The organism is Pseudomonas sp. Irchel s3f10, assembly GCF_900187515.1.
GTDB classification, from domain to species: Bacteria; Pseudomonadota; Gammaproteobacteria; order Pseudomonadales; family Pseudomonadaceae; genus Aquipseudomonas; species Aquipseudomonas tensinigenes.
Map to the genome: position 1 here is coordinate 1 of NZ_FYDZ01000016.1, position 57,671 is coordinate 57,671.

Sequence of the window (57,671 nt, forward strand, 5' to 3'; positions counted from 1 at the left end):
ATCCAAAACCAGGCAAGCCGCATCCCGTTTGAAATCTGTCGAAAAATATCGTCTGGTCAAATCACACCTCGTCGTTGGGCGTAGATTAACGCCCTTTAGGGGTGTCCAGAATCATTAAGCCAGATCACCCCAGCCCTCTCCCCCCAAGGGGGGCGAGGGGGAAAGGGAGCGGATCGGGGCTCGCTCAAATACCGCGCAGGGAAAGGGAGAGCCGATCGGGGACTTTTCAAATTCTGAGGTCGACTCGATATTTCAGGTCGGCATCACTCGCAAGGACAACACGATCAGTCCCCTCTCCCTCTGGGAGAGGGCTAGGGTGAGGGGCTTTGGGGCCGGGATCACTGCGCCAAATGCAACAACAGAAAATCAATGAAAGCCCGCGACTTGTGCGGCAGATGCGGGGTGTTGGGAAATACCACATTGATTGACTGCGAAGGCAGCGAATACTCCGGCAACAAGCGCACCAGACGTCCGGAGGCAATGTCATCTGCCACCACCCACGCCGGCAGAACCGACACGCCCAGCGACGACAACGTCATCGAGCGAATGGCCGTCGACGAGTTCGATTCGAAGTGGCTGGTACCGCCAACCTCGACGCCCTGCCCTGACCCATGACGCAAAGTCCACTGGGTCGGCGCCTGCAAATTGCTGTTGGCGATCCACGGCACGCTGTTCAGATCCTGCGGTTCCCGCACCGGATACCGGGCGAGAAATGCCTCGGTGGCCACCAGCACGATTTCATAATCGGCCAACTTGCGACTCTTGAATGCAGAATCCGCCAAGTTGCCCAGACGAATCACCAGATCAAGCTTTTCCGCCACCAGATCATTCAACGAAGAGTTGAAGTTGTAGCACAGGCGAATTTCCGGATAACGCTCGGAGAACAGTGGGATCAACGGCAGAATATACTTTTCACCGTATTCACTGGTTGAACTAATCCGTAACTTTCCGGATACCCGATTATTACCTTTCAGAACATTATCAAACGCATTGTCGATGTCCGCGACAATACCCTTGAACTCCTCATAAAACTCCTGACCTATTTCGGTCAGCGATATATTGCGGGTATTGCGGATCAACAGCGTCGCCGACAAAACCTCTTCCAACGCCTTGACATGCAGGCTGGCCATGGCTTTGCTGATACTCAGATAATTCGCGGCTTTGGTGTAAGAACCAAAATCCACCACCGCAAGGAACGTCTGAACCCGATTAAGATGAGAATGCATGGCGCTTTGGCTCACTGTTAAATCCTGTCAAACATTGTTTTAAGCATAGTCGTATCGACACTTCAAGTCCATCGCCCCTATGCTGCGCGGCAAAGGGGATACAACATGAACTATCGCTACAAGATTGCGCTGATCTTTTTGATCGGCTTTTTTATTGACTGTATAAACATATTCATGTCGGCTGTGGCATTGCCGAGTATATCGGCAACTTTACAGGTCAGTACTTCATCAGTGGCGTGGGTTGCCAATGCTTATATTCTTGGCCTGACCCTGATTATTCCGGTCAGCACCTGGCTGGCCGGGCGTTTTGGCAGCCGCGAGATTCTCACCGCTTCGATGCTGGTGTTCACCGGTTCTGTGTGGATGTGCGGCATGGCCGACAGTTTCCATGAACTGGTGATCTGGCGGTTCGTTCAGGGTGTCGGTGGCGGGCTGCTGATTCCGGTCGGTCAGGCGCTGACCTTCAATCTGTTTCAGGGCGAGCAGCGGGCCAAGATATCCACACTGGTGATGGCCGTCGCGCTGATTGCCCCGGCCATTTCGCCAACGGTCGGCGGCATCATTGTCGACAGCAGCTCCTGGCGTTGGGTGTTCTACAGCAACATTCCGTTCTCGCTGATCGCCGCCGGACTGTCGTGGTTGTGGATCAAGGAAAGCAAACCAGCGGACCTGCCACGTCCGGACATCAAAGGCCTGCTGCTGGTCAGCGCTGCACTCGCCAGCCTGCTGATGGGCATGTCGCTGTATGGCGGCGACTACCCGGCGCTGGCCGCGTTGGGCTGTGTCGCTGCGGGTTTGCTGTTCATCGTGCTGTACCTGCGGCACTACCGCCGCTGCAGCAACGCGATCATCGAATTGAGCCTGCTCAAAAGCAAAAAACTCAGCACCTCAATCTTGATCTATTACGCGATTCCCGGCGTGTTCACCGGGGTCAACCTGATGAGCATTTTCTTCCTGCAGAACACCCTGCACTTCAGTGCCCGGCTGACCGGGATGTTCATGATCCTCTACGCCATCGGCGCGTTCGTTGCGATGACGATTTGCGGCCGGGTCTACAACCGGGTCGGCGCGAAACGCCTGTTCACCCTCGGCATGCTGCTGCACAGCGCCGGCATCGCCACGCTGATGCTGGTCAACGCGCCGACGGACCTGTGGGTGATCGTCATCGCTTACAGCTTGATGGGCATCGGCGGCGGCATCGGCGCCAACACCGCACAAACCACCTCGCTGATGGACTTTGCCGGCGGCGATACGCACAAGGCCAGCGTGATCTGGAACATCAATCGGCAGATGTCGTTCAGCCTCGGTGCCGCGCTGTTTCTGATGATTTTCAATGTGCTGCTCAAGCAGTTCGACACCACACAGGCCTATCACGCGACGTTCGCGATTGCGGCACTGGTCGGGCTGTTCCCGCTGTTTCAGATGAGTCAATTGAACCCTCCAAAGGAATGCCATGAACAACAACCTGGTTGAACGAGCGCAACACAGTATTCACCACGTGCACGAACTGATTCACCGCGTCTTCACCGATGCCGACGGTGCCGGCGCAGAGGCCATCGCGCCGCTGATGGCGGTGTTCGCCGAACACTTCAGCATGGTCACCACGTCGGCTGCCGTGGTCGGTCGGGCACAAGTCGAGCAACTGTTCAGCGGCGCCGTCGGTGCCCGCAAAGGTCTGGAGATTCTGATCAGCGACCTGCACACGGTCTGGCACGAAGGCTCGACCGTGGCCCTGCGCTACAAGGAAACCCATCGCCTGAATCAGAGCGAAACCTCGCGTATTTCGCTGGCGATCCTTCGCGTCCAGCACCACGACGTCCAGTGGCTGTACCTGCACGAAACGCCGATCAGTCAGGAACAGCCTGCATGAAATTCACCGTCACTCAATGCCGGATGCTCTCGGCGTCGATCAAGGAAGTTACCGTCAGCGGTCCGGCCACCCTGGCGGACATGACCCATGCCGGTGCGCACTTCAAATGGCTGATTCCGGGGCTGGACGACTGTCGGCATTACTCGACGGTGCATGTGAACGAGGTTGCGGATGGTCAGTTCACCTTCGCCATCCGCCTCTCGCCGGACTCCGCCAGCAGCCAGTACATCCGCACCTTGGCGGTCAATGACAGCGTGGAACTTGAAGGTCCGCTGAACACCTTCAGCTACCCGCTCAATGCTGACAGCGGGCGTGACATCGCGATTGCCGGCGGCATCGGCATCACGCCGCTGACCGGCATCCTGCGCCACTTGGACGCATTGAACCGCCCTGCGCACCTGCACTACTTCGCCAAAAGCGCCGACGAAGCGGTCTATGCCCGACACCTGCAAGAACAACTGCAAGAACGCCTGCAACTGCACCTCTCCGGCAGTCGCCCGGCAATCAGCAAGGTGCTTGCCGACCTGAGCGCCGATGACCGTCTGTATGTCTGCGGCCCGGCGGCGATGCTCAGCGCCGTGCTCAGCCACGCCGAAAGCGTTGGCCTGGCGCGGGAGCAGATCCATCTGGAAGTGTTCAACGTTGCCCGCGATGACGCCGCGCAAGGCTTTGTCATCGAGGCGGCCGACTCCGGCGTCAGCGTCAATGTCGGCCCGCAACAGTCGCTGCTCGAAGCCTTGGAGGCGGCCGGACTCGATCCGCTGTACGACTGCCGTCGCGGTGAATGCGGCGTTTGTGCGCTGGACGTACTGGAAGGTGAAGTCGACCACCGTGATTTCATCATGAGCGAACAAGAAGCTGCCTGTAGCGCACGGATCTATCCCTGCGTTTCACGGGCGAAAAGCCCACGCCTGAAGCTGGCGATCTAGAGAGGACACCCCGTTGGACAACTATTTCAATGGCAGAGAAGTGCATAAATCTCTGTTCCTTGATCAGGCGCTTTTCGAACAGGAACAGCAGCGCGTATTTGCCGCGAGCTGGTGTTACCTGGGTCATGACAGCCTGATCCCCGAGACCGGCGACTACTTCACCACCACCCTCGCCCAACAGCCGCTGGCGATGGTGCGGCAGAAGAACGGCGCGATCGTCGTGCTGCACAATCGCTGCCCGCACAAAGGCGTGAAAGTGCTGGCTGAAGCACGCGGCAATGTCGGCCGCTTCATGCGTTGTCCGTACCACGCCTGGACGTTCAAGACTGACGGCGAGCTGCTGAGCATTCCAGTGAAAAAGGAATACGACGACTGCGACCTCAGCAGTTGTTCTGCGCACAAAGGCATGCGCCCGGTGAACGCGGTGCACAACTATCGCGGCTTCGTCTTTGTCCGTTTGACGGAACAAGGTATCGGCTTCGAGGAGTTTTTCGGCGAGTCGCTGTCGACGCTGGACAACATGGTCATGCGCTCGCCGCAAGGCCAGTTGAAAGTGATCGGCCAACCATTGCTGCACCGCCATCGCTGCAACTGGAAAATGGTCGTCGATAACCAGACCGACACCTGCCACCCGATGATCGCTCATGAGTCCTCGGCCGGCGAAGCCATTCGTTTGTGGCAGGAAACCGGTGATCAGGGCAAGCCACCGATGGCGGTCGAACTGTTCTCGCCGTTCATGGCCTCCTACGAGTTTTTCGCCGGCATGGGCATTCGCGTCTGGGCCAACGGCCACGGGCACACCGGGGTCAGTAATTCGATCCACAAGGCGTACACCGACATCCCCGGCTACTGGGAACAGATGGTCGAAAGCTACGGTGAAGAGCAGGCCCGAGCAATCCTCGACGACACCCGCCACAACACCGTGTATTTCCCCAACCTGATGGTCAAGGGACCGATCCAGACCTTGCGCGTGATCAAACCGGTCAGCGCCCGCGAAACCATCGTCGAGTCGTGGATCTTCGAACTGCAAGGTGCGCCCGTGCAGTTGCTGGAAAGAACCGTGCAGTACAACAACCTGATCAACTCGCCATGCTCGATGGTCGCCCATGACGACGTGGAAATGTACGAACGGGCCATGGAAGGCCTGGGCAGCGACGCCAACGAATGGGTCAACGTCGCCCGCCTGTTCAGCCCGAACGAATCCTACGCGCAGACCCAAGTGGTGTCCGGCACCAGCGAAATGGCCATGCGTAATTTCTATAACAGTTGGCAGCACTTGATGCGGGACGACCATGCAACACGATCAATCTAATCACCACGCCATCGAGCAACTGATCGAGACCGAACTGCACTTGCTCGACCAGCAGGATTTCGACGCCTGGCAACAACTGCTCAGCGATGACTACCACTACTGGATTCCCATGACCCGTGAGCAGGTCAGCCCGCTGCACGAATCGTCGCTGGTGTATGAAGACCGCTTTCTGACCACGCTGCGGATCAACCGGCTGGCCAACGCGCGCAACTTTTCCCAGCAGCCCAAGAGTCGCAGCCTGCACATCGCCCAGCGCCCGCGCATCACCCTCGACGCAGCCTCATTCAGCGCTTTCGCCAGCTCCAACATGCTCTATTGCGAAGCCCGCGGCGACAACGAATGGCACTACCCGGTGACCGTCGAACATCAACTGATCAACATCGATGGCACGTGGAAAATCCACGGCAAGAAGATCCTGTTGCTCAACCCCGCACGCGCCCTTGAAAGCCTGCAGCTCATTATCTGATCGACCGAGAAATCCCCTGTGAAGTCTATTCCCCATGATTCCAGCCAGGCGTCCGCGTGCCTGTCTTTTCCCTACGTCGATCTGCTGTATGACTATGGCCAGTTCCTGCGCAGTGCCGATGAGGCCATCGGTTACCTGCCGGCGGAAACTGCCGAGAAACACATCGGCATCGTTGGCGCCGGCCTCAGCGGTCTGGTCGCCGCTTACGAATTGCTGCGCGCCGGTGCGCGTCGCGTGACGTTGTTTGAAGCTGAACCTGAGCATGTTGGCGGGCGTCTGCTGACCCAATGTTTTGACGAAGAGCAGCCACAATTCATCGCGGAAATGGGCGCCATGCGTTTTCCGCCGAGTGAAGTCGGGCTGTTTCACTACCTCAATCGTTTCGGCATCCAGACCACCGAAGCGTTTCCCGACCCGGGCGTGGTCGACACCGAAATTCACTACCGTGGCGTGGCCCATCACTGGGCAGCCATGCAGCCGCCGCCAGCGCTGTTCAGCACCGTGCACCAGGGCTGGATCGCGTTTCTCAGCGAAGGCGTGACCCTCGATGACGGCACGTGCCTGGCACCGCCACTGCTGATCACCGAATTGCTCAAGCAACACAATTACTGCGAAGTGCAGCCCGAGTGGCAACGCTACCTGGACTGCTTCGGCGACAGCTCGTTTTACTCGGCGATGGTGCGTATCTTCACCGGCAAAAAGCCGCCGGGCGGCAAGCCGTGGCGCAAGCCCGAAGACTTCCATCTGTTCGGCTCGCTGGGCATTGGCTCGGGCGGTTTCCAGTCGGTGTACCGCGCGTCGTTCACCGAAATCCTGCGCCTGGTGGTCAATGCACTGGAGGTCAATCAGCGTCTGGTGCCCAACGGCATTTCCTCGCTGGCCGAGCGGATTGCCGACAGCGAATTCAACGGTATTCAGGTGCGCGACATGATTTGCCGCACGCGCATCGAATCGATCAACAAAGGCGCGAAGGGTGAAATTCTGCTGGCCGGCAGCAACGGCGAAACCTATGCCTGCGACCGCGTCATCACCACCACCACGACCCGCGCCCTGCAAGTGAACCTCAAGCTCACGCAGAACCAGGCCTTCGTCAATCGCGACGTCGCGCGGGCGATCAACGAAACGCACATGGTCGGCTCATCCAAGCTGTTCATCCTGACCAAGGACAAGTTCTGGCTCAAACATGGCCTGGCGCAAAACATCCAGACCGACACCCTGGTCAAGGGTGTGTATTGCCTCGACTACGCACCGCACAATGCGGATTCCTGGGGCGTGGTGCTGATCAGTTACACCTGGGAAGACGACTCGCACAAGATGGTTTCGATGACCGACAAGGTGCAACGCTGCCTGCGTCTGGTCGATGAATTGGCGATGAGCGCGCCGGAATTTGCCAGCCATCTGCTGCCGCTGGACGGTGACTACCAGCGTTACGTTCTGGAATACGACTGGCTGACCGACAAGCACGCACTCGGTGCTTTCAAGCTGAACTTCCCCGGCGACGATATTTACTCCGAGCGCCTGTTCTATCAGTTCCGCACCGCACTCGATCCGCAACAGGACACCGGTTTGTACCTGGCCGGTTGCGGCGCCTCGTTCACCGGTGGCTGGGCCGAGGGCGCGATTCAAACCGCGCTGAATGGCGCGTGCGCGGTGATCAGCAGTCTGGGCGGCGACCTGATTGCCGGCAACCCGCTCGACGACTTGCACTCGCAGTACCGCTACTGCTGACCCAGTCCCTTTTTACGCCGAGAATCATCCATGTACAGCCAGCTTTCTATTGAACAGCTCGTCAATGGCTTTCGCAGTGGCCAACACTGCCCGGACACCTGGCAGCGCGCCCTGCGCGAGCGCCACGGGCAGATGCAGCACCTGAACAGTTTCATCACCTTCGACCCGTCAGCGTTCAAGGCAAATGCCGCCGAACGCGAGAACGCGCTGTATGGCCTGCCAGTGTCGTTCAAGGACAACATCAACGTCAGCGGCATGCCGACCACCGCCGGAACACCCGGGCTGGCCGACTATGTGCCGCAGGCCGATGCCGGCATCGTCGAGCGCTTTCGGCAATTGGGCGCGCAGATTGTCGGCAAGAACAACATGCACGAATTGTCGTTCGGCGTGACCTCGGCCAACCATTCTCATGGTGCCGTGATCAACCCCGTCAACGAACGCTACAGTGCCGGCGGCAGCAGCGGTGGTTGTGCCGCGGCTGTCGCTGCCGGACTGGTGGCGTGCGCGGTCGGCACTGACACCGGTGGCTCGGTGCGGATACCGGCGGCGTTCTGCGGCACCGTCGGGTTTCGACCCACCACCGGCGTGTATCCGGTGGACGGCATCGTCCCGGTGTCGCAAACCAAAGACACTCCGGGCCTGCTGACCCGCACCGTGGAAGATTGTCAGTTCGTTCACGCGCAACTGACCGGCAGCCTGCATCAGCCTGAAACCCGGCCGTTGCGCATTGGCATTCCCGAGCGTTTCCTCTGGACCGAGCTCGCCGACAACGTGCAGCGAGATTGCCGCGCGGCCATTGATACCTTGGCCGATCGCGGTGTGATCATCGTGCCGGTCGACGATGCGGTGATTGGCGAGATCAACGAGAGCATTCAGTTTCCGCTGCCGATCTACGAGTTCTTCATCGACTTTCCACGCTTCCTGATGAAAGCAGGACGCGGCGAACAGTTCCTCGACATCCTCGCGCAGATTCGCGACCCGGCGATCAAGAAAATCCTCACCGCGCAACTGGAAAGCCCGGCGATTTCCTACACGGATTACGTGCAGGCATTGATGAGCAAACTGCGTCTGGAGAAGGAATACCGCGCCCTCTTCAGCCGCCATCAACTGGATCTGCTGGCTTACCCGACCGTCACTTGCAGCGCGCCACTGCTCAGCGCTTGCGCGGATGAGAGCAACTTCGAAACCTTCGTGCGCAACACCGACCCGGCGAGCAACCTGGCGGCGCCGAGCATCAGCGTTCCGGTCGCGGCGGCGGGTGAGTTGCCAGTGGGTTTGTCGTTCGATGCGTTGCCGGGGCAGGACGGCTTTTTGCTGGCGAATGTTCAACGGTTAGCTCGTTTGCTCAACATCGCCTGAACCACGATCCCTGTGGGAGCGAGCCTGCTCGCGAAGGCGTCGTGTCAGTCGACATCAACTTCGTCTGCCAGACCGCTATCGCGAGCGGGCTCGCTTCCCCAAGGGCTCTGCGTCGATGCACCTATAACAATTCAGATTGCAGGCCTTGCCATGCGCGTCACCTCAATATCCTCCGTTCCCGCTGCCGAACGCTCGCCGTCGATCCTCGGCGGCGCCATGATCATCGGCGGCACCATCGTCGGTGCCGGCATGTTCTCGCTGCCAGTGATCATGTCCGGACTGTGGTTCTACGGCTCCGTCGCCGTGCTGCTGTTTGCCTGGTTCTGCACCTTGCACTCAGGCTTGATGATCCTCGAGGCCAATCTCAACTACCGCGAAGGCGCGAGTTTCGCCACGATCACCCGCGATCTGCTCGGCCGTAGCTGGAGCCGTTTGAACGGCTTGAGCATTGTGTTTGTCCTCTACACCCTGACGTACGCCTACATTTCCGCCAGCGGCTCAGTGATTCATCACACCGCGCAATCCTTCGGGCTGGAGTGGTCATCGCGCGCCGGCGGTTTGGGGTTCACGCTGCTGGTGGCGTTCATTGTCTGGTTGAGCACCACGGCGGTGAGTCGCATGACCACGCTGGTGTTCGGGGCAAAAATCCTCGCATTCTTTTTGACCTTCGGCGGTTTGCTGGGCCATGTGCAAAGCACCACGCTGCTTGATCTGAACGGCGGCGACAGCCACTACTGGCCTTATCTGTTGGTGACGCTGCCCTTTTGCCTGACTTCGTTCGGTTTTCACGGCAATGTGCCGAGCCTGATGAAGCATTACGGCAAGGACCCGCAGCGAATTCGCGCCTGCCTGGTTGGCGGCACCTTGATCGCACTGGCGCTGTATCTGGTGTGGATGCTCTGCAGCATGGGCAACATTCCCCGCGACACGTTCAAGGACATCGCCCAGCGCGGTGGCAACATCGATGTGCTGATCAGCGCACTGGGCGCACGGCTCAACAGCGCCAACGTCGATCTGCTGCTGACGTTTTTTTCCAACTTCGCCGTGGCCTGTTCATTTCTCGGGGTGACCCTGGGTCTGTTCGATTATCTGGCCGACGTGCTGAAGTGCGACGACAGCCCCGTCGGTCGCCTGCAGACGGCGGCCGTGACGTTCGGCCCGCCGATGCTCGGTGGTTTTCTGTGGCCGGAAGGCTTTCTGCATGCCATCGGTTTCGCCGGGTTGGCGGCAACGTTGTGGGCGGTGATCACCCCGGCGCTGCTGGCACGCGCTTCGCGCAAACGCTTCGGCAGCCCGCGCTATCGCGTGTGGGGCGGCACGCCGATGATCGCGCTGGTGCTGTTTTTCGGAGTGATCTGCGCGGTATCCCATTTGTTGTTCGTGTTTGATTGTCTGCCGGTGTGGCGCTGAAGTGTCTCGTTCGGTTTTCCGAACGCGACTTCACGGTCGATTCGGTTAACCGGATCAGCCAAGGTGAAAAATACCGCCACAAAACTTTAATAACGTTATAAATCATCAGGTTAGCTATCAGCGACTGGTCTGGCACGACTCATGCTCTACACTCTCTCGACGAATGCCTGTTGTGCCAACACTTCAGGAGCCGTCAGGCATTCGAAGCACAAAAGGGCCGACGAACTGGCTCCATAAAAAAAACAATTCGAGGAAAATTTGATGCGCATCGTTCCCCATATCCTGGGCGCAGCCATTGCGGCCGCTCTGATCAGCACGCCAGTTTTCGCCGCCGAACTCACCGGCACCCTGAAGAAAATCAACGATTCGGGCACCATCACACTCGCTCACCGCGACAGCTCCATTCCGTTTTCCTACATTGCCGATGCTTCCGGCAAACCAGTGGGCTACTCCCACGACATTCAAGTGGCCATCGTTGAAGCCCTGAAAAAAGACCTGAACAAGCCAGACCTGCAGGTCAAATACAACCTGGTCACCTCGCAAACCCGTATCCCGCTGATCCAGAACGGCACCGCGGATATCGAGTGCGGCTCCACCACCAACAACACCGAACGCGCCCAACAAGTCGACTTCACCGTCAACATCTTCGAAATCGGCACCCGTCTGCTGGTCAAGAAAGACAAGGATGGCAAGCCGTCCTACGCTGACTTTGCCGACCTCAAAGGCAAAAACGTCGTGACCACCGCCGGCACCACGTCCGAGCGCATCATCAAAGCGATGAACGCCGACAAGCAGATGGGCATGAACATCATCTCCGCCAAAGACCACGGCGAATCCTTCAACATGCTGGAAAGCGGCCGCGCCGTAGCCTTCATGATGGACGACGCTCTGCTGGCCGGCGAAGAAGCCAAGGCCAAGAAACCGGCTGACTGGATCATCACCGGTACTCCGCAGTCCTTCGAAGCCTATGCGTGCATGGTTCGCAAAGACGACCCGGCCTTCAAGAAGGCTGTCGATGACGCCATCGTTGCTCTGTACAAGTCCGGCGAGATCAACAAGATCTACAGCAAGTGGTTCGAGAGCCCGATTCCACCAAAAGGCCTGAACCTGAACTTCCCGATGAGCGACAAGGTAAAAGATCTGATCGCCAACCCGAGCGACAAGCCGGCGCCTGACGTAAAAATCTGATTACTGACTAACCTTATTGCCTGAGGGAGCCACCCTCCCTCAGGCGTCTGTTACTACCTGCTGGCTATACAGTGGAACACTCGACCTGGCGTTTTCGAGCCGATCGCGTGTGCCTGGCGTTCAACGTCAGGCGGGAAAGGATCTTCCCCACGCGGGTGCTTGTACATCGATCGATTTCGAGGGGAGACCCTAATGAATTACAACTGGGACTGGGGCGTGTTCTTCAAGTCCACCGGCGTCGGCAGCGAGACTTATCTCGACTGGTACCTCTCCGGTTTGGGCTGGACCATTGCCATTGCCATCGTGGCATGGATCATCGCCTTGCTGCTGGGCTCCATTCTGGGGGTCATGCGCACGGTGCCAAACCGCATCGTATCGGGCATCGCCACCTGCTACGTCGAGCTGTTCCGTAACGTGCCGCTGCTGGTTCAGCTGTTCATCTGGTACTTCCTGGTACCCGACCTGCTGCCGCAAAACCTGCAGGACTGGTACAAACAGGACCTCAACCCGACCACCTCGGCTTACCTGAGCGTTGTCGTGTGCCTGGGCCTGTTCACCGCAGCCCGCGTTTGCGAACAAGTACGTACCGGCATCCAGGCGCTGCCACGCGGCCAGGAAGCCGCCGCCCGCGCCATGGGCTTCAAACTGCCGCAGATCTACTGGAACGTGCTGCTGCCCCAGGCCTATCGCATCATCATTCCGCCGCTTACCTCGGAATTCCTCAACGTCTTCAAGAACTCCTCCGTGGCGTCCCTGATCGGCCTGATGGAACTGCTGGCGCAAACCAAGCAGACCGCCGAATTCTCGGCCAACCTGTTTGAAGCCTTCACCCTGGCCACGCTGATCTACTTCACCCTGAACATGAGCCTGATGCTGCTGATGCGCATGGTCGAGAAGAAAGTCGCGGTGCCCGGCCTGATCTCCGTGGGGGGTAAATAATGGACTTCGATTTCAGCGGCATCATCCCCGCCATTCCGGGCCTGTGGAACGGCATGGTCATGACCTTGCAGTTGATGGTCATGGGCGTGGTCGGCGGCATCGTGCTGGGGACGATCCTCGCGCTGATGCGCCTGTCGTCGAGCAAACTGCTGTCGCGCGTGGCCGGCGCTTATGTGAACTACTTCCGTTCGATCCCGCTGCTGTTGGTGATCACCTGGTTCTACCTGGCGGTGCCGTTCGTACTGCGCTGGATCACCGGTGAGGACACGCCGATTGGTGCGTTCACCTCCTGCGTCGTGGCCTTCATGATGTTCGAAGCCGCGTACTTCTGCGAAATCGTCCGGGCCGGTGTGCAGTCGATCCCCAAAGGCCAGATGGCCGCCGCGCAAGCGATGGGCATGACCTATGGCCAGACCATGCGTCTGATCATCCTGCCCCAGGCGTTCCGCAAGATGACGCCGTTGCTGCTGCAACAGTCGATCATTCTGTTCCAGGACACCTCGCTGGTTTACACCGTGGGCCTGGTGGACTTCCTCAACTCCGCCCGCTCCAGCGGCGACATCATTGGCCGGTCCAACGAGTTCCTGATCTTCGCCGGTGTCGTCTACTTCATCATCAGCTTTTCCGCCTCGCTGCTGGTCAAGCGTCTGCAAAAAAGGTTCGCCGTATGATCTCTATCAAGAACATCAACAAGTGGTATGGGGACTTCCAGGTGCTGACTGATTGCAGCACCGAGGTCAAAAAAGGCGAAGTGATCGTGGTCTGCGGCCCGTCGGGTTCCGGCAAATCGACCCTGATCAAATGCGTCAACGCGCTGGAGCCGTTCCAGAAAGGCGACATCGTCGTCGACGGCACCTCGATTGCCGACTCGAAGACCAACCTGCCGAAACTGCGTTCGCGCGTCGGCATGGTGTTCCAGCATTTCGAACTGTTCCCGCACCTGACCATCACCGAAAACCTGACCATCGCGCAGATCAAGGTGTTGGGCCGCAGCAAGGAAGAGGCGACCAAGAAAGGTCTGCAACTGCTCGAGCGCGTTGGCCTGTCGGCGCACGCCCACAAGCACCCGGGGCAACTCTCCGGTGGTCAGCAACAGCGTGTGGCGATTGCCCGGGCGCTGGCGATGGACCCGATCGTCATGCTGTTCGACGAACCGACCTCGGCGCTCGACCCGGAAATGGTCAACGAAGTGCTCGACGTGATGGTGCAACTGGCCCACGAAGGCATGACCATGATGTGCGTGACCCACGAAATGGGCTTCGCCCGCAAAGTGGCCGACCGCGTAATCTTCATGGACGCCGGCAAGATCATCGAAGACTGCCCGAAAGAGGAATTCTTCGGCGACATCAGTGCTCGCTCGGAACGCGCGCAGCACTTCCTCGAGAAAATCCTGCAGCACTAAAAGCAACACCGCCTCCCCCTGTAGGAGCTGCCGCAGGCTGCGATCTTTTGACTTTGTTTTTAAAGATCAAAAGATCGCAGCCTGCGGCAGCTCCTACAGGGGATAGGTGAAGTTTGTTGTGGTGGTTGACCCAAGGCAACTGTGATGAAATGCGACCCCAATCTCTATCGCGCCGCGCCGCCATCACTTGCCGTGAAGCCTCGTCTGATTCGTCATTTGTTCCTGCCGCCGCTGGTCATCATCCTGATGATCGGCTTGGGTTTTATCGGCTTCTGGACCAGTGAGCATTTCGGCATTCGCAGCCTCGGCGAGAACGGCCAGCGTCAGCTGGAACTGCATGCCCGCGCGGTCGAAAGCGAGATCAGCAAATACACCTACCTGCCTAGCCTGCTGGAACTCGAAACGAGTGTGTCGCAGTTGCTGGCCGACCCGACCCCGCAATACCGGGAAACGGTCAACGCTTACCTCGAAGGCCTGAACCGGCGCAGTCGCAGTCGGGCCATCTACGTTATGGACACCACCGGCCGCGTCATGGCCACCAGCAACTGGCGCGATGTCGACAGTTACCTCGGTGAAGACCTGTCCTTCCGCGCCTATTTCCAGAAAGCCGTACGCGGCGAACCCGGGCGTTTCTACGGCATCGGCAGCACCAACGGCGAACCCGGTTACTACCTCGCTCATGGCCTCGAAGAGCATGGCAAGATCATTGGCGTCGCCGTGGTCAAAGTGCGCCTGGAAGCCATGGAAGAACGTTGGCAACGGGCGCGTCTGGAAGCCTTCGTCAGCGATGAAAACGGCATCATCATTCTCTCCAGCGATCCGGCCCGGCGCCTGAAAGCAGTGATTCCCTTGAGTGAAGCCACCAAGGAAAAACTCGCCCGCAGCCTGCAGTACTACTGGTTCCCGCTCAACGAACTGCAACCGTTGGCTCGCGAAACCCTGTCCGAAGGCGTGGAGAAACTCACCTTCCCGGCCAACAGCGAAGTGCAGTCCGGCGAGGATGACATCAGCTATCTGGCGCAGACCCGACCGCTGAGCGACACGCCGTGGAATTTCACCCTGCTCACGCCATTACAGGACTTGCGCCGCGAAGCGATCAACCAAGGTATTCTCGTTGCCGTCGCGTTCGCCTTGGTGGCCTTCCTGCTGATCGCCTGGAACGAGCGGCGCAAGGTCATCGCCACTCGGCTTGCCGCCCGCGAAGCCTTGCAGGAAGCCAACAATCAACTGGAGCGTCGGATTACCGAACGCACCACCGACCTGCGCGCCAGCAACGAGCGACTGAAAAGCCAGATCCGCGAACGCCGTCAGGCCGAAGAGACCCTGCGGCGTGCGCAGGATGAGCTGGTCCAGGCCGGAAAACTCGCTGCTATTGGCCAAATGTCGACCAGCATTGCCCATGAATTGAACCAGCCGCTGGCCGCGATGCGCACGCTGTCGGGCAACACCATACGCTTCCTCGAACGCGGTCAGCTCGACGTCGCCAGCACCAACCTGAAGACTATCAATGACCTGATCGACCGCATGGGCCGGATCACCGCCAGCCTGCGCTCGTTCGCCCGCCGTGGGGACGATCAGGGCCAGGCCAGTCTTGGCAAAGCGGTCGATGCCGCGTTGCAAGTGCTCGGCGCGCGGGTGGAAACCTCGGGGCTGGACGTGCATCGTCAGTTCGTCGACGTACAAGTGCAGATCGACCAGACCCGCCTCGAACAGATTCTGGTCAACCTGATCGGCAACGCCCTCGACGCCATGCAGGCGCAACCACAGCCCGAACTGTGGCTGGAGGGCGAAGAGTTCAACGCCAAGTATCGCCTGCGCGTGCGCGACAACGGCCACGGCATCGACGCCGAAGCGCGCAAGCATCTGTTCGAGCCGTTCTTCACCACCAAGCCCGGCGAACAAGGCCTGGGCCTGGGCCTGACCCTTTCCGCCAGCCTCGCGGCCGCCACCGGCGGGCATCTGGGTGTCGAACACCCGGCCAGCGGTGGCACCACCTTCGTCCTCAGTTTACCGTTGGTAAGCCCTACTCCTGCCGAGCCAATATGAACCACGACCTTAGTGTGCTGATCGTCGAAGACGACCCCCATGTGCTGCTCGGCTGCCAACAGGCGCTGACCCTGGAAGACATTCCCTGCGTCGGCGTCGGCAGTGCCGAAGAAGCGCTGGAGCGTGTCGGCGACAATTTTGCCGGCATCGTCATCAGCGACATTCGCTTGCCGGGCATCGATGGCCTGGAACTGCTGACCCGCCTCAAGCAACGCGATCGCAGCCTGCCGGTGGTGTTGATCACCGGCCACGGCGACATTTCCATGGCCGTGGGCGCGATGCAGAAAGGCGCTTATGACTTCATGGAAAAACCGTTCTCGCCGGAGCGCCTGGTCGACGTCGCGCGGCGGGCGCTGGAGCAACGCAGTCTTGCTCGCGAAGTGTCATCGCTGCGTCGGCAACTGGCCGAACGTGATTCGCTCGAGGGACGCATCATCGGTCGCTCACCGGCGATGCAGAACCTGCGCGAATTGATCGCCAACGTCGCCGATACCTCGGCCAACGTGTTGATCGAAGGCGAAACCGGCACCGGTAAGGAACTGGTCGCCCGCTGCCTGCACGATTTCAGTCGGCGCCACAGCAAACAGTTCGTCGCGCTGAACTGCGGCGGTCTGCCGGAAAACCTCTTCGAAAGCGAGATCTTCGGCCACGAGGCCAACGCTTTCACCGGCGCCGGTAAACGCCGGATCGGCAAGATCGAACACGCTGATGGCGGCACACTGTTCCTCGATGAAGTGGAGAGCATGCCGCTGCCGTTGCAGATCAAACTGTTGCGCGTATTGCAGGAACGCACCCTCGAACGCCTCGGCTCGAACCAGAGCGTGGCGGTGGATTGTCGAGTGATCGCGGCGACCAAGTCCGACCTCGACGAAGCGAGCAAGGCCGGCGAATTTCGCAGCGACTTGTACTATCGCCTCAACGTGGTGACGCTGGAATTGCCGCCACTGCGTGAGCGCCGTGAAGACATTTTGCAACTGTTCGAGCACTTCACCCAGCAGTCGGCCCTGCGTTTCGACCGCGCGCTGCCGGAACTGGACAACCAGACCCTGTCGAACCTGATGAGCCACGACTGGCCGGGCAACGTGCGTGAACTGCGCAACGTTGCCGAACGTTTTGCCCTCGGTCTGCCGGCGTTCAAAAAGTCCGGCGCCGGCAGCGCTGGCCAAGGCCTGGCGTTTGCCGAAGCGGTGGAAGCGTTCGAACGCAACCTGCTCAGCGATGCCCTGCAACGCAGCGGTGGCAACCTGACCCAGGCGAGTCTTGAGCTGGGCATGGCCAAGACCACGCTGTTCGACAAAGTGAAAAAGTACGGATTGAGCCACTGATGGATCTGTTTTTCAAAGCCCTGTTGGGCGCCGCGGTAGTACTGATCATCGCGGCGCTGTCGAAAACCAGAAACTATTACATCGCCGGGCTGGTGCCGCTGTTTCCGACGTTTGCGCTGATTGCGCATTACATCGTCGGCAAGGGACGTTCGATTGAGGATTTGAAGACCACGATCGTGTTCGGCATGTGGTCGATCATTCCGTACTTTGTGTATCTGGCGACGTTGTATGTGATGGTCGATCGGATGCGGCTGGAGGCATCGCTGGCGGTGGCGGCGGTGGCGTGGTTGATGGCTGCCACTGTTTTGGTGACTGTTTGGGTGCGCATCCACAGCTAAGTGCAAAAGCCACCCTCACCCCAGCCCTCTCCCAGAGGGAGAGGGGGCCGACCGCAGTGTCTCGCGTCTGACATCGACCTGAAAAACCGAGTCGATTATGGATTCGGTACAACACGCTCAGGTCGGCGTATCACTCCAGCATCCCCCAATCAGTCCCCTCTCCCTCTGGGAGAGGGCTAGGGTGAGGGGCTTTTGCTCTTCAGTTGACGGTACCGCCCTTGGACTCCGCCATAATCTGCCGAATCGCCCCGACAAACGTTTCCACCGGTTGCCCACCCGTCACCGCATACTGCCCGTTGAACACTACCGTCGGCACCGAACTCACCCCACGCTGCAGCCACTGCTGCTCTTCTTCGCGCACCTCATCGGCAAACTCGTCGGAACCCAGAACGGCCTCGGCACGCTGACGATCCAGCCCGACGTTTTCCGCAATCTGCACCAGTTGCCGGTGATCCGACGGATTGCCGCCATCACTGAAATACGCCTTGAACAGCGCCTCTTTCAACGGTAGCTGCACACCTTCAAGCCCCGCCCAGTACAACAAGCGATGCGCATCGAAGGTGTTGTAAATGCGGCTGTTGCCGTCGGTACGGAAAGCAAAACCAAGTTCCGCACCACGGGCGCGGATCGCTTCGCGGTTCTTCTGCGATTGCTCCGGGGTCGAACCGTACTTTTCTTGAATATGCTCGGCAATATTCTGCCCGTCCGCACCCATCTTCGGATTCAGCTCAAACGGCTGGAAACGGATCTCGGCCTGCACTTCGTTGCGCAGGATCTCCAACGCTTCGAGCAAGCCATACAAACCGACGACGCACCAAGGGCAGGAGACGTCGCTGACAAAGTCGATTTTCAGAGCGGAATTCATCAAATACCTCGCAGGGGAAATCGTGCGGGAAAGTTTGCACGATACACCTGCTCCAGTTTTTTTGGTGACCATAGCGGCCCCTTCGCGAGCAGGCTCGCTCCCACCCTTGGAATGCGTTCTCCTGTGGGAGCGAGCCTGCTCGCGAAGAGGCCCGCTCAGACAATACAAAGACCTCGGTTACAGCAGATTCCCGCCCACCGCCGGCTCAATCTGCGCCCAGTGCGAAGTGTCTTCACGATGCGCCTGCAAATACGGCAACACCGCCGCCAGTAACGGCTCTTTGAACGCCTCCTGAAAACGATGCGCCAGGCCAGGAATCAACTTCAACTGGCTGCCACGAATATGCGCCGCCAGATGCACACCGTGCATCACCGGCAACAATGGATCTGCCGTGCCATGCACCACCAGCGTCGGCACGCGCAATTGGTTGAGCAAGGCCACCCGACTTGGCTCGGCGAGGATCGCCATGATCTGGCGCTTCACACCTTCCGGGTTGAACGCTCGGTCATACGACAGCGCCGCCTGATGCAGCAAGGCCTGGCGATCATCGGTAACCGCCGGGCTGCCCAGTGCCGCCAGCAGATCAGCCTGTTGCTCCAGCGCCACCTGACGATTCGGTGCACCGCGTCGCGATAAAAGTTGCACCAGCGCCGCACTCGGTGCCGGCAAACCTTCGGCGCCAGAGGTGGTCATGATCAACGTCAGGCTCTCGACCCGCTGCGGCGCCATGGCCGCCATGTGTTGGGCGATCATCCCGCCCATGCTCGCGCCCAGGACGTGGAATTGCTCGATGTGCAACGCGTCCATCAAACCCAGTGCGTCATCGGCCATATCCGTCAGGCTGTACGGTGCCGCCACCGGCAGACCGAGCTTGTAGCGCAGCACTTCGAACGTCAGATTGGCTTCCACCGGCGCCTGACGCCAGGTTGACAGGCCGACATCGCGGTTGTCATAGCGAATCACCCGAAAACCTTGCTGGCATAGCGCGACCACCACTTCGTCCGGCCAGTGGATCAACTGCCCACCCAGGCCCATGACCAGTAACAACGCAGGATCCGACGCACGACCGATGCTCTGGTAAGCCAGGCTCACCTGCGCCAGGTCGGCATGCTCGGTCGGCACATTCACATCACAACGCGTCGCCGCCCATGCCGAAGATCCGAAAAAAATCGCGGCCAACAAAGCCGCGACCGATAAAAAACCCTTAGCCATGAAAAACACCGAAACGCAGAAACCCAGTAGAGCGCGAGTCTGATGAAGTTTGTACAAGTGCGCTGCCACAGTTCGATGACAGTTTGATGAAGAGTGCCGAGCGGTCGTGCGGCGATAACTATGTACCGCCATGGGTTCGCGGGTTTTCAGTTCAATGGTGGCACCAAGAAGCGGATCCGCCGCTTCACAACTCGAGCCATCGTTGCCATGCCCGACCGTTTTTTGTCCGAACTCTTAGATCCCGGCCCGACGGCCTCATCGCCCTGGGCTCATCTGCCCGGCAATCCTGACACCGCGCTGGCGCTGAGTGCCGCGAACCGATGGCGTGACAGTAGCCAGGCACTGCGTGAACTGGTCGCCGGGGTGCCGACCACTCGAGAGGCCCTCACTCGGTTGCTCGAGCAGAAGCTGGATCTGGGCGAGCCTGATATCGGTTTCCTCTTTGCGGCGACCCCGCAACGTCCCGAACATTTCATGGCGATTGTGCAGGCCTGTACCTTCGTTTTTCAGCAGCCGTTACCGGCGGACACGCTTGACCAGCAATGCCGTGTGACAGGCCTGCCCGCCAGCCATCGACTGTTTGCCCTCACGCCACTGCAATTGCTTGAACGGCTCAAGGGTCTGGACCTGGTCAAGGCGCTGGACGAGGACTGGAATCAATATTGGCAGGCGCGGGCACCCGGTACTCCGGTATCGCGGCGCGAACGCGCCAACCAACTGTATCGCCAGCATTTCGAGGCGACCGTCCTGAGCGCCGTTGCCCAGCGTCGTGTGACGGCTGAACAGCGTATTTCGCTGTTCGCGTTGATGGATGCAACCAGCCATGAGGCGACGGTCACCTGTGAACAGGTTTCGCTGGTGCTGAGCGACGGCAGCAAAGTGAAATTCCCTGCGGCCTGGGTCATCAGCTTTGGTGACCAGCCGCCATTGCACTGGCTGTACCTGCCGCTGCGCCCCGAAGCATTCAAAGGTTTTACCCAACGCAGCGACCTTGAGGCGTGGATGTCCGCTCAGTCGCTGATTCCCAGCGGTTTGCCGCAAACCGGTCTGAGCTTTGAATACGCCCGTAGAGACTTGCCACTGTCCACCGGCATGAGCGACCTGCTGACGCACTTTCGCCAGGCTCGAGTCGATGCCCTGCGTAACGGTAGCGCGGGCAAGTCCGGATTCGCCGAACACGCCAGCAACGCCCTTGATTTCGCCGACCGCGCAGATCGCCAGCGCCAAACCGCTGCCGTGTTCGGTTCCCCCGCCATTACTGACGCCGTCATTGTCGAGGACGCTGAACAGTCGCTGTTCGGCAGTCTTTATGCCGACATTCCCTTGGCCCTGCGTCAGGCCGCTCTCAATCGCCAGCGTGATGCCCTGGAAGCACGACTGGGTGCATCGGGCGACAGCGCCGCCCTGCAATCGATCGAGGCGTTGCAACTGACGCTGGAAACCGCCGAGCAAGCGGCAGACAACGCCGCAACAGCCCTGTTGGGGCGCACACGGCCCCTTGACCTGCTGACGTTTAATCGTCAGTTCAGCGCTTTGCATCAGGCGCACAAGACCGCCCTGCAAGCCGAAGCCGACTTGCAACGAGAACTTGAACAGATCAGCAGCGAAGACCACCAACTGCTCAAGGTTCTGCTCGACCCTGCCACCGCCCTGCACAGCGACTGCGTCGCGGCCAGCCTGGAACTTTCAATGGGCGAACCGGCTGACGGCAGCATGAATGAGACCCTCAACGGTCCGTTTGTCATGACCCGCGCCGCTACGTTGCTCGACCGGACGTCGCCCCACAGCCTGTTGCTTTACTGGCCCGGCACTGGTGGAGGACTGCAGCACTTTGCCAATCGTCAGGCGCTGGAAAGCCAGATGTTCGCGATTACCGAGCCGGCCACCTCGCTGACCCTGCGCTTGAAAAAAATCAGTGGTGACCCACTGCATTACGCGCTGGATCAACTGACCAGTGAGTTCGAAGTGCAGGCCGGCGAAATCCGTGCGCGCTATCCCGAGTCGACAGCGTCCTCCGAGCGCGGCAGCCAACTACAGGCCTTGGGTACACGCTTCAGGGGCCTGCTGCAGGTGCCATTACACGCCGCACGAAATCTGGCTTTTGCCCACCTGCTGGAGCAGCACCGCAGCGGCACGCTGGCTACCCGTCTGCCGGCCTGGCAAATCCAGATGTCCACTGACGAGCGCAGCCACCTGAAGGCACAGATACAGGCCTATATCGCTGCCATGCATCGCAGCCACTCGTTGCTGACGCTGGCCGTGCCGCCGCGTGATGACTTCACCCGTCAGCATCTGTACCAACGCCTGCGTAAGGACTTCTCGGTTGAGGGGACGTTCTCGGTGCTGATCGATCTGCCGGATTCAGCCAGGCTGCAAAAGCAAATGATCGATGGCTCCACCATGACCGCCGCGTATACGCTGGTTACGGTACCCAGCGCAACTCGCAGCAAGATACCCCTTGAAGAGCTGGCGCAGAACCTCGACAACACACCCTCCATGAGCCTGGAATCGAAGTCCTTGCGCCTGCTGTTCATGAAGGTCGAGGTCACCGCTGCCAATGACCGCACACGAGAAGCCTTGAAAAGCGGCATTACCCATGAATACCTGCGCAGGGTCCTGCCGGATCTGGACTTGCCCAAAGCCTACGAGCAAACGATCCGTGACGCCTTCATGGGCGGGCACGGTGAAGCCACATTCGTGCGCGAACATCGCCGCGAATGCCTGCTCGAACCATGGCAACTGATGCTCAAGATGCAGGGCGAATGCGCACGCCTGCAACAGCGGATCAACGACCATGAGTGGCAAATATTCAACATCGCCATTACCGCCGACACCACACAGGCCTGGAACAACGGCGCCAGGCGCATTGTGTTGTTGCCGGCCTTCCTCAGAGCCGGTGGCGAGGACACGCCCAATCAAGGTCCCGTGACGTTATCCGGTGTGACCTTTATCCACGAGCAGATCAGCGGGACGACCTTGCTGTATTTGCCGGACGGTCCCGACGACCAGGTTCTGCGTCGTTACGACAGCCTGGAAGACGCCCGCATCGCACTGTTCAGACTGTGCGAGCAAGACTCATGGATCAGCTATCTGTCCGGCCGGGCCCTGCAGGGTGATGTGCGCGCCCATGCATTGCGCCTCGGTCAGGCGATCGAGAAGAAAAATAACGCCATGATTGGCGTCGGCATACCGTGGCCTTCAACCACGTCATTGACCCAGCACCTGCTCAACGTCCACATGGGACGGCTGATCGAGGCGCATCGGGGCACGTCGCGCTCCAACGATGCGCAATACATGGAGCGCTATGCGCTCAAGGGCCCCAGGGCCTTCAACTACTTGAAAATGGCGCTGGGATTACTGCCCCTCATCGGCACCGCGTTTGCCCTTTACGATGCCTGGAGCAGCGCCAATCAGGCCGTGGCGGCCTTTTTGCGCGGCGATGTGGGGGATGGCCTGGCGGAGGTTGAGTCCGTACTGTTGTCACTGATCGACGCGGCCATGGACCTGCTGCCGGGCGAAGCGGCGGTCTCGGCGGTGTCCCGAACGGCCCGCTCGCTGACCCGCGCCCGCCAACTGCGCACGCTGGCACGAAGTGCCGGCGCACTGCATGTGCCCAACCGACGTCAGGCGCAGAATCTGGCGGCGCGCTTCTCCGGCTACGAATACGAAAAGCCGATTTCGCTGTCAGGGCAGGAACCGGCCGCCGATGGGCCCTATCGCGGCATCTACCGGCATGCCGACGGCGACTTCATCCTGAGTCAGGGGCGGATCTTCGAAGTTCACCGCAGCCACAAAGCCGACGAATGGCGTTTACGCGGCACAAGTACCAAGACCTATAAACAACCCATTGCTCTGGATGAAAACGGGCAGTGGGATACCTGGTTCGGCGTCTACGGCACCGCTGTCGGCGGGTTGCCTGGTGGCGGAAATGTCGCCGGGTATCTGGTCGATACCGCTGATTCATTCTGGCCGCAGGCGATCCGGCAGCGATTGCCTCGCTGGTTGGTGGCCAGTGACACGGCTCGTCAGCTGCGCTTGACCCGCGAAGCCGACAACCTGGCCGATCAGCTCCAGGCCAGGGGCGTGGCGAGCGATGCCGCTATCAACCGCTATGGCAGTGCCTCGCCGCAGGACAGGCGGGCCAGGTTGCCGGCGTCCGAAGCCGCCTGTGCCGGCGATATCCAGCTGGCTACCCGACAATACGAAAAACTGGCGGAGTTGATGCCCCTGACCAAGGGCAACAAAAAACGAACCCTGCTCGAAATACAAAGCAAGTGCGCCTCGTTGCTGACCGATCGCTACTGGCGCCGCGCCTACCACCTCTCCCAAAGCAGCGTCGATGTGATCAACCGGATTGACGAGCTGATGCAGGCGCTCGACAACCTGCCGGGCAATACGCTCGTCCAGCAGTTGGAAATGCTCGAAGGCATTCGCTCATTGCGTGTGGATTACCTGCGTCAGCTCAATCAAATGGAACAGCTCAAGGCCGATGCCAATTACTGGTATGAACGCATCCGCGTCAAAGCGCACAAAGAAACCAGAACAGCACTGATCGAAGACATCAACACCAAGCACAGTTATGCCAACCTGCTGTATCTGAAAACCGGGCAACGCCTGGAAATCATCAAGCGACATGGCCGAACCGACGATGTTTCCTGGTTTTACCTGATGGAGCAGGCTCACGAGCTTCGTGCCAATGTCGATCGGGCCCTGTACACGCAATACAACCTGCGCAACAGCAATGCGAGCCGGGTTCAGCGCAGTCAGATTCTGCAGAACTGCGTTGATCTGTACACCCGCTTCCTTCGCGAGATGAAGATCTGGACCTCCACGTATCCGCAACACTTTCACCTGGAGGAAGTGCCGGCGTTGCTGAGCGGGATCGAATGGCTCGCGGAACGGGCCCGCAAAGGCATCATCGAAGAGCCCGCGCCCGTGCCGGCAGGGCAGGCGGTACCAAGCGTGTTCACCACCGCAGACAACCAACTGCTGCACGGTGCCGAGCGCTGGGAACCGACAACGCACAAACATCAATACGTTTCGACCACGCGCGGCGGCTACGAGGAAGTCTGGGAGCAAGGCAGCGATGGCAGCTACCGACTGTTGAACCCGCGAAACACAGCGCCACCGGCCCCCGCATCAATCAGCCTGGCCGCGTTAATGGTCGATGCGCAACGGCGCCTGGATGCCCAGACGGATTACCAGATCAGGGTCGAGTCCTACGCCGAGCAGGACATGCTGCCGGTCGACCTTCAGCACATGATGGACAGCGAAGCGACCGAGCTCAATCGGCGCGCCGCCCGCATCGAGACGCTGGCAGCGCAAAACCCGATCATTGCGCAGTTGCGCAACAAGGCCAGCGAACTGACCCTTACCGGCCGGGCTCTGCGTACCCGCCAGTCGCTGACCAGCCAAAGACCCACCGACGGCATGCTCGAAGACCTGATCACGCAGAAGGCTGTGGAGATCCGCAAAACCAGTCCGTTGAAAAACCTCGGCAAACGCCACGGCCGCACTGATTACCTGCAAGAGTATGAGATCTGGGATGTAACGCTGTCGCCGGCAGAACTGCTTTGGTATGCCCACTTCCATTATCGCAGCGCGACCAGAACGTTCAGGGGTTTCGAGAAAGCCCATTTGAAACTGCCTGGCCACCGCTTCCTGACCCACGCGGACGACGCCACCCTGCCCTATGCCGATATTGGCACGCAGTCGGCGGTGCTTGTGCACTTCGAGGCGATCCTGGCTAACGAAGCGATCTAACCCCTGGCTCATCAACCACTAAAAAAGCCAGCCTCACTCATGAGGCTGGCTTTTTTGCAGGCGTTACGCCAACTGACTGCGCAACTGACGCGCCGCCGCCACCATGTTGACCAATGCCGCCTCCGTCTCCGGCCATGCCCGAGTCTTCAAGCCGCAATCGGGGTTGACCCACAGTCGCTCGGCTGGAACCCGTTTGACCGCTTTGCTCATCAGCTTGACCATCTCGGCAGTGTCCGGCACCCGTGGCGAGTGGATGTCATAGACGCCGGGGCCGATGTCGTTCGGGTAGTCGAACGCCTCGAACGCATCGAGCAGCTCCATGTCCGAACGCGAGGTTTCAATGGTGATGACATCGGCGTCCATGTCGGCAATCGCCTTGATCACGTCGTTGAATTCGCTGTAGCACATGTGGGTGTGGATCTGGGTGTCGTCCTTGACACCGGATGCCGTCAGGCGGAACGCCTCGACCGCCCAGTCCAGGTATTCCTGCCATTGCGCGCGGCGCAGCGGCAAGCCTTCGCGGAACGCGGCTTCGTCGATCTGCACGATCTTGATTCCGGCGCGCTCCAGATCCACCACTTCGTCACGCAGGGCCAGCGCCAGTTGTTGCGCCTGGACTTTGCGCGAGACGTCTTCGCGGGGAAACGACCACATCAGCATGGTCACAGGGCCGGTGAGCATGCCTTTCATGACTTTGTCGGTCAGGCTCTGTGCGTAGGTGATCCAGTCCACCGTCATCGCCTGCGGACGGCTCAGGTCACCGTAAATCACTGCCGGTTTGACACAGCGCGAACCGTAGCTTTGCACCCAGCCGAAACGGGTGAACAGGTAACCATCGAGCTGTTCGGCGAAATACTCGACCATGTCATTGCGCTCGGCTTCACCATGCACCAGCACGTCCAGCCCCAGACGTTCCTGCACCTCTACGGCGTGGCGGATTTCACTGCGCATGGCGTCGTGGTAATCGTTGGCCGACAGCTTGCCCTGCCTGAACGCCTGACGCGCCAGACGGATGGAACCGGTCTGCGGGAACGAGCCAATGGTTGTGGTCGGAAACGTCGGCAATTGCAGACGCGACTGTTGTTGGGCGATGCGTGTGGCAAACGGTGAATGACGCTGACTGTCACTGGCATTGACTGCGTTGATGCGGGTCTGCACCTGGGCTTTATGAATGCGTGGCGAGTGCGCACGGTTGCGCGCAATGCTGCGACTGGCCTCCAGCGCGGTGCGTACGTTGGCCGCTTGCGGATCATTCAGCGCATCACGCAGAACGGCGATCTCGCCGCACTTCTGCACGGCAAAGGCCAGCCAGCTTTTCAGTTCCGGATCGAGTTTGTCTTCACGCTCGACATCCACCGGGCTGTGCAGCAACGAACAGGAACTGCTGACCCACAGGTTGTCGCCGAACCGCTCTTGCGCCGGTTGCAATTGCGCCAGCGCCTGCTCCAGTTCGCAGCGCCAGACATTGCGCCCATTGACCAGACCGACCGAGAGAATCTTGTAAGCAGGCAGACGATCAAGCACCTGCCCCAATTGCTCCGGCGCCCGCACCGCGTCGATATGCAGCCCCTGCACCGGCAGACCTACAGCCAGGCCGAGGTTGTCTTCAAGGCCACTGAAATACGTCGCTACCAACTTTTTCAACGGCGAGTACTGCAGGATGTGATAGGCGCGTTCAAAGGCATTTTTCCATGCCTGAGGCAGATCCAGGGTGAGGATCGGTTCGTCGATCTGCACCCATTCCACGCCTTGCCCGGCAAGACGAACAAGGATTTCGTTGTAGACCGGCAGCAAGCGCTCAAGCAGCTCGAGTTTGTCGAAATCTTCGCCTTTCGCCTTGCCCAGCCACAGGTAAGTCAGCGGGCCGATGATCACCGGTTTGACGTTGTGGCCCAGCGCCCTGGCTTCTTCGACTTCGTCGAACAACTGCTCCCAACTCAGCTTGAACTGTTGGTCAGCACTGAACTCCGGGACCAGGTAGTGGTAGTTGGTGTCGAACCATTTGGTCAGCTCTTGCGCATATTGCGTCTGGCCGTGCTCGCCACCGCAGCAGCTGGTCGTCGCGCCTCGGGCCATGGCGAACAGGGTGTCGAGGCTCGGCTGACCATGCTCGTCGCGCACGCTGGCGAAACGCTCAGGGATCACGCCGAAGGTCAGCGAGTGGGTCAGCACCTGGTCATACCAGGCGAAGTCGCCGACCGGCAGCAAATCGATACCCGCATCCTTTTGCAATTGCCAGTGAGTGGCGCGCAGATCACGGCCGACCTTGTTCAAGGCAGTCTGGTCGAGATCGCCTTTCCAGAAGGCTTCGAGGGCTTTTTTCAGTTCGCGGTCGGCGCCGATGCGCGGGAAACCAAGGGTGTGGGCCACGGCCATGTCGAATGTGCTCCATTGAGTAAATGATGGCGCCATTGTCGACAGTCAAGCCAACATGAGACAAACTCAACCTTTTCGTGTTGATCACAAGTTTTACTCATGGAGCCAATCGGTGCTTGAAATACGTCACCTGAAAACCCTGCACGCACTGCGCGAAGCCGACAGTCTGGTGGATGCTGCCGACCGTTTGCACCTGACCCAATCGGCGCTGTCCCACCAGTTCAAGGAACTGGAAGAGCGCATGGGCATGCAATTGTTCGTGCGCAAAACCAAACCGGTACGTTTCACCAGCGCCGGTCTGCGTCTGTTGCAACTGGCCGATGCGACACTGCCACTGCTGCGCGCCGCCGAACGTGATATCGCTCGACTGGCCGGTGGCACCGCCGGTCGTTTGCACATGGCCATCGAATGCCACAGCTGTTTCCAGTGGCTGATGCCAACCATCGACCAGTTCCGCGATGCCTGGCCGGAGGTTGAACTCGACCTCGCTTCGGGTTTCTCTTTTGCACCGCTACCGGCCCTGGCCCGTGGCGACCTGGATCTGGTGGTGACCTCCGACCCACTGGAAATCGCCGGCATTACCTATGTACCGCTGTTCACCTACGAAGCGATGCTGGCAGTGGCCAACCAGCATGCACTGGCAAGCAAACCGTACATCGTCCCCGAAGACTTGCTGACTGAAACATTGATCACCTACCCGGTGGAACGTGACCGTCTCGACATCTTCACGCGCTTCCTGGAACCAGCTGACATCGAACCGGCGCAGGTGCGCACCTCAGAACTGACGGTGATGATGATGCAACTGGTCGCCAGCGGCCGTGGCGTCTGCGGCATGCCGCACTGGGCACTGCACGAATACAGCTCGCGCGGTTATGTGAAGGGCAAACGCTTGGGGGAAAAAGGTTTGTTTGCAACGTTGTACGCGGCGATTCGCACCGACATGCTCGATGCACCGTACATGCGCGATTTTCTCCTGACAGCCAAAGACACATCGTTCTCGACACTGGACGGTGTCAGCGCGGTTCGCTGAGTCACTTGTGGGAGCGAACCTGCTCGCGAAAGCGATGTATCAGACACACAAATAGTGACTGTCAGATTGCCTTCGCGAGCAGGCTCGCTCCCACAGGGATCAGCGCAATATCAGAGCTGTCGCCACATGTGGATCTTGTCGAAATAGTCTTCGCCCACCCGCACTGCCAGCGGTTCGAGGCCGAACTGGATGAAGCCGCAGCGCTGGTAGAGGTTGAACGCGGCGTCATTGCCAGCCGTGACGGTCAATTGGATGAGTTTCAACGCCGGATGGGTTTGCGCTTCGGCAATGGCCGCCTGCACCAGTTCGAGCCCCAAACCGTGCTGACGAAAATCGGCTGATACGTACATGCCAAACAGGGTGGCCTTATGGCGGGCCTTCTCGCGAGGCTCAAACGCCAGCCCGACAATCCCGGCCAACGTGCCGGCTTCAAACGCGCCAAGCACCACATCGAGTTTGCTGGTCAGGCGCCCTTCCCACCAGCTCAACGGCATCACCGCGCGCTCACGCACGCTGGAAGTGAACGCCTGCGGATGTCGGTCGTACGCTTCGAGCATCAGTTCGCGGTAAGCCAGGGCATGACTGGCGTCCAACCGTTCGATCCACATGTTCACGCCGACCTGCGCTGCTCAAACATCAGGCGCACGGCCAGACCAGCCAAAACGAAGCCCATGAAATAACGCTGCAGCGCCAGCCATGTCGGGTTGCGCACAAACCACGAAGCGATGCCCGCCGCGAACAGTGCGATCAGCAAATTGACAGAGAAACTCACGCTGATCTGGGTCAGGCCGAGAATGATGCTTTGGGTGAACACCGAACCGTGTTCGGGCGTGATGAATTGCGGGAATACCGAAAGGTAGAACACCGCAATTTTCGGGTTCAATGCGCTGGTCAGAAAGCCCATGGTGATCAGCTTGCGCGACGAGTCCGCCGGCAATTGCTGCGCCTCGAACGGCGAGCGCGCCCCCGGTTTGACCGCTTGCCAGGCCAGCCACAGCAGGTACAGCGCACCGGCCCATTTCAACACTTCATAGGCCATCGGCACCGCCAGAAACACGGCGGTCAACCCCGCCGCTGCCGCAAACAGGTGCACAAAGAACCCCGCCACCACGCCCAGCAACGACGTCACACCAGCCCTGCGCCCCTGACAGATCGAACGCGAGATCAGGTAGATCATGTTCGGCCCCGGTGTCAGCACCATCAACAAGGCTGCAGCGGCGAAGATCAGCAAGTCTTGAAGCGGGATCATGGCAAAGTCCTTTGCGAGGATGATCAGGCGATGGCCGTCAATGACTGGCGATAAAACGGCAGGATCAGGTCGCGTGTCAATGGCGCCAGATCGACCGCAGGATCAGTGGTGGGATCGACCCAGATCACTTCTTCGATTTCAGCAGCCGGGATCACGTCAGTGTCGATCGTCAGTTGAAAGATCTGCGCCTGAACGACAAACCCCGGTTCGTTGGCGGCAGGCGCCGAGAACTGCCCGAGAAATGCAGCCTGCGCCGGGTCGATCTGCAAACCCAGCTCTTCTTCCAGCTCACGCGCCAGTGCGTGCACCGGCAACTCGTGCGCTTCGATCTTGCCGCCCGGTTGCATGAACGCCGTGGTGCCGCGCTTGCGCACCAACAGAGTCTGGCCTGCGGGATTGAGCACCAGCGCGGCGGCGATACGAATGAGGTTTGCAGAGTCAACAGATGCACAAGTCATGGGTCAGCCACCGGCCTGGAAAAACCGCAAGGATCCCATGCCCAGCCCCATGACGTCACCTCACCGATCATTCGCCCAGCGCCTTGAGCGTGGCTTCAACCTCCTCCGGCACCTTGACGAAAATCGTGTACTTGCCGCCCTCCATGGCTTCGAACGCAATCAGTTTTTCCACCAGCAGCGCGCTGAGCACCTTGCCGGCGTTGAGCAGTAGCATGCCGTTATCGGCATTGAGGTTGCGCGCCAGAATCATCCCCGCCGCCAGATCCCGAGTGGAGAGCACCTTGACCGACGGATCGGCCAGCGTCACGTCGCTGAGAAATGCCGCACACACCTGAATGAAATCTTCGACCAGATCAGGATCGTACAAACGCCCGGCGTATTGGCGCAGGTACAGCAGCGCTTCATCGCTGTTCATCTGCCGCTCGAGGATCAGACCGCGCTGCAACTCGACGAAATCCACCGCCAGTTTCAGCAAGCGTGAACCGAACGGAATGCCCTCGCCCTTGAGCCTGTCGGGAAACCCGCTGCCATCCCAGCGCTCCTGATGATGCAGGATCAGACGCGCCGCATCTTTCATCGGGTCAAGCGTCATGAGCAACGATTCGCTCTGCTTCGGGTAACTGCGATAGCGCTCGCGTTCGGTATGGCGCAGCAGATCCGAGGGCGTGATCATCATCGCGTCGGTCCAGCTCAGCTTGCCGATGTTGTACAGCGCCGCAGCCATGGTCAGATCACGGCTGGTGGCCTCGTCCAGGCCGTGCTGTTTGCAGTAGCTGCGCACCAGTTCGATGATCTGCCGGTTGGTCTGCTTGGCAGGTGGCAAGCGCAGATTGGCCAGCAGCGAAAACACTTCGGTGCCGGTGACATAGCTGTGCTTGAGCTCTTCGTACGCCAGATCGAGCATGTCGGCGGTTTGCTGCAGTTCGGCGGTGCGCGCCACGACATGCTTTTCCAGGGTGCTGTTGAGCAGTTTGAGCTGCTCGTTCTGCACCTGGTTCAAGCGTTCCAGACGCTGGCGCTCCTGCTCGGAATGCTGGTGCTCGAGGGACTGGCGCAGAATCAGCAGCAGCTCTTCGTCGTTCCACGGCTTGCTGATGTAACGGTGAATCTGCCCGTCATTGATGGCTTTGATGATCGCCGCCGGGTCGGCATATCCCGTGAGCATGATCCGCGCAGTCGCCGGAAAACGCTCACGGACATGCGCCAACAACGACGCACCGTCCATGCCCGGCATGCGCGCATCACTCACCACCAGGTTCACCGGCTGCTGCGCGAGGATCTCCAGCGCCTGGGCGCCGCTGGTCGCCAACAGCAGATCGTAGGGTTGGCCGCGTAACAGGCGACGCAGGCTGTTGAGGATCGATTCCTCGTCATCAACCAGCAGCACTGTGGGTCGATGCGCCGGCGTCGGCGCGGATAGCTCTTCCATGGCATGGCCTCAAGCAAACAGGGAAATAACGACGCACCGACCCAACGCTTCGTCGGTCCGCGCCTGAGTCCAAGGCTAGATGATTTTGGCCGGCCTTCACGCCGATCTTTGTCCGGGGCCGAAAGCGCAGTACCGGGGAGCCGACTATGCTGAACACAGCGCAAGACTCCATCGGCTGACACGAACAGGCAAATGGCGAGGGAAAAGGATGCCCCGGATCACCACAGCATGCCTCCCCACGGGTGGCGCGGCATGACAATGCCAACCGTGCACATCAATCGCCGCGTGCTGATCGTTGACGACAGCCCGGCGATCCATGGCGATTTCGCCAAGATTCTCAGCCCGGTCATCCCCGGCGACGATGGTTTGGGCGAAACCGAAAATCTGTTGTTCGGCACCCCGTCTGCAAAACAATCCCAACATTTCGAGCTGGACTCGGCGTTTCAGGGCCGCGAAGCGCTGGACAAACTCGAAGCCGCGCTGGCTGAAAACCGCCCCTACGCCATGGCTTTCATCGACATGCGCATGCCGCCGGGCTGGGATGGTCTGGAAACCATCGAACGGCTGTGGCAGGTCGACCCCAAGCTGCAAGTTGCGCTGTGCACGGCCTATTCCGATTATTCGTGGGAGGATATTGACCAGCGTCTGGCGCTGAACGACCGGTTGCTGATCCTGAAAAAGCCCTTCGACGCCATCGAGATCCGCCAGATGGCCAGCGCCCTCACAGTCAAATGGCAGATGACCGAAGACGCCGAACTGAAGATGAGCCTGCTGGAGCAAGCGGTGCAAGAACGCACGCGTGAGCTGTCGGACGCCAACGTGATCGTGCAGAACAGCCCGACCATTCTTTACCGTTTGCGCGGCGAACCCTCGTTTGCGCTGATGTACATCTCCCACAACATTACCCGTTACGGCCACGTCGCCGCCGACCTGGTGGGGTCGCCCGACTGGGCACAGGCACTGATTCATCCGGACGATCAGGCGAACGTCGATGCGGCCATGGCCCGGGTGCTGGATCGGCATGCGTCGGGCGCGTCCATCGAGTTCCGCATGCGCACCGGCCAGGGCACCTGGCGCTGGGTGGAAAACCGCTACATCCCGGTGCGCGATCAGGACGGCCGGCTTCTGGAAGTCGAAGGCATCATCCTCGACATCACCGAACGCCGCCTGGCCGAGGAAAAACTGGCCTTGCTGGCGCGCTCCGATGGCCTGACGGGCCTGGCCAATCGCGCCACGCTGATCGAGCGCCTGCATCAGGCGTTCGCCGCCGCGCGACGGGGTGCCATGCCGTTCGCGGTGTTCTATCTGGACCTCGACCATTTCAAGCGGATCAATGACACCTTGGGCCATCCGGTGGGCGACCTGCTGCTGCAGGAAGTCGCCCGGCGCATCAAGTCCGGCGTACGGGAAAGCGACGTGGTGGCGCGCCTGGGCGGCGACGAGTTCGCGATCCTGCAACTGGACGTCAGCGACCCGACCCAATCGGCCACGATGGCTGCCAATATCCGCGACGCGCTGCTGGCGCCTTACCAACTGGCCGGCAATGCGCTGCATATTTCGGTGAGCATCGGCATCAGCAGTTACAGCGACCTCAGCCTCGATGCCGACACGCTGCTCGGGCAGGCCGATATGGCGCTGTACCGCGCCAAGGAAATGGGCCGCAACCAGTACCACTTCCACTCCGAGGAAATCTCCCGGGAAGTGGCCGAACGCATGACCCTCGTCAGCGAATTGATGACCGCCCTCGAGGGCAATGAACTGATGCTGCGGTATGCGCCGGATGTCGATCTGCACAGTGGCAGGATTCTCGGCATGGAGGCACAAGTCCTCTGGCAGCATCCCCGTCGCGGCCTGCTGTCGGCCGCCGACTTCGTGCCAATCGCGGAGAAAACCGGCGCGATCATTCCACTCGGGCACTGGGTGCTGGATCACGCCTGCCACCAGATGCATCTGTGGCGTAATGAAGGCGTCGCGCCGCCGGTGATGGCGATCAAGCTCTCGCTGGCCCAACTCAAGAGCGGCCCCGAGCTGATCTACAACGTGCTACGCACTACCGCCCGCTGGGAACTCGCGCCCTGGGACCTGCGCTTCGATGTCACCGAGGCCACGCTGGCCCAGACCAAGTGGACACACAACGACGCGTTGCCGCGCCTGCGGGAACTGGGCGTGAGTATTGCCATCGATGATTTCGGCACCGAATATTCCTCGTTCGACTACCTGAAAACCTACCGGGTCAATCACCTCAAACTGGCGCAGAGTTTCGTCGACAGCGCTGCCCACGATGTCGCCGGTGCCAATGCCCTGCGCGCGATCGTCAACTTCGCCCGGGACCTGGACATCGGCATCATCGCTGAAGGCCAGCCGTCGTCGGATCAGCCGTGCACACCACCCGCCGCGCCCCCGCAGCCGAACGCCCGGGGCATGTATTTCAGTGCAGCGGTCAGCGCCGAACAGGCCGGGCATTTGCTCAAGGACAGTGCCCGTCTGACGCCAAAGGAGGACGAGGCATGAAAACGCCTTTTCCCCAGACCAACCGGCGCATCCTGATCATCGACGACACGCCGGCGATCCACGAGGACTTTCGCAAGATCCTCGCCCCGCAGGTGGCGGACGCCGTCGATTTGCAGCAACTGGAACAGACGCTGTTCGGCAGTCAGCAGACGCCGCGCCTGAGCTTCCAGCTCGACTCCGCCTATCAGGGCCAGGAAGCCTTGGCACTGGTCAACCGCGCACTGGCCAGTGGCAATCCCTACGCCCTCGCCTTTATCGACATGCGCATGCCGCCCGGCTGGGATGGCCTGGAAACCATCGAGCAACTGTGGCGGGTCGACCCGAACCTGCAAATCGCCTTGTGCACGGCGTACAGCGACTACAGCTGGGAGGCGATGGCTGAACGGCTGGAGTTTGGCGACCAGTTGCTGATCCTGAAAAAGCCGTTCGACAGTCTGGAAATCCGTCAGATGGCCAACGCCCTGACCTGGAAATGGCAACTGGCGCAGGACGCGGCGCTGAAGATGCTCAGTCTTGAACGGACCATCGAAGCGCGGGTGCACGAACTGCTCAAGGTCTCGCACCTGCTGCAATACGACAGCCTCACGGAACTGCCCAACAGCACCCTGCTCGGTGATCGCCTGAGCCAGGCCATGGCGGTGTGCCGCCGGCATGACAAACAACTGGTGGTGATGTTTCTCGGCCTGGATCGCTTCAAGCGCATCAACAACGCGCTGGGCCATCCGGCGGGTGACGAGATGCTCAAACGGGTCGCCCGGCAACTGTTGTCCTGCGTACGTGATTCGGACTCGGTGTTTCGCTACGGCTCCGACGAGTTCGTGGTGATCCTCGGCGACATCAACCACCCACAGCAAACACACGGCATCGCGGAAAAACTCCTCGCCGCCATTCGCCTGCCGCAGACGATTGCCGGCCACGACGTCAGCGTTACCGCCAGCGTCGGCATCAGCGTCTACCCGGATGACGGCCTCGAAGCCACCGAGCTGATCAAGAAGGCCGAGACCGCGATGCGCAACGTCAAGGAACAGGGCCCCGACAGCATCGGCTTCTTCATCGAAGCCATGAACCAGCACGCCCGCGAACAGCACAGCATCGAGTCGGGCATTCGCCGAGCGCTGCAAGAGCATGAATTCGTCCTGCACTATCAGCCGAAAATCGACCTGCGCACGGCCGCCGTAGTGGGTGCCGAAGCACTGGTGCGCTGGCAAAAACCGGGGCATGGCTGGGTCTATCCGGCGGACTTCATCCCGGTGGCCGAGGACAGCGGTCTGATCGTGCCGCTGAGCAAATGGGTGCTGGCTGAGGCCTGTCGGCAGACCCGCGCCTGGCAACTGGCCGGACTGCCGCCGATCCGTATGTCGGTCAACACCTCGCCGATCGATTTTCGCCAGCGTGACTTCGTCGCCGGCATCGAGCGCGTACTGCAACAGACAGGTCTGGCGCCCGAGTGGCTGGAGCTGGAAATCACCGAAGGCGTGCTGATGCAAAACGTCGAGGCGACGATGACTGCGCTCAATCGCCTGAAGACGCTGGGCACGCATCTGGCCATCGATGACTTTGGCACCGGCTATTCCAGCCTGAGCTACCTGCGGCGGTTTCCCATCGATGTGCTGAAGATCGATCAATCGTTCATTCGCAACCTGTGCAACGACCGCAGCGATGCGGCGCTGGTCAGCGCGATCATCAACCTGGGCAAGAGCCTGGGCCTGAACGTCATCGCCGAGGGCATCGAAACCGCCGAACAACTGGCGTTTCTCAAGGCCCATCACTGCGAAGAAGGCCAGGGTTACTTTTTCAGCAAAGCCCTGCCGGCAGACACGTTTGCGCGTTTGCTCGCCGGCACGCAACCCGCGCCGTGGACGATGGGATCAACACTGTGAAACCGGCCTTGAGTCAGGGAGACAATTGCCAATGAAGCTTTTCCACCACGCCATGGCGTTACTGCTGTGCGGACTCTGTGTCGGCGCCAGTGCCGAGCCACTGGACGAGCCGCTCAAACCGTTGCCCGCAATACCACAGCAGGATGCCCGGCACGTGGAGCTCGGGCGACGGTTGTTCCACGAGCCACGCTTGTCGATCAACAACACGCTGTCCTGCGCCAGCTGCCACCAACTCGACAAGAACGGTGCCGACAGCCGCGCCTTGTCACTGGGCTTCGACGGCAAACCGGTGGCCGTCAACACCCCCACCGTGTTCAACGCGGCCCTCAACTTTCGCCAGTTCTGGGATGGCCGCGTCGAAACACTGGAGGAACAAAGCAACGTCGTCATCACCAGCCCCCATGAAATGGGCAGCGACTGGAAGACGGTCATTGAGCGGCTCGGTCAAAACCCCGACTATCGCCGCGACTTCGCCGCCATCTTCCCGGACGGTGTGACAAGGGCCAATGTCCAGCAGGCGCTGGCCAGTTTCGAACGCACCTTGCTGACGCCCAACTCACGCTTCGATCAATACCTGCTCGGCAACACCGACATCCTCACCCTGGAGGAAAAGTACGGTTACCAGCGCTTCAAGGAGTACGGCTGCATTGCCTGCCATCAGGGGGTGAACATCGGCGGCAACATGTTCCAGAAATTCGGTGTGTTCGGCGATTACATTGCCGATCGCGGCAACCCGACCGTGGCCGATCAGGGCCGCTTCAACGTGACCGGTGACGAAGCGGACCGGGCCGTGTTCAAGGTGCCGAGCCTGCGCAATGTCGCGATCACCGCGCCGTACTTTCACGACGGTTCGGCCCCCACCCTCGAACGCGCCGTGGATGTGATGTTCCAGTACCAGTTGGGGCGCATGCCGAGCGCTGAGGACAAACGGTTGATCATGCTGTTTCTCACAACCCTGACTGGCCAAAGGGAAGACAAGCCATGATCAACATCTCGCGGCGACGCAGCCTGTTGTTGCTGACCCTGGTCGCCCTGGCGCTGGCCTCGATTCTGCTGTTTCTGTACTTGAAATCCAGCTCTGACCAGAGCATGACGTACACCGAATCACGGGATCTGATCCGGCAGATCAAACAGCAGAACTCGTTGTGGGAAAACGAGATTCTCAAGGCGCGAGTGGCGCTCACCCACAACTACGATCCGCTGGTGTCGCCGATGAACGAGATGAATCGGCTCTGGACGCGCTTCGACGCGATCGAGTCCAGGCACGGGCGTAAAGACTCGGCGCAATGGAACGAAGCTCACGAAAGTTTCCGGCAGGCGATGCAGGAAAAGACCCGTCTGGTCGAACAGTTCAAATCGCATAACGCGCTGTTGCGCAACTCTCTGGCCTTTTTGCCCACCGCAGAAGACGACATCCAGCAGCAACTGGCCAGCCTGTCGGACTTCGATAAATTGCAGCTGCAGAACATCACTACCGACACCTACGACCTGCTGCTCAGTGCCCTCGAATTCGCCCAGGTCACCTCTGACAACCTGGCCGCCGACATCGAGGTCGGCCTGAACAAGCTGAAGGTCAACGCGCAACGCCTGCCGCACGCGTTTCAGACCCCGATCAGAATCATGAGCAGCCATATCTCCCTGATCGCTCGCGAACAACCTTTGGTCAATCAGTTGCTCGAAAACATCGAAAACATCCCCGTGGCCGGAAGCCTCGACAACATCACCACTATGCTCGATCACGATCAGCAGCGCGCCGATCAGGTCGACCGGCAGTACCACTTCTACCTGCTGTTGTTTTCCGTGCTGCTGATGTTGTCACTGGTGTGGCTGGCCATCCGTTTGATCGGCAGTTTCGCCGAGATCAACCGGGTCAATAACGCCCTGCAAACGGCCAACGACGCGCTGGAACAAAGAGTCGAAGAACGCACCCGGGAACTGCGGGACGCCCAGAGCGAACTGCTCGACGCGGCACGTCAGGCCGGCATGGCGGAAATCGCCACCAATGTGCTGCACAATGTTGGCAACGTGCTCAACAGCGTGAACATCTCCAGCGACCTGATCACGCGCAAGCTGCGCAACAGCAAGAGCCAGGGCTTGGGCAAGGCCATGCAACTGATCAACGAACACCCGGATGACCTCGGTCCGTTCCTCAGCGAAGACGCCAAAGGCAAATTGCTCCCCGGCTACCTCAACCAATTGGTGGCCGCGATTGCCCAGGAACAGCAGGAAATGCTCGACGAATTGCACCAGATGAACAAAAGCGTCGACCACATCAAGGACATCGTCGCCACCCAGCAATCCTATGCCGGCGCCAACAGCATGACCGAGCCATTGTTCATCAACGAGTTACTGGAAGACGCGTTGCGCATGAACGCCGGGGCACTGACCCGGCACCACGTCACAGTGGTCAGGGAATACGCCGACGTGCCGCAGGTGATGGGCGACAAACACCGCTTGTTGCTGATCCTGATCAACCTGATCAGCAACGCCAAATACGCCATGTCCGACCTCAGCAACCGCCCCCGCACCATGACCCTGGCGGTCAAAATTGTCGATGACAGTTTCCTCGAAATCAGCGTCAAGGACGATGGCGAAGGCATCGCCCCGGAGAACATGACGCGGATCTTTGCCCACGGTTTCACCACCCGCAAGGAAGGCCACGGCTTCGGTCTGCACAGCTGCGCCCTGGCCGCCATCGAAATGAACGGCCACCTCACTGCGCACAGTGACGGCCCGGGCCAGGGTGCGTTGTTCACCTTGCAGATCCCCCTGATCAGCGTCACGGAGAACGCATGAGCGAACTGTCGAACCGCCGCATTCTGCTGATCGACGACATGCCGTCGATCCATGAAGACTTTCGCAAGATTCTCGCGCCGCCGGCGGCGCAGTCGGTGGAACTGGACCAGATGGAAGCGGCACTGTTTGGCGCTCAGGTTCGCGCCGAACGTCCGCCGTTCGAGCTGGACTCGGCCTACGGCGGCGAGGAAGGTCTGGGTAAACTGATACAGGCCCAGGCAGAACAACGCCCCTACGCGCTGGCCTTTGTCGACATGCGCATGCCCGACGGCTGGGACGGCGCGAAAACCATCGAGCATCTGTGGCAGCAGGACCCGCAGTTGCAAGTGGTGGTCTGCACCGCCTACTCGGATTATTCCTGGGATGAACTGCTGGAGCGCCTGCAGGCGCATGATCGGTTGCTGATTCTGAAAAAGCCGTTCGACAACATCGAAGTGCAGCAGATGGCCAACACCCTGCTGACCAAATGGCAGATGACCGAACGCGCGTCATTGCAAATGCATCACCTGGAACATCTGGTCGATCAACGCACGGCCCAGTTCAAGCAGGCCAGTGAAGAACTGCAGCGGGAAATCGATGAGCGCAAGCAACTGGAAAGTCAGTTGGTGCAGTCGGAAAAACTTGCGTCACTGGGGCAAATGGCGGCGGGCGTGGCCCATGAAATCAATAACCCGATCGGTTTCATCTCCTCCAACCTCGGCACGCTGGACGGCTACTTCAAACAATTGCTCAGCGTACTCGATGCCTGGCAGACGCTTGGGCCAACGCCAGACAGCGAGTCAGTGGCGCGGCTTGAGCAATTGCGCAAAGACGCCGATCTGGATTTTCTCCTCGAAGACATCCCGGTGCTGATCCGCGAATCCAAGGAAGGCATTGGCCGCGTCGGGCAGATCGTCAAGGACCTGAAAGACTTCTCCCGGGTCGATAGCCATCAGCAATGGCAGTGGGCCAATCTGCAGCAAGGCATCGAGTCGACCCTGAACATCGTCGCCAGCGAACTCAAGTACAAGGCCGACCTGATCAAGGAGTATCAGCCCCTGCCGGACATCGAGTGCCTGCCATCACAAATCAATCAGGTGATCATGAACCTGGTGGTCAATGCGGCGCAGGCCATGGGCCCGGAACGCGGCACCATCACCCTGCGCACCGGGCAGCAACAAGACACGGCCTGGGTGGAAGTCGCCGACACCGGCGCGGGGATTGCGCCGGAGATCCTGCAGAAAATCTTCGATCCGTTTTTCACCACCAAACCGGTCGGCCAGGGCACCGGGCTTGGCCTGTCTCTGTCCTACGGCATCGTCAAAAAGCACGGTGGCGATATTTCGGTACGCAGCGAACCGGGCGTGGGCACGACCTTTCGCGTCGAGTTGCCGATGCGTCAGAGCCGGCCCGCTGCGTGAAGGCGCCTCAGGTCGCTTCCTGGAAATCCATTTCCGGCGGCTGCCGACGGAAGCCACCGGTGAGCACCGCGAGGTAAACCACACCCACCGCCAGCCAGCTCAAGCCCAGATAAATCGCCAGATGATCGAGGCTGACCATCAGCCACAAATCCGCGACCAGACCAATAAATGGAAAGAGCAGAAACAGCACCAGTTCACGCAGGCCTTTTTTCTCGCCGCCGATCCAGTAATGGAAGATCACCGACAGGTTGACCAGACTGAACGCCAGAAACGCGCCGAAGTTGATGAACGAGGTCGAGGTGGTCACATCGAGTTTCAGCGCCAGCAACGCCACCACGGCGCAGAGCAGGATGCTGTTGACCGGTGTGCCGAAGCGCGCGTGCAAGGTGCCGAAGAACGACTTCGGCAGAACGCCGTCACGGCCCATGGCGAACAACAGTCGCGAACCACTGGCCTGTGCCGACAGCCCCGAAGCGAACTGGCCGACAATCAGACCGATGAGGAAGATCGACACAAACAGATCACCGCCAATGTTGCGGGCGATTTCATAAGCCGCCGAATCGACGCTGTCGAACTGGAACGACGGGTGTGCGATCTGCACGAAGTACGACACACCAACGAAGATCAGCCCGCCGATCAGTGTGATCAACATGATCGCTCGCGGAATGGTGCGGCGTGGGTCGCGGGTTTCTTCGGTCAGGGTACTGACCGCATCGAAGCCGAGAAACGAATAGCAGGCAATCGCCGCGCCGCTCATGATCAGCGGCATTTGCATATCGCCATTGAAGAACGGTTTGATCGACCACAATGGCGTGCTCGCATCGCCACCGATGTAGTGCACGCAGAGCGCGACGAAAGCGATCAGCACGAGGAACTGCACCAGCATCAGCAAGGCGTTGATGCCGTTGGCCAGTTTCAGACCGATGATGTTGATTGCGCTGGTGATGCCGATGAATGCCAACACCCAGATCCATTGCGGGATCGACGGGAATGCCGAAGCCAGATACGCCGCACCGATCAGCCAGATCGCCATCGGCAGAAACAGGTAATCGAGCAGCACCGCCCAACCGGCGATGAAACCGAGCTTGGGGCTGATCGCCTTGCGCACGTAGCTGTAGGCGGAACCGGCGACCGGGAATGCGGCGGCCATGCGACCGTAGCTCATCGCGGTGAAGAACATCGCCACCAGCGCCGCCAGGTACGCGGCGGGGACCATGCCGGCGGTGGATTGGGCGAGGATGCCGAAGGTGCCGAGGACAATGATCGGCGTCATGTAGGCGATGCCGAACAGCACCACCGACCCTAATGAAAGGGTGCGTTGCAAACGAGCCATGGGCGACTTACTCCGAATGTTATTGGATTTATGGCAGAGCCGGGTTCGGCGAATGTTTTCGGGTTGGTTTTGTTGTTCTGGTGTTGTTTGAGTTTTAGGTTCGACTTGAAATCTTTTCCCCCTCACCCCAGCCCTCTCCCCCAAGGGGGAGAGGGGAAAGGGAGCCGATCTCCATGGGTTTCAAATCCTGAGTTCGATCTTGAATTCGCAGTTTCAAACCCTGAGTTCGATTCGCAGTTTCAAATCCTGAGTGCGGCTCGGTATTTCAGGTCGGCGTACCTCGGACAATCAGCTCGGTCAGTCCCCTCTCCCTCCGGGAGAGGGCTAGGGTGAGGGCAGCGGTCAACGGCGTGGAATCAACAATTCACGAACACCATCGCCGCGTTCCACCACCTCCCCCGGCAACTTCAAACGCTGATCATCCAGATAGCGATAATCCTTGCGCGCAATCTCTAACCGGTCGAAATCCAGCTCAACGCAGAACGTCCCTTCTTCACGCCCGGCCTCGAACAACAGCGAGCCCAGCGGATCCACCAGCGCACTGCCACCCGCGAACATCAAACCGTCATCCCCCGCTTCAACGCGATTGACCATCAACGCAAACGCCTGATTCTCCTGCGCGCGGGCCATGATCGCGGTGCGGTGGGTCGGCGCGTACGGGTCCATGTTGCCGTTGGTCACGATCAACAGTTCGGCACCCAGTTGCGCCAACGCACGGGCCGACTCCGGAAACTCGATGTCGTAGCAAATCAACAAACCGACACGCACGCCGTGCCACTCGCACGTGGCGTAACGGTCGCCCGCCTCGAACACGCCGCGATCCGACGCCCACAAATGCGTCTTGCGGTATTTCAGCGCAATACCTTCAGGGGTGATCAGCAACGTGGTGTTGTAGAAGCGACCGTTGTCGTTCTCGGCCATACCGATCACCACGGCGATGTTGTGTTCACGCGCGGCGGCCAGCACGGTGCTGACGGTCGGACCATCCAGCGGTTCGGCGGTGTGCGCCACGGTCTCGGCCGTCGGGAAGCCCATCAAATGGGTTTCCGGGAACACGATCAGCTGCGTGTCCGGCGCACACGCGGCAATCGCTGCCAGTGCGCGTTCGAGGTTATATGCCGTGGCATTGTCACGGCCCGCCAGTTGGGCGAGTTCGACTTTCATGAGGGTTCCCTTGTTATGAGCGCCGGGCGCTGAAAGATTGCCCGGTGGCTGTCTGTGGGCCAGTATGCGCAGCAAGCGAGCGGCCAGGGAATTACGCGGCCGGGGTAACCCGATAGGGGTAGATCGATGACACTTTCGTTTGACGACATCACCTGGCACCGCGCCGTCGGGCAATTGATCGATGCGCTGGACAAGCCGAATTTCTGGGCACAACTAGTGCGACTGCTCGACCAATACGTGCCATTCGATAGCTGGGTGGCGCTGCTGTTCAGCGCCGATCAACACCCGCAGGTCTTCGCCGAATGCCCCGGCGCAGACGGCAGCCCTGACCCGTTGTTTCAGGATTATCTGCGCGGTCTGTACCTGCTCGACCCGTTCTACATCGCCTGCCGTGAGCAAACGCGCACCGGTTTGTATCGCCTCTCGGAAGTGGCACCGGAGCATTTCGAACTGACCGAGTATTACCAGCGATACTTTCGTCTGAATGTCGTGGCCGACGAAATCCAGTTCAATTGTCAGCTCGAAGGTGATCGCACGCTGTGTCTGTCGCTGGGCAGTGAAAAACGTTTCACTGGCGAACATATCGCCTTGCTGTCATTGATCCAGCCCTGGGTGCTGGGCCTGCTGCGCCAGCGGTTACCGTATGAAATCAACGAAACCGTGGCCCTCGCCGCCGCCCCTGTCCGGGCAGACTGGCGGGTGCAACTGGAAGCGTCAGTGCAACAACTCAAAGGTGCGCAACTGACCGCCCGCGAGCTGGATGTCGGGCGTTTGATGCTCAGCGGTTGCTCCAGTAAAGAAATCGCCCGTAAGCTGGAAATCTCCGTAGAAACCGTGAAAGTCCATAAGAAACACATGTACAGCAAGCTGGGGATCAAATCCCAGTCCGAGCTGTTTTCGATATTTCTTCAGGCGCAAAACGCCTGATCGTTTGGTGAAGTTGCTTTTTGTGGGAGCGAGCCTGCTCGCGATGGCGTCGGGTCAGTCAAATCATTTGTAGCTGATATACCGCTATCGCGAGCAGGCTCACTCCTACAAGGGAATGTGTTTATCCCTGAATCTTCGCTGATTATTCCGAGTCCGAACCAAGGAAACCGTATGAGCCTGTCACTCCTGAGCCGCTACGCCTTCTTTGCCGTCTGCGTGATATTTACCCTCGCCAGCCTGCCTTTCCTCGAACATGACTGGCTGTGGCCAATCACTGCGGTCACCGGCGTATTGAGCCTGATCGGTCTGTTCGACCTGCTGCAAAGCCCGCACGCCGTTCGCCGTAACTACCCGATCCTCGGCAACATCCGTTACCTGGTCGAAGGCATCCGCCCGGAGATCCGCCAGTACCTGCTGGAATCCGACAGCGACGCCCTGCCCTTTTCCCGCGCGCAACGTTCGCTGGTCTATTCGCGAGCGAAAAACGAAACCGCCGACAAACCCTTCGGCACACTGATCGATGTCTATCAATCCGGTTTCGAATTCATCGGCCACTCGATGCGCCCGGCGCCACTGAGCGACCCGAGCAGTTTCCGCGTCACCGTCGGCGGCCCGCAGTGCAGCCAGCCGTACTCGGCGTCGGTGTTCAACATCTCGGCGATGAGCTTCGGCTCGCTCAGCGCCAACGCCATTCGCGCGTTGAACCAAGGCGCGAAACTCGGCAACTTCGCCCACGACACCGGTGAGGGCAGCATCAGCCCGTATCACCGCGAACACGGCGGCGACCTGACCTGGGAGCTGGGCAGTGGCTACTTCGGTTGCCGCACCAGCGATGGCCGTTTCGACCCGGAACGCTTCGCCACCCAGGCACAGAATCCGCAAGTGCGGATGATCGAAATCAAGATGAGCCAGGGCGCCAAACCCGGCCACGGCGGCATCTTGCCCAAACACAAAGTCACCCAGGAAATTGCTGAAACCCGTGGGATCCTGATGGGCGAAGACTGCGTGTCGCCATCACGCCACAGCGCGTTTTCCACGCCGATCGAAATGATGCAGTTCATTCAGCAACTGCGTGAACTGTCCGGCGGCAAACCGGTGGGTTTCAAGTTCTGCCTGGGCCACCCGTGGGAGTTCATGGGCATCGCCAAAGCCATGCTGGAAACCGGCATTCTTCCGGACTTCATTGTCGTCGATGGCAAGGAAGGCGGCACCGGCGCCGCACCGGTCGAGTTCACCGATCACATCGGTGTGCCGATGCGCGAAGGCTTGCTGTTTGTGCACAACACGTTGGTCGGCCTGAACCTGCGTGACAAGATCAAACTCGGCGCCAGCGGCAAGATCGTCAGTGCCTTCGACATCGCCAGCGTGCTGGCCATCGGCGCCGACTGGGCCAACTCCGCACGCGGCTTCATGTTCGCCATCGGCTGCATCCAGTCGCAAAGCTGCCACACCAACAAATGCCCGACCGGCGTGGCCACGCAAGATGCTCTGCGCCAACGTGCGCTGGTGGTGCCGGACAAGGCGCAGCGCGTGTTCAACTTCCACCGCAATACCTTGAAGGCGCTGGCGGAAATGCTCGCAGCGGCCGGGCTGGAACAGCCATCACAACTGTCGGCCAAGCATCTGGTTCGGCGCATGTCGGCGACCGAGATCAAACTGTTCTCGCAGTTGCATGTGTTCCTGAAACCGGGGGAATTGCTCACCGGAGAAGTGAATGGCGAGTTCTATTCGCGGATGTGGCAGATGGCGCGGGCGGACAGTTTTGAGCCGCAGGAAGTGGCCGCGGCTTAAGCGTGAATGAAGCGTCAGTCTGTACAACCGATTGACGCTTCAGCTTTGCGTTCAGGCAGCAGAAAAAACAGCACGATTTGATGTCGACTGAGTTCTCGTTCCAGACATTCGCCCGTCCTCATAGCTACGCCTCTGTTGACTGCCGCGCGGGATTGGAAAGCACTAGAGCTTTGAACCTTCTCGCAGGCGTTGTATCGCTCTTTCAGATCGGCGGTGATGTCCCGTTCAGCCTTGCCAGGCGATCAGTGGCACGGGTAACAAAAAAGCCCCGATCTCTCGACCGGGGCTTCGTTGTTTACGCAGCTACAACTTACGACGCCGAACGCACCGCGCCTTGCGCTACGTTGGTCGGTTGCAACTTGAACACATAGAACAACACGGTCAGCAGCACCAGGAACGCCGGGCCCACATACAGCGCCACGCGCGTGTCCGGGAAGTACGCCATCAGGCCGACCACCAGCACCAGGAATGCCAGCGCAAAGTACGAGCTGATCGGGTACAGCCACATCTTGTATTTCAGTGCCGCACGTTCGCTGGCGCTCAGGCCTTTGCGGAATTTCAGCTGGGCCAGCAGGATCATCACCCAGGTCCAGATCGCACCGAAGGTAGCAATCGAGGTTACCCAGACGAAGACTTTCTCCGGCACCAGATAGTTGAGCATGACGCCCAACAGCAACACCGCAATCGACAGCAACAGCGCTCGACGCGGTACACCGTTATTCGACGTCTTGGCAAAACCGGCCGGCGCCTGACCGTTCTGCGCCAGGCTGTAGAGCATGCGCCCGGTGCTGAAAATGCCACCGTTGCACGACGACAAGGCTGCGGTGATCACCACGAAGTTGATGATGCCGGCGGCGGTCTTGATGCCCAGACGCTCGAAGGTCATCACGAACGGGCTGCCCTGGGTGCCTATTTCGTTCCACGGGTAGATCGACAGAATCACGAACAGTGCGCCGACGTAGAACAGCAGAATCCGCCAGAACACCGAGCCGATCGCATCGGGAATGGTCTTCTGCGGGTTCTTCGCTTCACCGGCGGTCAGGCCAATCATCTCGACGCCCAAGTAGGCAAACATGACCATTTGCAGCGACATCAGCACGCCGGTCACGCCGTTGGGCATAAAGCCGCCATGGGCCCACAGGTTGGAAATCCCTAGGGCCACGCCGTCATTGCCGAAGCCAAAGGCGATGATGCCGATGCCGCCGATGACCATGGCGATAATCGTGACGATCTTGATCAGGGCGAACCAGAATTCGAACTCACCGAAGGCTTTCACCGCAATCAGGTTGATCGAGCCCATGCTGACCAGCGCCGCGAGGGCCCAGATCCAGCGCGGTACATCGGGAAACCAGATGCCCATGTACACGGCCACCGCGGTGATTTCCGCGACGCAGGTCACCAGCCACAGGAACCAGTAGTTCCAGCCGGTGAGAAAGCCCGCCAATGGGCCAAGGTAGTCTTGCGCGTAGCGGCTGAACGAACCGGCCACCGGATTGTGCACGGCCATCTCGCCGAGGGCGCGCATGATCACCAGGATCGCCAGACCGCCCAGGATGTACGACAGCATGATTGCCGGGCCGGCCATTTCAATGGCCTTGGCCGAACCTAGAAACAGACCGACGCCGATACAGGCACCGAGCGCCATCAGGCGAATATGCCGTTCGCCGAGTTCGCGTTTGAGCGGACCGCCCTGAGCGGTGTCGCCGTGAGGCAGTTGATTGCCGACTGGCATAGGGGTGCAACCTCGTCTTGTTATTGGATATGACCACCGAGTGTCGAAGCGTCGGCCGGTAGGCCTTGGCTGCTGTGAAACCGCGTCAGCTTCGTGGGCAAACGCGTCTTGCAAGACAACCTGCAAGATCAGCGGGACGTGCAGTATAAAAACCTTGTTGCAGGTCTTTTCACTCTATAAACCACAAGATTCAGCGGGAGTTGCCACAAATGCGCAAGCTGGTCGGGAAGATCAACTGGTAGCTGTAGGAAAACTCGCCACTAAAAACGGCGGCGAGTATTGCACAACCTTGGTGCGTCGTCTTTTCAACGCGCGTTTTTTATCCTCAGGAATCTGCCATCAAGCTGCGTTACTTTGCCGTGTCGGGTTGACCACGGTTTTCACGACTTTGGAACCGGTTCTGATGACCTTGTCCTGAAAAAAAGCCTTGGCCACTCGGGTTGGCTTGTCAAAAAAACCGGGATCTTTAACGGAATACTGGGCGATGGTCGGGGCACCATACTGGGCTTGGTAGTGAAGCACCCATTCACCCGTAGTCCGCTCATATTTCATGTAAGCAAACCCCGTCAGAATCATGTACGCGTTGCCGTTTTCATCATTACGCAAGCCGTAATCCGGAAACTCCATGGCGGCACTCAATCCCCAACCATGTTCGTGGCCGGGCAGATCGTTGTATTGAGCAGCTTCTTTGCCTGCTTCCACGTGTCTTACGCGCAGGACGTTTTCCCCCATCTGATCGACGATAAAAGAGCAGCCGCTGAACCCAGGTGTAAACACATGATCGGGCTCACCCCATCGAGGGTGAACGGGAATGTCGACATATCCTCCCTGAGGCGCCCAATACCCCGATAACGCATTGGTCTGATGTGGCAGTTCGTCAGGAGTGCTCCACACGCTGATAGCGTTGAATTCGCCTTCAACCACGCCGGAAGTTGTCATCCTCTGCATGGAAAAAATCATCTGCCCTCCTCCTTCGGCATGGGTCATTTGCGGATCTATCTTGCGGATATCCGACCAGAACTGGGACTTGAAAAGATCAGTGCTGATAGAAAGATTATCGAATTGCGGGGCCGCCAGTGCCTGATGAATATTCGTCGGCCTGCTGGTGAAAGGGACAAATTCAAACGGCCCCCAGTCGTAGGAAAGATGGCGAACATCGTTGAGCGTGACCACTTCGATCCGAGGCTCCCACAGACCGTTGGGCAAACGCTCGCGCTGGAACGGCGGGCGCACCCAGACCGGCCTGGCAGAGGTACCTGGCTGCGGTTCGCCAGCGATGTCCGTCTCATGCGGATCACCGGTGATATTGCCGCCGAACAGCGACTGCGGTTGCCATTGATCCGGCGCCACTTGCCGATACCGGCGAGCCGCAAGTTCGTTGAAAGCGGAATCGACAAGGACGACGTCGACAACCTCCGCGTTAAGGGTGAAATCATTCTTGACGCGGTACACCGCGACTTTGCCCCGCTCATCGATATTGCGAATATAGCGGCGCTGTCCGTCAGCACTTTGCAAGATGCCTTTACCTGCCGGGCTGAAGCGGGACACTTCGGATGGCCTGACGGCATAGCGACGAAACTGCCTGTTACTGAACCCGGCAGGTGTCGGTTCGACTTTTGTCGAAGGAGGTGGCAACGCATGTTGCCATTCGCCAGCCCCGTCTTGCTCAACCAGCGGCTGATAAGCCTGCGGTTTGTGCGGATGAAGAATTCTCGATTGCCCGGTGGCCGGTTCGATGACTGTCTCGAAGACGCCGTCCTCGACCTTCACATAGTGCTTGTTGCCGACCGCAAATTGATTCTGTGGATCAGGTTTCACGTCTGCCAACGAGACGTCGCTTCGATAAGGTTCGAGGTCAGGCTTCCACAAACGCTTCTGTCCAGCAGGCGTTTCAATCGGCGTGAACTCCGAATGAACGCCGGCCAACAACGGAAGAGACGCCACACCAATACCGATATTTTCCAGCACGTCGGTGATGTGTTGCCAACCGGCTTCCTTATCGCCCTTGCTGAGTTCCTCAAGCCCTTCCAGCACTTCGTCCATCATTTGCACGGCCGACACCCCGAGCATGACCAACCCCAATGGCGGGACGGCAAAAGACAGCACATTGAGTGCGGCCAGGCCGACTTCGAGGAATACCGAGAGCAAGGACTGCTCATCCCGCACGTCGGCATCGGCATTGGACACAGCAGCATCGCGGGCATCACTGAAAATCCGCTGGTTGAACTCGCGCTGCAATGTTGTCCAGATGTCATAGTGCTGGGCCCAGGGATCACCCGATGGGTCCAGCACCCTGAGCTGCAAAAGAAAATCGGGCTGATGTTTTTGCCGACGGGTTTCATGATCCCACAGCCGTGGTTTGCCTGACGCCGTTGGAACCTCTTCGGTAAAGCTGTAGTAGAACGTCGAACGATCCTTGTAACGCATGAACCGGCTGAAGAACTGTTGATAGGCCGTTGGCGCGTTGGGCGAGTCACTTTCAGCGCGACGCACGAACTGTTCGATCAAACGGGCCTTGAGTGCCGTCACTGTTGCGTAGTGCTTGACGGGATGATCGGGATCGTCGGGAATGTAAGCGATGAAACCGTTATTGGCGTAACCGTCAACGGTCGGCAGCAGGTCGTCCAGAATGCTTTCATCGTCCGGGTCGGCGATCTCGAAAATGATACAGCTGTGCACGGGCAACTCATTGAAACTCAAGCTGCGATACCACAGCGTCTTACCGTCTACGTGAACGGGTTCCTTCCCTCCAACACTCGACATCAACGCTTCAAAATGCTCCCGGCGAATATCACCCTTACATAACGCAATGTAACTCGCCGCCTTCAGCGCTGCTTTCTGGTAGTTGACGAACAGTTTATTCAGCTTGTCCCGAGCACTGCTGTCACCCCAGCGCAGTTCAGTATGCAAATGGGCCTGATACTGTTTGCCGATATCAAGCAGCCTGCACAACTCAATAAACTCATGAACACCAAGTCCGACCTCGACAGCCCCCCTTCCAGACGCCGTCATATAGCAATTCGGCTTGAAGAAGAACATTGCCTTTTTTTCAGCCGGACAGTTATGCAGGGCGGCGTCAAGCAGCGAAGCGGGCGCAACTTGCGAGGTGTGAAAATCACTTTTACCGGACAAATCCACCTGCACCCGATTGACGTCCAGATCCAGACCGGACCTTTCCTTGATGGCCCTTGCCAGCAAGGGTGCGGCGAATTCATGAGGTGTTTTCACCGCTGCCATGGCGTTATTCAGCACCGTGTGCGCCGTCACACTTTCTTCTATCAGGCGTTGAGCTTCTTCGCGTTGTTTCGGCGACGCACTCTTTAACCATTGTGGTGCATTGGCATCAAAACCTTTTAACATCTCCAAGTTTTCTTTTGACATTTTCAACAGTGGTGACGGCGTTGCGGCGGCAACAATATCAACATGTTCGGCAATACTAAAAACCTGACCACGAAACTCAAACATGGCGTTATCCCAGACAAATAAAATTGAACGCCGAGTTAACACCAAAACATTCAACAGCCGAAGTTCTCGAGTACTACCAGACTTTAGCAACTTGAATTCATAAAAATAACCGTCGCTAAAAAGTTACACGTGTGTGTTTTTGATGCGACGTCTCTCGACCCGCCCACATCGCATCGCATGTTCCGTGCCGTACCTCCCGGCCGGCCGCGACCGCACATTTTTTTCACCAGCGCCAACCACCGTCTAAGCTTCAGACAGGTCCGATCAATCTGCGTAAATGGATCAATCGACTATGGGCGCTTTGTGGCAAACCGATTCGAGTAAAGCCGTGGTTCCGACTGAACGTGTGGATGATCAAGCGCCTGTCCCTGAAAAACCCCGCCGCAGCCGGCACGGGTGGAAGGCTTTCTGGTTATTGCTGCTGATTATCGCAATCGTGGTAGGGCTGGCGGCTGCCAAGGAGATGCGTACCTCTCGTTTCCAGTCCCGTGAACTCAGCCAGTATGCGGCGTCCCTGACTTACAAGCTTGAGCCAGGGCCCAGCGAAGCGATCCGTTATCCGGGCAACGGGCCGTTCGATATGCGCCTGGGTTACAGCGCTCTCGATGAGTTTTTGCCGCGTCTGCTCAAGCGCAACTATGTCGTGACCCAACAGACGCGTTTTTCGCCCGCCCTGCTCAGCTACACCGACAAAGGCCTGTTCGTGCCCTATTCGGAGAAGATTCAGGCCGGACTGTCGATCACCGATTGCCGCGCCGCACCGTTGTACAAGTACAACTATCCGCAACAACTGTATTCGAATTTCGCGGCCATCCCGCCGGTGGTGGTCAGCAGCCTGCTGTTCATCGAAAACCGCTTTCTGCTCGACACCAAACAGCCGTTGGCCAACCCGGCCGTGGACTGGCCGCGGTTCGGCATGGCCGCGTGGTCGCAGGTGGCCAAGGTGCTGCGCCTGCCGGGGCAGTCGGCCGGCGGCAGTACTCTGGCGACACAACTGGAGAAATATCGGCATTCACCGGATGGCCTGACCGTGTCCGGTGCCGAGAAGATTCGCCAGATGATTTCCGCCAGCGTTCGCGCTTATCAACCTGGCCCGCAAACCCTCGGTGCACGGCAAAACATCATTCGTGACTACCTCAACAGCGTGCCGCTGTCGGCAGTGCCGGGTCACGGTGAAGTGCATGGCATGGCCGAAGGCTTGCGCGTCTGGTACGGCACCGACTTCAGTAAGGCCAACGAACAGCTGAACAGCCCGGCGAGCGACCCGAAAACCATGGCGGAAAAAGGCCTGGCCTTGCGCGAAATGCTCTCGCTGATGATCGCCCAGCGTCGGCCGTCGCATTACCTGACCAAGGGCCGCGAAGAGCTCGCCGACCTCACCGACAGCCACTTGCGCCTGCTCAAGCAGAACGGCGTGATCGACACAGCCCTCGCCGATGCCGCCCTGGCCAGCACCGTCAGCTATCGCGACTGGCAGACCCAGCCGACCCTCCAGCCGATTGAAACCAACAAAGGCATCAGTGTTGCCCGCAGTCGTCTGGCAAGCATGCTCAACCGCCCGCTGTACGACCTCGACCGCCTCGACCTTTCGGCCACCAGCACCCTGCAAGGTGACCTGCAAACCCAGGCCACCGCCTACCTGAAAAAACTCGCCGACCCGGCCTACGCTGGCGAAATCGGTCTGCTCGGTGAACGCCTGCTGACACCCACCAGCACCACTCAGGTCCGTTACAGCTTCACCCTGTTCGAACTGACCCCGGACGGCTCGCGCGTGCGGGTGCAGACCGACAGTACCGACCAGCCCTTCGATATCAACGAAGGCAGCAAGCTCGAACTGGGCTCCACGGCAAAGATGCGCGTGCTCACCACTTACCTGCAAATCATCGCCGAACTGCACGACAAGTACGCCGCCATGAGCGTGCCGGAACTGAAAAAAGTCGATGTACCGGATCAGGACCGCCTCAGCCAATGGGTCATCGATTACCTGATCCAGAACAAGGATCACGACCTGTCGAAGATGCTCGGCGCCGCACTGGACCGCAAATACTCGGCCAGCCCCGGCGAGGCGTTTTTTACCGGCGGCGGGCTGCACGTATTCCACAACTTTCGCAAGGAAGACAACGGCCGCCTGCCGACCCTGCGTGATGCCCTGCGTGAGTCGATCAACCTGCCGTTCATTCGCCTGATGCGCGATGTCGTGCGCTATGTCACCTATTCCGGCCCCAACAGCAGCGCCGAACTGCTCAAGGACGACCGCGACCCGCGGCGTCAGGAATACCTGGCGAATTTCGCCGACCGCGAAGGCACCTCATTCCTCCTCAAATTCTGGAAAAAGTACAAAAACAAAGACACCCAGGCGCGTCTCGAAACCTTCCTCGACAGCATGCGCCCGACGCCGATCCGCATGGCCGCCGTACACCGCTACCTGCTGCCCAATGCCAGCCAGGAAGACTTCAACAGTTTCGTGCGCTCGCACCTCAAAGGCGCCAAGCTCACCGAGAAGCTGACCGACGACCGCCTGATCAGGCTCTACGACGCCTACGGCCCGGGTACCTACGACTTGCCGGATCAGGGCTTCATCGCCAAGGTGCACCCGCTCGACCTGTGGCTGATGGGCTATCTGCTGAGCAACCCGGACGCGACGTTCACGCAGATCGTCAAGGCCAGTCATTTCGAACGTCAGGAAGTCTACAGCTGGCTGTTCAAGAGCAAACACAAGGGTGCTCGCGACAGCCGCATCCGCACCATGCTCGAGATCGAGGCATTTCTGGAAATCCATCAGCGCTGGCAGCAAGTCGGCTACCCGTTCGATCATCTGGTGCCTTCGCTGGCCACCGCCATCGGCAGCTCTGGCGACCGTCCGGCCGCACTCGCCGAGCTGATCGGCACCCTCCTCAACGACGGCGTGCGCATGCCGACCCTGCGCATCGACAGCCTGCACTTCGCTGCCGACACACCGTACGAAACCCGTCTGGTGAATGACCCGCATGTCGGCAAACGGGTAATGCCATCGGAAGTCGCCAATGCCATGCGCGAAGCACTGTCGCAGGTGGTGGACGCCGGTACGGCGAAACGTGTTTCCGGCAGTTTCAAACTGGCCGATGGCAGTCCGCTGGCCATGGGTGGCAAGACCGGCACCGGCGACAACCGGATCGAAGCCATCGGTTCGGGTGGACGTATCCTCAGTTCGAAGTCGATCAACCGCACCGCGACCTTTGTGTTCTACATCGGCGATCACCATTTCGGCACCCTCACCGCGTTCGTTCCGGGACGCTCGGCGGAGAACTTCAAATTCACCTCGGCCCTGCCGGTGCAGGTGCTCAAGGGCATGGCGCCGATTCTGACGCCTTACCTGCAACCGGGCAGCGACTCGCAATGCCGTCCGGTGGAGGCACCCCGCATAGCCATGACCGGCCCGTTGCAGCCGTTAGCGAGGTAACAATTCGTGTCAGGCATTTCTGATTCAGGGTGACGTTTTTTCTCGCTCGCGGGTGGTATCCATGTATTTTTCAGATTCGAATTTTCGTCGGGTTAGCGCCCCGTAGCGCCATTTGCCCGCTGATCTTTGAACTTTTGTTTTACCCCCTCGCAGGTAGGCTGATCATTCCTCCAACAATCAAGGATGATTGGCCATGTCTGATTCCCCCGTGCCTGCAGCAACACCGGACAAAGGGCGGCACTACGACTTTATCGCCAGCGCAGTCGATGACAATTTCAAGACCGCCACGGTCACTCGAGTCGAGGCACTGGCGGCGACGCCACTGAACGCCCAAGCCTGGTACACCAACGCACCAACTGCCTATCTGGAAAAACTCAGAGTCGCCAATATCAAAGCCTGGGGCTCGCAGAACGAGGTTGACCGCTTGCTGGCCAGGATCGACCTGACCGCCTTCGCCACCCCATTGCTGCAGGCCAGGCTCAAGGAACGCTACGGCATTGAATTGACCAGCGACACCGACAGCGATAGCGACATCGAGCGAACGTGGCTGCACCTGTACATGCCAAAAAGCAGTCCCTGGTATGCGTTCAACCTCTCCGACGGCGTCACCGCCCGGCAGGTATCGCTGCTGCAAGCCGCCCTGCACAACTTCGCCAGCAAAGAGAAGGTCGCGGACGGTTCGGACTTCATCAGCAAACCCGACAAAATCGGCAACTTTGATGTGCTGCCGATCAGACAGACGATGAGCATCCGTCAGTTCCAGGCGCTGTGCCGGGAACTGGACATCGGCGCACAGTACAAAAAGCACCTCGAAAGCTACCTGCTGCCTGATGAACCGGTCGCTAAGGCGGTGCTGCAACACAAAGTGACGCAAAGCCAGAAAGATGCCCTGGCGGTCGCCGCGCACATTGCGTTGCTCACCCACGACATCGAGTACGACGCCTACAAAACGCTGCTCGCGCTGGCCGAGGGGCAGACCCGGCTGATGCTCAACGGCCGACGGCAGCAATGCTGCGACCTGTCGATGCTCGGTACGCGCCTGACCGGCATCCTGCTGCTGATCCCGGCGGTGCGCGACAGCCGCGGGATCAATCGATTGATTGCCTACCTGCCCAACGACCCCGATCATCCGCTCAAGGAGTATCCGTCGCCGCAGGCCTTCCAGGCCGAGCTGGCGCGCCAGTTGCGCGAAAACAAAGTCAGCGCCGTGACCAGGCAAAGCTACCAGCAGTACTTCAGCCAGTTTGTCGACCAGCAGCAGCGCGGACACTTTTTTGCCGAACTTGAGCAACGCCTGTTTATCGTCAGGTATCACCAGAAAGAGTATCCCGACGACAGCCGCCCGGCATGGCGCAAGGACGATGTGGCCAAGCCGCAACTGCGGTTGCATCACGTGCCGCTGGCACCGGACTACTGGACACACGCCTACCAAAAGAAACTCGACAAGATCCTCAACGATGCCCGCGAACTGGCCGTGTCCACCGCCGATGCCGACAGCAAGGCGCGCTGGGCCTGGTGGGACAACTTCAAGAAGATCGTCTCGGACATCTTCAATGCCGCACTGTTGATCGCCACACCGTTCGTGCCGGGGCTGGGCGACTTGATGATGCTTTACACGGCTTACCAGATCACCACCGACGTCATCGAAGGGTTGGTCGACCTCGCGCAAGGGCTCTGGCAGGAGATGGGCGAACACATCATCAGTGTGGTCACCAACGTCATTCAACTGGCGGCATTCGGCGCCGGCAGCCAGATCGGCGACGCTTTCAAGTTGAAGCTGTCACCGCTGGTCGAAGGCATGAAACCGGTGAAACTGCCCAATGGCAAACCGGCGCTGTGGCACCCGGATCTGGCCCCTTACGAACAAACGAAACTGATGCTGCCGGCCGCTTCGAAACCCGACGGGCATGGCCTGCATCAGATGGGCCGCGAAACCCTGCTGCCATTGGAAGGCAAACTCTACAGCGTCGAAAAAGCCTCGACACAACCGACCTCGAAAACGCACCGGATCAAACACCCGTCACGCCCCAACGCCTACCGGCCGAAGATCGAGCACAACGAGCATGGTGCCTGGCTGCACGAAGCCGAAAGTCCGCACGACTGGGCGGATCAGACCCTGATGCAGCGCCTGGGGCACAACGTCGAACGGTTCACGCCCACTGAGCTTGAGCAGATCCGCATCAGCAGCGGCACCGCCACCGATGCATTGCGCCAGATGCATGACCACAACAGCCCGCCGCCACCCTTGCTGGCCGACACCATCAAGCGCTTTGGCACGTATGACGACGTCCAGCTATCAAGCACCCACATTCGCGACGGCCAGCCGCTTGCCCCCGACGCCGTCTGGTTTGAACCCATTACCACCGGCTTGCCCGGATGGCCTCGCGAACGGGCGTTGCGGGTGTATGAACATGCCGATTTGCGCGGGTCTTCACGCCAATACGGCAACCCCGCTGCGACAGCGGCGAACACCCTGAACATCAGCCACGCAGAGCTGAACAATGGCGAATTGCCCGAACGCCTCGCAGGCTTTCTCGATGATGCCGAGTGCAAGGCCCTGCTCGGTCGTGACGTGGCGTCTGCGCAACGTCCCCAGGCCCTGCGCGATCTATTGGCCGAGGCGGTGCTGGCCCGTCGGGGCGAGGTGGCCGAGCGCCTGTACCAGGCTGGCGAGCGCTCGAACAAGGCCGATATCCGCGTGGTGCAACAGACATTTCCTCAAATGCCGCTGACGCTGGCGGAAAAACTGCTGACCCAGGCCAGCCCCGCTGAAGTGCAGCGTATCGTCGATGACAACCGCTTGCCGCTGCGGATCAAGGCACAAGCCCGGGAACTGAATTTCGAAGCCTCTACTGCTCGTGCCTATGAGGGTTTTTATCGCGACGACAGCGTGGTGCCCGACACCGAACGGCTGGCACTCAACGCACTCAAGGTGCACACCGATACCTTCGCCGATCTGCGCATTGAAGTGCGCGATGGCGTCCATGATGGTCCGTTACGTTGCAGCGCGGGGGCGGATGACGCCACCCTTGTGCGGCGGCTCGTTCGCAATGAACACGGCCAGTACGAGGTGCTGGATGGCAACAACCGCGCCCTCCATGAACCCAGTGATTTTTATCAGGCCACGCTCGATGCCCTGCCCGAGGACAAACGTACGGCACTGGGCGACACAGGCGTCGATGCTGGCCGGTTCAAGTCGTGGATCATGGAAACCACCGCAGCGCCGAGCGAGCGCAGAACCTTGTTGGCTGAACCGCCCATTCGCCGGGTAGCGACAATTGAAACAGAAACCCTGGTGCGCGGCTGGCCGACC

38 protein-coding genes (1 of these 38 running past the window's edge) are annotated in these 57,671 nt (G+C 59.6%); 26 read left to right on the forward strand and 12 right to left on the reverse strand.

Annotation, left to right across the window (positions count from 1 at the left end):
• Positions 1-338: 338 nt before the first annotated feature.
• Positions 339-1,226 (reverse strand): LysR family transcriptional regulator, encoded by an 888-nt coding sequence (locus tag CKW17_RS25065; RefSeq protein WP_095122507.1) that lies wholly within the window; start codon positions 1,224-1,226, stop codon positions 339-341.
• A 105-nt stretch (positions 1,227-1,331) separates the two neighbouring features.
• On the opposite strand from CKW17_RS25065, the gene CKW17_RS25070 reads away from it, so the two are divergent.
• The 15 genes from CKW17_RS25070 to CKW17_RS25140 all read left to right on the forward strand — a co-directional run bounded on the left by CKW17_RS25070 (position 1,332) and on the right by CKW17_RS25140 (position 17,538).
• Positions 1,332-2,699 (forward strand): MFS transporter, encoded by a 1,368-nt coding sequence (locus CKW17_RS25070; protein ID WP_095122361.1) that lies wholly within the window; start codon positions 1,332-1,334, stop codon positions 2,697-2,699.
• Positions 2,680-3,096 carry a DUF4440 domain-containing protein gene (locus CKW17_RS25075; protein WP_095122363.1) on the forward strand — a complete coding sequence of 139 codons (417 nt, stop codon included), beginning with the start codon at positions 2,680-2,682 and terminating at the stop codon, positions 3,094-3,096. Before CKW17_RS25070 ends, CKW17_RS25075 begins: the two co-directional genes overlap by 20 nt.
• Positions 3,093-4,025, forward strand: a complete 933-nt coding sequence (locus CKW17_RS25080) for a flavin reductase family protein (protein ID WP_095122365.1) — start codon at positions 3,093-3,095, stop codon at positions 4,023-4,025. Before CKW17_RS25075 ends, CKW17_RS25080 begins: the two co-directional genes overlap by 4 nt.
• Before the next feature lie 13 nt (positions 4,026-4,038).
• Positions 4,039-5,337 carry a Rieske 2Fe-2S domain-containing protein gene (locus CKW17_RS25085; protein ID WP_095122367.1) on the forward strand — a complete coding sequence of 433 codons (1,299 nt, stop codon included), beginning with the start codon at positions 4,039-4,041 and terminating at the stop codon, positions 5,335-5,337.
• Complete coding sequence (locus tag CKW17_RS25090) at positions 5,318-5,803, forward strand: aromatic-ring-hydroxylating dioxygenase subunit beta (RefSeq protein ID WP_095122369.1); 486 nt, start codon at positions 5,318-5,320, stop codon at positions 5,801-5,803. The genes CKW17_RS25085 and CKW17_RS25090 overlap by 20 nt, the downstream gene beginning before the upstream one ends.
• Before the next feature lie 18 nt (positions 5,804-5,821).
• Complete coding sequence (locus CKW17_RS25095; RefSeq protein ID WP_095122371.1) at positions 5,822-7,531, forward strand: NAD(P)/FAD-dependent oxidoreductase; 1,710 nt, start codon at positions 5,822-5,824, stop codon at positions 7,529-7,531.
• Positions 7,532-7,561: 30 nt separating this feature from the next.
• On the forward strand, positions 7,562-8,890 hold the full coding sequence (locus CKW17_RS25100; RefSeq protein ID WP_095122373.1) for an amidase family protein: 1,329 nt from the start codon (positions 7,562-7,564) through the stop codon (positions 8,888-8,890).
• Positions 8,891-9,040: 150 nt separating this feature from the next.
• Positions 9,041-10,300, forward strand: coding sequence for a tryptophan permease (mtr, locus tag CKW17_RS25105; protein ID WP_095122375.1), 1,260 nt, complete (start codon positions 9,041-9,043; stop codon positions 10,298-10,300).
• Between the two features lie 261 nt (positions 10,301-10,561).
• A complete protein-coding gene (locus CKW17_RS25110) occupies positions 10,562-11,488 on the forward strand; it encodes a glutamate/aspartate ABC transporter substrate-binding protein (protein ID WP_095122377.1) in 927 nt (308 codons plus the stop codon).
• 192 nt (positions 11,489-11,680) lie between these two features.
• A complete protein-coding gene (locus CKW17_RS25115; RefSeq protein ID WP_095122379.1) occupies positions 11,681-12,427 on the forward strand; it encodes an amino acid ABC transporter permease in 747 nt (248 codons plus the stop codon).
• Positions 12,427-13,098, forward strand: a complete 672-nt coding sequence (locus CKW17_RS25120; RefSeq protein WP_003227756.1) for an amino acid ABC transporter permease — start codon at positions 12,427-12,429, stop codon at positions 13,096-13,098. Before CKW17_RS25115 ends, CKW17_RS25120 begins: the two co-directional genes overlap by 1 nt.
• On the forward strand, positions 13,095-13,829 hold the full coding sequence (locus CKW17_RS25125) for an amino acid ABC transporter ATP-binding protein (protein ID WP_007963947.1): 735 nt from the start codon (positions 13,095-13,097) through the stop codon (positions 13,827-13,829). The genes CKW17_RS25120 and CKW17_RS25125 overlap by 4 nt, the downstream gene beginning before the upstream one ends.
• A 144-nt stretch (positions 13,830-13,973) precedes the next feature.
• Complete coding sequence (locus CKW17_RS25130) at positions 13,974-15,875, forward strand: ATP-binding protein (protein ID WP_095122381.1); 1,902 nt, start codon at positions 13,974-13,976, stop codon at positions 15,873-15,875.
• Positions 15,872-17,200, forward strand: a complete 1,329-nt coding sequence (locus tag CKW17_RS25135) for a sigma-54 dependent transcriptional regulator (RefSeq protein ID WP_016986628.1) — start codon at positions 15,872-15,874, stop codon at positions 17,198-17,200. The genes CKW17_RS25130 and CKW17_RS25135 overlap by 4 nt, the downstream gene beginning before the upstream one ends.
• Positions 17,200-17,538 carry a GlpM family protein gene (locus tag CKW17_RS25140; RefSeq protein ID WP_095122383.1) on the forward strand — a complete coding sequence of 113 codons (339 nt, stop codon included), beginning with the start codon at positions 17,200-17,202 and terminating at the stop codon, positions 17,536-17,538. Before CKW17_RS25135 ends, CKW17_RS25140 begins: the two co-directional genes overlap by 1 nt.
• A 199-nt stretch (positions 17,539-17,737) precedes the next feature.
• Here the strand turns inward: CKW17_RS25140 and CKW17_RS25145 are convergent, their stop codons facing one another.
• Together CKW17_RS25145 and CKW17_RS25150 are read right to left on the reverse strand one after the other, a co-directional pair.
• The gene (locus tag CKW17_RS25145; RefSeq protein ID WP_095122385.1) at positions 17,738-18,403 is read right to left on the reverse strand and encodes a DsbA family oxidoreductase; all 666 of its coding nucleotides are present in this window, start codon (positions 18,401-18,403) and stop codon (positions 17,738-17,740) included.
• 177 nt (positions 18,404-18,580) lie between these two features.
• Entirely contained in the window at positions 18,581-19,615 is a 1,035-nt protein-coding gene (locus CKW17_RS25150) for an alpha/beta fold hydrolase (RefSeq protein ID WP_095122387.1), read from the reverse strand.
• A 207-nt stretch (positions 19,616-19,822) separates the two neighbouring features.
• On the opposite strand from CKW17_RS25150, the gene CKW17_RS25155 reads away from it, so the two are divergent.
• Entirely contained in the window at positions 19,823-25,378 is a 5,556-nt protein-coding gene (locus CKW17_RS25155; RefSeq protein WP_256586297.1) for a hypothetical protein, read from the forward strand.
• A 63-nt stretch (positions 25,379-25,441) separates the two neighbouring features.
• On the opposite strand, the gene metE is transcribed toward CKW17_RS25155, so the two are convergent.
• Positions 25,442-27,754, reverse strand: coding sequence for a 5-methyltetrahydropteroyltriglutamate--homocysteine S-methyltransferase (gene metE / locus CKW17_RS25160; protein WP_095122391.1), 2,313 nt, complete (start codon positions 27,752-27,754; stop codon positions 25,442-25,444).
• 112 nt (positions 27,755-27,866) lie between these two features.
• On the opposite strand from metE, the gene metR reads away from it, so the two are divergent.
• Positions 27,867-28,784 carry a transcriptional regulator MetR gene (gene metR, locus CKW17_RS25165; RefSeq protein WP_016984735.1) on the forward strand — a complete coding sequence of 306 codons (918 nt, stop codon included), beginning with the start codon at positions 27,867-27,869 and terminating at the stop codon, positions 28,782-28,784.
• Between the two features lie 110 nt (positions 28,785-28,894).
• On the opposite strand, the gene CKW17_RS25170 is transcribed toward metR, so the two are convergent.
• From CKW17_RS25170 to CKW17_RS25185, 4 genes are all read right to left on the reverse strand, one after another.
• A complete protein-coding gene (locus CKW17_RS25170) occupies positions 28,895-29,392 on the reverse strand; it encodes a GNAT family N-acetyltransferase (RefSeq protein WP_095122393.1) in 498 nt (165 codons plus the stop codon).
• Positions 29,393-29,394: 2 nt separating this feature from the next.
• Positions 29,395-30,033, reverse strand: coding sequence for a LysE family translocator (locus CKW17_RS25175; RefSeq protein ID WP_095122395.1), 639 nt, complete (start codon positions 30,031-30,033; stop codon positions 29,395-29,397).
• 23 nt (positions 30,034-30,056) lie between these two features.
• Entirely contained in the window at positions 30,057-30,491 is a 435-nt protein-coding gene (locus tag CKW17_RS25180) for an NUDIX domain-containing protein (protein WP_095122397.1), read from the reverse strand.
• A gap of 67 nt (positions 30,492-30,558) precedes the next feature.
• Positions 30,559-31,920: an HD domain-containing phosphohydrolase gene (locus CKW17_RS25185; RefSeq protein WP_095122398.1), complete on the reverse strand. Its 1,362-nt coding sequence runs from the start codon at positions 31,918-31,920 to the stop codon at positions 30,559-30,561.
• 252 nt (positions 31,921-32,172) lie between these two features.
• Here CKW17_RS25185 and CKW17_RS25190 point away from each other — a divergent pair, with 252 nt between their 5' ends.
• From CKW17_RS25190 to CKW17_RS25210, 5 genes are read left to right on the forward strand one after another with little or no spacing between them, the layout of a single operon-like run.
• Positions 32,173-34,431: an EAL domain-containing protein gene (locus CKW17_RS25190; RefSeq protein ID WP_176470117.1), complete on the forward strand. Its 2,259-nt coding sequence runs from the start codon at positions 32,173-32,175 to the stop codon at positions 34,429-34,431.
• The gene (locus CKW17_RS25195) at positions 34,428-36,311 is read left to right on the forward strand and encodes a bifunctional diguanylate cyclase/phosphodiesterase (protein ID WP_095122402.1); all 1,884 of its coding nucleotides are present in this window, start codon (positions 34,428-34,430) and stop codon (positions 36,309-36,311) included. The genes CKW17_RS25190 and CKW17_RS25195 overlap by 4 nt, the downstream gene beginning before the upstream one ends.
• 31 nt (positions 36,312-36,342) lie before the next feature.
• Positions 36,343-37,296, forward strand: a complete 954-nt coding sequence (locus tag CKW17_RS25200; RefSeq protein ID WP_095122404.1) for a cytochrome-c peroxidase — start codon at positions 36,343-36,345, stop codon at positions 37,294-37,296.
• Entirely contained in the window at positions 37,293-39,107 is a 1,815-nt protein-coding gene (locus CKW17_RS25205) for a DAHL domain-containing protein (protein WP_095122406.1), read from the forward strand. The genes CKW17_RS25200 and CKW17_RS25205 overlap by 4 nt, the downstream gene beginning before the upstream one ends.
• On the forward strand, positions 39,104-40,507 hold the full coding sequence (locus CKW17_RS25210; RefSeq protein ID WP_095122408.1) for an ATP-binding protein: 1,404 nt from the start codon (positions 39,104-39,106) through the stop codon (positions 40,505-40,507). Before CKW17_RS25205 ends, CKW17_RS25210 begins: the two co-directional genes overlap by 4 nt.
• 7 nt (positions 40,508-40,514) lie before the next feature.
• Here CKW17_RS25210 and CKW17_RS25215 read toward each other — a convergent pair whose 3' ends face one another.
• Positions 40,515-41,840: an APC family permease gene (locus CKW17_RS25215; RefSeq protein ID WP_095122410.1), complete on the reverse strand. Its 1,326-nt coding sequence runs from the start codon at positions 41,838-41,840 to the stop codon at positions 40,515-40,517.
• Positions 41,841-42,182: 342 nt separating this feature from the next.
• Positions 42,183-43,004, reverse strand: coding sequence for a carbon-nitrogen hydrolase family protein (locus CKW17_RS25220; protein WP_095122412.1), 822 nt, complete (start codon positions 43,002-43,004; stop codon positions 42,183-42,185).
• Between the two features lie 126 nt (positions 43,005-43,130).
• Here CKW17_RS25220 and CKW17_RS25225 point away from each other — a divergent pair, with 126 nt between their 5' ends.
• Positions 43,131-43,931 carry a LuxR C-terminal-related transcriptional regulator gene (locus tag CKW17_RS25225; RefSeq protein WP_095122414.1) on the forward strand — a complete coding sequence of 267 codons (801 nt, stop codon included), beginning with the start codon at positions 43,131-43,133 and terminating at the stop codon, positions 43,929-43,931.
• 171 nt (positions 43,932-44,102) lie between these two features.
• The gene (locus CKW17_RS25230) at positions 44,103-45,722 is read left to right on the forward strand and encodes an FMN-binding glutamate synthase family protein (protein WP_095122415.1); all 1,620 of its coding nucleotides are present in this window, start codon (positions 44,103-44,105) and stop codon (positions 45,720-45,722) included.
• A gap of 310 nt (positions 45,723-46,032) precedes the next feature.
• Here the strand turns inward: CKW17_RS25230 and CKW17_RS25235 are convergent, their stop codons facing one another.
• Both CKW17_RS25235 and CKW17_RS25240 read right to left on the reverse strand, forming a co-directional pair.
• The gene (locus CKW17_RS25235; RefSeq protein ID WP_095122417.1) at positions 46,033-47,454 is read right to left on the reverse strand and encodes an amino acid permease; all 1,422 of its coding nucleotides are present in this window, start codon (positions 47,452-47,454) and stop codon (positions 46,033-46,035) included.
• Between the two features lie 339 nt (positions 47,455-47,793).
• Positions 47,794-50,919 carry a dermonecrotic toxin domain-containing protein gene (locus CKW17_RS25240; protein ID WP_095122420.1) on the reverse strand — a complete coding sequence of 1,042 codons (3,126 nt, stop codon included), beginning with the start codon at positions 50,917-50,919 and terminating at the stop codon, positions 47,794-47,796.
• Positions 50,920-51,211: 292 nt separating this feature from the next.
• On the opposite strand from CKW17_RS25240, the gene CKW17_RS25245 reads away from it, so the two are divergent.
• Both CKW17_RS25245 and CKW17_RS25250 read left to right on the forward strand, forming a co-directional pair.
• Entirely contained in the window at positions 51,212-54,358 is a 3,147-nt protein-coding gene (locus tag CKW17_RS25245) for a transglycosylase domain-containing protein (protein WP_095122422.1), read from the forward strand.
• 193 nt (positions 54,359-54,551) lie between these two features.
• A protein-coding gene (locus tag CKW17_RS25250) for a dermonecrotic toxin domain-containing protein (protein WP_095122424.1) crosses the window boundary here: on the forward strand, positions 54,552-57,671 show its 5' portion. The gene runs 2,022 nt beyond the window's last position; only the first 3,120 of its 5,142 coding nucleotides appear in the window; its start codon is at positions 54,552-54,554; the stop codon falls past the right edge of the window.

Excerpts from the sequence above, each read along its gene's own strand:
- CKW17_RS25130 (WP_095122381.1), top strand. The coding sequence starts at position 13,974 with ATGAAATGCGACCCCAATCTCTATCGCGCCGCGCCGCCATCACTTGCC.
- CKW17_RS25135 (WP_016986628.1), top strand. The coding sequence starts at position 15,872 with ATGAACCACGACCTTAGTGTGCTGATCGTCGAAGACGACCCCCATGTG.
- CKW17_RS25075 (WP_095122363.1), top strand. The coding sequence starts at position 2,680 with ATGAACAACAACCTGGTTGAACGAGCGCAACACAGTATTCACCACGTG.
- CKW17_RS25170 (WP_095122393.1), bottom strand. The coding sequence starts at position 29,392 with ATGTGGATCGAACGGTTGGACGCCAGTCATGCCCTGGCTTACCGCGAA.
- CKW17_RS25185 (WP_095122398.1), bottom strand. The coding sequence starts at position 31,920 with ATGGAAGAGCTATCCGCGCCGACGCCGGCGCATCGACCCACAGTGCTG.
- CKW17_RS25155 (WP_256586297.1), top strand. The coding sequence starts at position 19,823 with ATGCCCGACCGTTTTTTGTCCGAACTCTTAGATCCCGGCCCGACGGCC.
- CKW17_RS25115 (WP_095122379.1), top strand. The coding sequence starts at position 11,681 with ATGAATTACAACTGGGACTGGGGCGTGTTCTTCAAGTCCACCGGCGTC.
- CKW17_RS25210 (WP_095122408.1), top strand. The coding sequence starts at position 39,104 with ATGAGCGAACTGTCGAACCGCCGCATTCTGCTGATCGACGACATGCCG.
- CKW17_RS25220 (WP_095122412.1), bottom strand. The coding sequence starts at position 43,004 with ATGAAAGTCGAACTCGCCCAACTGGCGGGCCGTGACAATGCCACGGCA.
- CKW17_RS25190 (WP_176470117.1), top strand. The coding sequence starts at position 32,173 with ATGACAATGCCAACCGTGCACATCAATCGCCGCGTGCTGATCGTTGAC.
- CKW17_RS25090 (WP_095122369.1), top strand. The coding sequence starts at position 5,318 with ATGCAACACGATCAATCTAATCACCACGCCATCGAGCAACTGATCGAG.
- CKW17_RS25065 (WP_095122507.1), bottom strand. The coding sequence starts at position 1,226 with ATGCATTCTCATCTTAATCGGGTTCAGACGTTCCTTGCGGTGGTGGAT.
- CKW17_RS25110 (WP_095122377.1), top strand. The coding sequence starts at position 10,562 with ATGCGCATCGTTCCCCATATCCTGGGCGCAGCCATTGCGGCCGCTCTG.
- metE (WP_095122391.1), bottom strand. The coding sequence starts at position 27,754 with ATGGCCGTGGCCCACACCCTTGGTTTCCCGCGCATCGGCGCCGACCGC.
- CKW17_RS25225 (WP_095122414.1), top strand. The coding sequence starts at position 43,131 with ATGACACTTTCGTTTGACGACATCACCTGGCACCGCGCCGTCGGGCAA.
- CKW17_RS25240 (WP_095122420.1), bottom strand. The coding sequence starts at position 50,919 with ATGTTTGAGTTTCGTGGTCAGGTTTTTAGTATTGCCGAACATGTTGAT.
- CKW17_RS25230 (WP_095122415.1), top strand. The coding sequence starts at position 44,103 with ATGAGCCTGTCACTCCTGAGCCGCTACGCCTTCTTTGCCGTCTGCGTG.
- CKW17_RS25125 (WP_007963947.1), top strand. The coding sequence starts at position 13,095 with ATGATCTCTATCAAGAACATCAACAAGTGGTATGGGGACTTCCAGGTG.
- CKW17_RS25175 (WP_095122395.1), bottom strand. The coding sequence starts at position 30,033 with ATGATCCCGCTTCAAGACTTGCTGATCTTCGCCGCTGCAGCCTTGTTG.
- CKW17_RS25120 (WP_003227756.1), top strand. The coding sequence starts at position 12,427 with ATGGACTTCGATTTCAGCGGCATCATCCCCGCCATTCCGGGCCTGTGG.
- CKW17_RS25235 (WP_095122417.1), bottom strand. The coding sequence starts at position 47,454 with ATGCCAGTCGGCAATCAACTGCCTCACGGCGACACCGCTCAGGGCGGT.
- CKW17_RS25215 (WP_095122410.1), bottom strand. The coding sequence starts at position 41,840 with ATGGCTCGTTTGCAACGCACCCTTTCATTAGGGTCGGTGGTGCTGTTC.
- CKW17_RS25080 (WP_095122365.1), top strand. The coding sequence starts at position 3,093 with ATGAAATTCACCGTCACTCAATGCCGGATGCTCTCGGCGTCGATCAAG.
- CKW17_RS25100 (WP_095122373.1), top strand. The coding sequence starts at position 7,562 with ATGTACAGCCAGCTTTCTATTGAACAGCTCGTCAATGGCTTTCGCAGT.
- CKW17_RS25195 (WP_095122402.1), top strand. The coding sequence starts at position 34,428 with ATGAAAACGCCTTTTCCCCAGACCAACCGGCGCATCCTGATCATCGAC.
- CKW17_RS25145 (WP_095122385.1), bottom strand. The coding sequence starts at position 18,403 with ATGAATTCCGCTCTGAAAATCGACTTTGTCAGCGACGTCTCCTGCCCT.
- CKW17_RS25200 (WP_095122404.1), top strand. The coding sequence starts at position 36,343 with ATGAAGCTTTTCCACCACGCCATGGCGTTACTGCTGTGCGGACTCTGT.
- CKW17_RS25150 (WP_095122387.1), bottom strand. The coding sequence starts at position 19,615 with ATGGCTAAGGGTTTTTTATCGGTCGCGGCTTTGTTGGCCGCGATTTTT.
- mtr (WP_095122375.1), top strand. The coding sequence starts at position 9,041 with ATGCGCGTCACCTCAATATCCTCCGTTCCCGCTGCCGAACGCTCGCCG.
- CKW17_RS25245 (WP_095122422.1), top strand. The coding sequence starts at position 51,212 with ATGGGCGCTTTGTGGCAAACCGATTCGAGTAAAGCCGTGGTTCCGACT.
- CKW17_RS25140 (WP_095122383.1), top strand. The coding sequence starts at position 17,200 with ATGGATCTGTTTTTCAAAGCCCTGTTGGGCGCCGCGGTAGTACTGATC.
- CKW17_RS25180 (WP_095122397.1), bottom strand. The coding sequence starts at position 30,491 with ATGACTTGTGCATCTGTTGACTCTGCAAACCTCATTCGTATCGCCGCC.
- CKW17_RS25205 (WP_095122406.1), top strand. The coding sequence starts at position 37,293 with ATGATCAACATCTCGCGGCGACGCAGCCTGTTGTTGCTGACCCTGGTC.
- CKW17_RS25070 (WP_095122361.1), top strand. The coding sequence starts at position 1,332 with ATGAACTATCGCTACAAGATTGCGCTGATCTTTTTGATCGGCTTTTTT.